This window comes from Spirosoma areae, from assembly GCF_054781775.1.
Window position 1 is genome coordinate 461374 of record NZ_BAAGTT010000024.1, and the last position, 45814, is coordinate 507187.

The 45814-nt window shown below is 49.5% G+C and carries 51 protein-coding genes and 1 riboswitch; of the genes, 30 read left to right on the forward strand and 21 right to left on the reverse strand.

What is annotated here, in order from left to right; genetic code table 11:
* Positions 1-40: 40 nt before the first annotated feature.
* A complete protein-coding gene (locus ACYVI1_RS12360) occupies positions 41-337 on the reverse strand; it encodes a DUF2442 domain-containing protein (protein WP_460910404.1) in 297 nt (98 codons plus the stop codon).
* Positions 338-629: 292 nt separating this feature from the next.
* On the opposite strand from ACYVI1_RS12360, the gene ACYVI1_RS12365 reads away from it, so the two are divergent.
* Positions 630-1574, forward strand: coding sequence for a sugar phosphate isomerase/epimerase family protein (locus ACYVI1_RS12365; protein ID WP_460910406.1), 945 nt, complete (start codon positions 630-632; stop codon positions 1572-1574).
* Here the strand turns inward: ACYVI1_RS12365 and ACYVI1_RS12370 are convergent.
* A complete protein-coding gene (locus ACYVI1_RS12370) occupies positions 1571-2341 on the reverse strand; it encodes an SDR family oxidoreductase (RefSeq protein WP_460910408.1) in 771 nt (256 codons plus the stop codon). The genes ACYVI1_RS12365 and ACYVI1_RS12370 overlap by 4 nt on opposite strands.
* 41 nt (positions 2342-2382) lie before the next feature.
* Positions 2383-2660: riboswitch (cobalamin riboswitch) on the forward strand.
* Between ACYVI1_RS12370 and ACYVI1_RS12375 the strand changes: the two genes are divergently transcribed.
* From ACYVI1_RS12375 to ACYVI1_RS12385, 3 genes are all read left to right on the forward strand, one after another.
* Positions 2620-4671, forward strand: coding sequence for a TonB-dependent receptor plug domain-containing protein (locus ACYVI1_RS12375; RefSeq protein WP_460910409.1), 2052 nt, complete (start codon positions 2620-2622; stop codon positions 4669-4671). It overlaps the preceding riboswitch by 41 nt.
* The gene (locus ACYVI1_RS12380) at positions 4668-5744 is read left to right on the forward strand and encodes a DUF5074 domain-containing protein (protein ID WP_460910411.1); all 1077 of its coding nucleotides are present in this window, start codon (positions 4668-4670) and stop codon (positions 5742-5744) included. Before ACYVI1_RS12375 ends, ACYVI1_RS12380 begins: the two co-directional genes overlap by 4 nt.
* Positions 5741-6472 (forward strand): Dph6-related ATP pyrophosphatase, encoded by a 732-nt coding sequence (locus ACYVI1_RS12385; RefSeq protein ID WP_460910413.1) that lies wholly within the window; start codon positions 5741-5743, stop codon positions 6470-6472. Before ACYVI1_RS12380 ends, ACYVI1_RS12385 begins: the two co-directional genes overlap by 4 nt.
* Before the next feature lie 81 nt (positions 6473-6553).
* Here ACYVI1_RS12385 and ACYVI1_RS12390 read toward each other — a convergent pair whose 3' ends face one another.
* Positions 6554-6790 (reverse strand): GlsB/YeaQ/YmgE family stress response membrane protein, encoded by a 237-nt coding sequence (locus ACYVI1_RS12390; protein WP_460910415.1) that lies wholly within the window; start codon positions 6788-6790, stop codon positions 6554-6556.
* 196 nt (positions 6791-6986) lie between these two features.
* Between ACYVI1_RS12390 and ACYVI1_RS12395 the strand changes: the two genes are divergently transcribed.
* Positions 6987-10124 (forward strand): PVC-type heme-binding CxxCH protein, encoded by a 3138-nt coding sequence (locus tag ACYVI1_RS12395; RefSeq protein WP_460910417.1) that lies wholly within the window; start codon positions 6987-6989, stop codon positions 10122-10124.
* Between the two features lie 116 nt (positions 10125-10240).
* On the forward strand, positions 10241-11176 hold the full coding sequence (locus ACYVI1_RS12400; protein WP_460910419.1) for a hydroxypyruvate isomerase family protein: 936 nt from the start codon (positions 10241-10243) through the stop codon (positions 11174-11176).
* A 130-nt stretch (positions 11177-11306) separates the two neighbouring features.
* Here ACYVI1_RS12400 and ACYVI1_RS12405 read toward each other — a convergent pair whose 3' ends face one another.
* From ACYVI1_RS12405 to pnuC, 3 genes are all read right to left on the reverse strand, one after another.
* A complete protein-coding gene (locus ACYVI1_RS12405; RefSeq protein WP_460910421.1) occupies positions 11307-11615 on the reverse strand; it encodes an isoamylase early set domain-containing protein in 309 nt (102 codons plus the stop codon).
* A 159-nt stretch (positions 11616-11774) separates the two neighbouring features.
* Complete coding sequence (locus tag ACYVI1_RS12410; protein ID WP_460910423.1) at positions 11775-12746, reverse strand: AAA family ATPase; 972 nt, start codon at positions 12744-12746, stop codon at positions 11775-11777.
* The gene (gene pnuC / locus ACYVI1_RS12415) at positions 12743-13411 is read right to left on the reverse strand and encodes a nicotinamide riboside transporter PnuC (RefSeq protein WP_460910425.1); all 669 of its coding nucleotides are present in this window, start codon (positions 13409-13411) and stop codon (positions 12743-12745) included. Before pnuC ends, ACYVI1_RS12410 begins: the two co-directional genes overlap by 4 nt.
* Before the next feature lie 78 nt (positions 13412-13489).
* Here pnuC and ACYVI1_RS12420 point away from each other — a divergent pair, with 78 nt between their 5' ends.
* Entirely contained in the window at positions 13490-14686 is a 1197-nt protein-coding gene (locus ACYVI1_RS12420) for a Gfo/Idh/MocA family protein (RefSeq protein ID WP_460910427.1), read from the forward strand.
* Positions 14687-14737: 51 nt separating this feature from the next.
* On the opposite strand, the gene ACYVI1_RS12425 is transcribed toward ACYVI1_RS12420, so the two are convergent.
* Positions 14738-15205, reverse strand: a complete 468-nt coding sequence (locus tag ACYVI1_RS12425; protein ID WP_460910429.1) for a Uma2 family endonuclease — start codon at positions 15203-15205, stop codon at positions 14738-14740.
* A gap of 167 nt (positions 15206-15372) precedes the next feature.
* Between ACYVI1_RS12425 and ACYVI1_RS12430 the strand changes: the two genes are divergently transcribed.
* The 10 genes from ACYVI1_RS12430 (at position 15373) to ACYVI1_RS12475 (ending at position 23131) form a co-directional block, all read left to right on the forward strand.
* A complete protein-coding gene (locus tag ACYVI1_RS12430; protein WP_460910431.1) occupies positions 15373-15615 on the forward strand; it encodes a hypothetical protein in 243 nt (80 codons plus the stop codon).
* Between the two features lie 34 nt (positions 15616-15649).
* On the forward strand, positions 15650-15955 hold the full coding sequence (locus tag ACYVI1_RS12435) for a type II toxin-antitoxin system PemK/MazF family toxin (RefSeq protein ID WP_460910527.1): 306 nt from the start codon (positions 15650-15652) through the stop codon (positions 15953-15955).
* 15 nt (positions 15956-15970) lie between these two features.
* The gene (locus ACYVI1_RS12440; protein ID WP_460910433.1) at positions 15971-16753 is read left to right on the forward strand and encodes an SDR family NAD(P)-dependent oxidoreductase; all 783 of its coding nucleotides are present in this window, start codon (positions 15971-15973) and stop codon (positions 16751-16753) included.
* Between the two features lie 119 nt (positions 16754-16872).
* Entirely contained in the window at positions 16873-17781 is a 909-nt protein-coding gene (locus ACYVI1_RS12445) for an ROK family protein (protein WP_460910435.1), read from the forward strand.
* Between the two features lie 77 nt (positions 17782-17858).
* Positions 17859-18659, forward strand: coding sequence for a sugar isomerase domain-containing protein (locus tag ACYVI1_RS12450; protein ID WP_460910437.1), 801 nt, complete (start codon positions 17859-17861; stop codon positions 18657-18659).
* Between the two features lie 6 nt (positions 18660-18665).
* Entirely contained in the window at positions 18666-19175 is a 510-nt protein-coding gene (locus tag ACYVI1_RS12455; RefSeq protein WP_460910439.1) for a GNAT family N-acetyltransferase, read from the forward strand.
* A gap of 71 nt (positions 19176-19246) precedes the next feature.
* On the forward strand, positions 19247-20671 hold the full coding sequence (locus ACYVI1_RS12460) for a Gfo/Idh/MocA family protein (protein WP_460910440.1): 1425 nt from the start codon (positions 19247-19249) through the stop codon (positions 20669-20671).
* A gap of 17 nt (positions 20672-20688) precedes the next feature.
* On the forward strand, positions 20689-21651 hold the full coding sequence (locus tag ACYVI1_RS12465) for a phytanoyl-CoA dioxygenase family protein (protein ID WP_460910442.1): 963 nt from the start codon (positions 20689-20691) through the stop codon (positions 21649-21651).
* Positions 21652-21677: 26 nt separating this feature from the next.
* On the forward strand, positions 21678-22046 hold the full coding sequence (locus ACYVI1_RS12470; protein ID WP_460910444.1) for a nuclear transport factor 2 family protein: 369 nt from the start codon (positions 21678-21680) through the stop codon (positions 22044-22046).
* A gap of 56 nt (positions 22047-22102) precedes the next feature.
* Positions 22103-23131 (forward strand): methionine synthase, encoded by a 1029-nt coding sequence (locus ACYVI1_RS12475; RefSeq protein ID WP_460910446.1) that lies wholly within the window; start codon positions 22103-22105, stop codon positions 23129-23131.
* Here the strand turns inward: ACYVI1_RS12475 and ACYVI1_RS12480 are convergent.
* Both ACYVI1_RS12480 and ACYVI1_RS12485 read right to left on the reverse strand, forming a co-directional pair.
* A complete protein-coding gene (locus tag ACYVI1_RS12480) occupies positions 23126-23695 on the reverse strand; it encodes an acyl-CoA thioesterase (protein WP_460910448.1) in 570 nt (189 codons plus the stop codon). The genes ACYVI1_RS12475 and ACYVI1_RS12480 overlap by 6 nt on opposite strands.
* A gap of 90 nt (positions 23696-23785) precedes the next feature.
* A complete protein-coding gene (locus ACYVI1_RS12485) occupies positions 23786-24112 on the reverse strand; it encodes a HesB/IscA family protein (protein ID WP_460910450.1) in 327 nt (108 codons plus the stop codon).
* Between the two features lie 91 nt (positions 24113-24203).
* Here ACYVI1_RS12485 and mce point away from each other — a divergent pair, with 91 nt between their 5' ends.
* From mce to ACYVI1_RS12510, 5 genes are read left to right on the forward strand one after another with little or no spacing between them, the layout of a single operon-like run.
* Positions 24204-24626, forward strand: coding sequence for a methylmalonyl-CoA epimerase (mce, locus tag ACYVI1_RS12490; protein ID WP_460910452.1), 423 nt, complete (start codon positions 24204-24206; stop codon positions 24624-24626).
* A complete protein-coding gene (locus ACYVI1_RS12495; protein WP_460910453.1) occupies positions 24616-26301 on the forward strand; it encodes a M1 family metallopeptidase in 1686 nt (561 codons plus the stop codon). Before mce ends, ACYVI1_RS12495 begins: the two co-directional genes overlap by 11 nt.
* Positions 26302-26352: 51 nt before the next feature.
* Complete coding sequence (locus ACYVI1_RS12500) at positions 26353-27459, forward strand: AAA family ATPase (protein WP_460910455.1); 1107 nt, start codon at positions 26353-26355, stop codon at positions 27457-27459.
* Positions 27460-27464: 5 nt separating this feature from the next.
* A complete protein-coding gene (locus ACYVI1_RS12505; protein ID WP_460910457.1) occupies positions 27465-28085 on the forward strand; it encodes a hypothetical protein in 621 nt (206 codons plus the stop codon).
* Complete coding sequence (locus tag ACYVI1_RS12510) at positions 28082-29473, forward strand: cystathionine beta-synthase (RefSeq protein ID WP_460910460.1); 1392 nt, start codon at positions 28082-28084, stop codon at positions 29471-29473. Before ACYVI1_RS12505 ends, ACYVI1_RS12510 begins: the two co-directional genes overlap by 4 nt.
* Before the next feature lie 70 nt (positions 29474-29543).
* Here ACYVI1_RS12510 and rsgA read toward each other — a convergent pair whose 3' ends face one another.
* Together rsgA and ACYVI1_RS12520 are read right to left on the reverse strand one after the other, a co-directional pair.
* Positions 29544-30470 (reverse strand): ribosome small subunit-dependent GTPase A, encoded by a 927-nt coding sequence (rsgA, locus tag ACYVI1_RS12515; RefSeq protein ID WP_460910462.1) that lies wholly within the window; start codon positions 30468-30470, stop codon positions 29544-29546.
* Between the two features lie 67 nt (positions 30471-30537).
* Positions 30538-31800 carry a 3-deoxy-D-manno-octulosonic acid transferase gene (locus ACYVI1_RS12520; RefSeq protein ID WP_460910464.1) on the reverse strand — a complete coding sequence of 421 codons (1263 nt, stop codon included), beginning with the start codon at positions 31798-31800 and terminating at the stop codon, positions 30538-30540.
* 59 nt (positions 31801-31859) lie between these two features.
* Between ACYVI1_RS12520 and ACYVI1_RS12525 the strand changes: the two genes are divergently transcribed.
* Both ACYVI1_RS12525 and ytxJ read left to right on the forward strand, forming a co-directional pair.
* Positions 31860-32168: a phosphoribosylpyrophosphate synthetase gene (locus ACYVI1_RS12525; protein ID WP_460910466.1), complete on the forward strand. Its 309-nt coding sequence runs from the start codon at positions 31860-31862 to the stop codon at positions 32166-32168.
* 55 nt (positions 32169-32223) lie between these two features.
* Positions 32224-32553 (forward strand): bacillithiol system redox-active protein YtxJ, encoded by a 330-nt coding sequence (ytxJ, locus tag ACYVI1_RS12530; RefSeq protein ID WP_460910468.1) that lies wholly within the window; start codon positions 32224-32226, stop codon positions 32551-32553.
* 56 nt (positions 32554-32609) lie between these two features.
* Here ytxJ and folB read toward each other — a convergent pair whose 3' ends face one another.
* The 3 genes from folB to ACYVI1_RS12545 all read right to left on the reverse strand — a co-directional run bounded on the left by folB (position 32610) and on the right by ACYVI1_RS12545 (position 34929).
* Positions 32610-32960: a dihydroneopterin aldolase gene (folB, locus tag ACYVI1_RS12535; RefSeq protein ID WP_460910470.1), complete on the reverse strand. Its 351-nt coding sequence runs from the start codon at positions 32958-32960 to the stop codon at positions 32610-32612.
* A gap of 89 nt (positions 32961-33049) precedes the next feature.
* The gene (locus ACYVI1_RS12540) at positions 33050-33910 is read right to left on the reverse strand and encodes a DivIVA domain-containing protein (RefSeq protein WP_460910472.1); all 861 of its coding nucleotides are present in this window, start codon (positions 33908-33910) and stop codon (positions 33050-33052) included.
* A 119-nt stretch (positions 33911-34029) separates the two neighbouring features.
* The gene (locus tag ACYVI1_RS12545; protein WP_460910474.1) at positions 34030-34929 is read right to left on the reverse strand and encodes a WD40 repeat domain-containing protein; all 900 of its coding nucleotides are present in this window, start codon (positions 34927-34929) and stop codon (positions 34030-34032) included.
* 106 nt (positions 34930-35035) lie between these two features.
* Between ACYVI1_RS12545 and ACYVI1_RS12550 the strand changes: the two genes are divergently transcribed.
* Positions 35036-35623: a 4'-phosphopantetheinyl transferase family protein gene (locus ACYVI1_RS12550; RefSeq protein WP_460910476.1), complete on the forward strand. Its 588-nt coding sequence runs from the start codon at positions 35036-35038 to the stop codon at positions 35621-35623.
* Positions 35624-35723: 100 nt separating this feature from the next.
* Here the strand turns inward: ACYVI1_RS12550 and ACYVI1_RS12555 are convergent, their stop codons facing one another.
* From ACYVI1_RS12555 to ACYVI1_RS12565, 3 genes are all read right to left on the reverse strand, one after another.
* Positions 35724-36383 (reverse strand): response regulator transcription factor, encoded by a 660-nt coding sequence (locus ACYVI1_RS12555; protein ID WP_460910478.1) that lies wholly within the window; start codon positions 36381-36383, stop codon positions 35724-35726.
* A 57-nt stretch (positions 36384-36440) separates the two neighbouring features.
* Complete coding sequence (locus ACYVI1_RS12560; RefSeq protein ID WP_460910480.1) at positions 36441-37253, reverse strand: sensor histidine kinase; 813 nt, start codon at positions 37251-37253, stop codon at positions 36441-36443.
* A gap of 120 nt (positions 37254-37373) precedes the next feature.
* On the reverse strand, positions 37374-38048 hold the full coding sequence (locus ACYVI1_RS12565; protein ID WP_460910481.1) for a hypothetical protein: 675 nt from the start codon (positions 38046-38048) through the stop codon (positions 37374-37376).
* A gap of 36 nt (positions 38049-38084) precedes the next feature.
* Here ACYVI1_RS12565 and ACYVI1_RS12570 point away from each other — a divergent pair, with 36 nt between their 5' ends.
* On the forward strand, positions 38085-38390 hold the full coding sequence (locus tag ACYVI1_RS12570; protein WP_460910483.1) for a hypothetical protein: 306 nt from the start codon (positions 38085-38087) through the stop codon (positions 38388-38390).
* Between the two features lie 478 nt (positions 38391-38868).
* Here the strand turns inward: ACYVI1_RS12570 and rfbA are convergent, their stop codons facing one another.
* The 3 genes from rfbA to galE form a co-directional block, all read right to left on the reverse strand.
* On the reverse strand, positions 38869-39729 hold the full coding sequence (rfbA, locus tag ACYVI1_RS12575; RefSeq protein ID WP_460910485.1) for a glucose-1-phosphate thymidylyltransferase RfbA: 861 nt from the start codon (positions 39727-39729) through the stop codon (positions 38869-38871).
* 79 nt (positions 39730-39808) lie between these two features.
* Complete coding sequence (rfbB, locus tag ACYVI1_RS12580; RefSeq protein ID WP_460910487.1) at positions 39809-40876, reverse strand: dTDP-glucose 4,6-dehydratase; 1068 nt, start codon at positions 40874-40876, stop codon at positions 39809-39811.
* Between the two features lie 93 nt (positions 40877-40969).
* Entirely contained in the window at positions 40970-42019 is a 1050-nt protein-coding gene (galE, locus tag ACYVI1_RS12585) for a UDP-glucose 4-epimerase GalE (RefSeq protein ID WP_460910489.1), read from the reverse strand.
* Between the two features lie 130 nt (positions 42020-42149).
* Here galE and ACYVI1_RS12590 point away from each other — a divergent pair, with 130 nt between their 5' ends.
* Complete coding sequence (locus tag ACYVI1_RS12590; protein WP_460910491.1) at positions 42150-43025, forward strand: transglutaminase-like domain-containing protein; 876 nt, start codon at positions 42150-42152, stop codon at positions 43023-43025.
* Positions 43026-43062: 37 nt separating this feature from the next.
* On the opposite strand, the gene ACYVI1_RS12595 is transcribed toward ACYVI1_RS12590, so the two are convergent.
* A complete protein-coding gene (locus tag ACYVI1_RS12595; protein WP_460910493.1) occupies positions 43063-43851 on the reverse strand; it encodes an SDR family oxidoreductase in 789 nt (262 codons plus the stop codon).
* A gap of 179 nt (positions 43852-44030) precedes the next feature.
* On the opposite strand from ACYVI1_RS12595, the gene ACYVI1_RS12600 reads away from it, so the two are divergent.
* From ACYVI1_RS12600 to ACYVI1_RS12610, 3 genes are all read left to right on the forward strand, one after another.
* The gene (locus ACYVI1_RS12600; protein ID WP_460910495.1) at positions 44031-44612 is read left to right on the forward strand and encodes a LemA family protein; all 582 of its coding nucleotides are present in this window, start codon (positions 44031-44033) and stop codon (positions 44610-44612) included.
* A gap of 75 nt (positions 44613-44687) precedes the next feature.
* Entirely contained in the window at positions 44688-45122 is a 435-nt protein-coding gene (locus ACYVI1_RS12605; protein ID WP_460910497.1) for a TPM domain-containing protein, read from the forward strand.
* Between the two features lie 7 nt (positions 45123-45129).
* The coding region (locus ACYVI1_RS12610) for a TPM domain-containing protein (protein WP_460910499.1) at positions 45130-45814 on the forward strand (685 nt) is incomplete at its 3' end.

Sequence of the window (45814 nt, forward strand, 5' to 3'; positions counted from 1 at the left end):
AAAGGTTTTTAACGTTTGTTGGGAATTTTTAACAAATCCGTCAAGAGACAGCCTTCATCCATCTATCGGCTACATCAGCCGGAATGGGCTGGACAACCGGAGCGGTCTTGTAAAGTGACTCGACCGGGAAACACATTCTACGGTCGCCCCAAATGATAGAGCGACTATGTTCGATGCGAAACTTCCTGAACTTAGTTAAGTCACGAAACCGGGTAACCATTGGATTCTGGCTTGCCGTTAAAAATGGGCTAAAATCAACGTCGTTGCTACTGCCATCGCTGAAGGTAAACTGGATGGTACAATCGCTTAGATAACTGGCTTGGGTAATCTTTACCATGTCTTATTAGAACTTTTTGGTGATACGTTGCTTCATAATCTATCCATTTCTTCACAATATCCGCTTTTTTTTCTTCCAGTAGTTTTTCGGCTTTTCGCATCTGAGCCGGAGGGAGAGGCTTTCCTTTGGTTTTCTCTCGCCAGTTGATTGAAATATTTCTTTCTTCATCGAACGCTAGTTCAGCTACACTGACAAATTCGTTGTATTCGATATGAACGCCCCTAAACAGTAGGTTTACCCACTTTTCTCATTTACTTGTATAGTCTCCAAACGCCTGAATTCTTTACTGTTCATGTCTCAATCTATAACCCGTCGCCAAACGCTGACTGCCCTGACTGCTTCGGTTGGCGCATCCCTTTTTCCAGCTTCTTCCTGGGCTGAAACAGCGCCTATGGCTGCTTCTCCGTTTACGCTTTGCCTGAACATGAGTACCATTCGCGGGCAAAAGCTTGGGTTTGTGAAAGAATTGGAAACGGCCTCAAAAGCTGGGTTCCGCTCAGTTGAAGTCTGGATTAATACGCTGGAGGATTATCTCAAAGGGGGCGGTACGATTGCCGACGCCCGCAACCGGCTGAGTGATTTAGGCATAAAAATCGAAAATGCGATTGGCTTTGCGCCCTGGATTATTGACGATGAGGCTGCCCGTGCCAAAGGATTTGAGCAACTCAAACGAGAAATGGGGATGCTGGCGGAGGTAGGTTGCCAACGCGTCGCTACACCACCCGTTGGCGCTCAGGCGCCGGGTAGCCCCAAAATTGATTTGTATAAAGCGGCTGAACGCTACCGGGCCATTCTGGAACTGGGTGATAAAACCGGCGTGGTGCCTCAATTAGAATTATGGGGTTTCTCGCCCAATCTAAATCGGTTGGGCGAGCTTATGTTTGTGGCTATTGAAAGCGGACATCCGTCGGCAAGGCTACTGCTGGATATTTATCATCTTTACAAGGGCGGATCGGGTAATGTAAGTTTGCCGTTGGTGGGCAAATCGGCCATTGAAGTTTTTCATGTGAATGATTATACGGCCGACTTCACACGGGAAAAAATTACCGATGCCGACCGTGTCTTTCCGGGCGATGGCGTTGCGCCCATTAAGGAGACGCTAAAACTGATTAAGCGCACTGACCGGCCCATCGTATTATCGCTGGAAGTGTTCAATAAAACATACTACGCACAGGACGCTCAAGCTGTAACCAATATGGCAATGGCGAAAATGAAAGCGATGGTCGCGGGTCTTTAAAACGCCCAGGCCAGCAACCCGCCATCGACGGCAATGGTTTGACCCGTAACGTAGCCCGACGCGGGCATACTTAGGAATGAGACAACGGAGGCCACTTCTTCGGGTTCGCCAATGCGATTCATGGGCGTTCGTTTGAGAATGCCCGCTAATTTTTCTGGATTCGTCAGCACGGGCGAGGCTAAGGGCGTTCTGATGTACCAGGGCGCTACGGCATTCACCCGAATACCATCGGGCGCCCACTCGACGGCAAGGTTGCGGGTGAGTTGCAGCATTGCGGCTTTGGTCATGCCATATAGTGACCCGCTGCTGGTGTGCGACAAGCCCGACACCGACGAAACCATCACAATCCTCCCATTTTTAGATGCCTTAAGCAAGGGGTAAGCGGCCTGGCTAAGTTCGTATGCCGAACGTAGGTTTGTATTCAGAACATGCTCATAATCAGCCGCACTGTACTCAGCGGTGGGCTTCCGAATGTTTGTACCGGCGTTATTGACCAGAATATCCAAACTATCCCATTTTTTTTCTACGACCTTAATCAGCTCAACAGCCATACCGGGCCGACTTACGTCAGCGGCTAACCCTTCGACAATATGGCCTTCTTGCCGGTAACTGGTTAGTTGTTGTTGAAGCAATTCATTAGTACGGGCCACGATAAATACGGATGCGCCCAGGTCGAGAAATTGCCGGACAATGGCTTCGCCGATACCTTTAGTGCCGCCCGTTACGAGGGCGCGTTGGCCCCTGAGTGACCATAGCGATGGAGTCATAATGATTTTGATTAAGGCTACATTTGTAGCAAATTTCCCTACCTTTGCCCTGAGTTTTCGGTGCCTGATGTCGTTTCGTGGCGGCTTTCACGGCTTAAAAGGGAAGTTGGTGTGAAACCAACGCTGTCCCCGCAACTGTAAGTCTTGTGTAATGTATAGTGAAAAATGAATAATTAATAATGGCGTTAATCCATTGTACATTGTACATTATACATTAAAAGGCCGGTTCATTCTACATAGCCACTGTGCGAATTATCAGCACGGGAAGGCTCGAACCGGTGAGACAAGTCAGGAGACCTGCCGACGACCATCCGTTGTTCTGGCGTTCGGAGGAAACGCCCCAGCCGCGTGCCGTAGTTGCACTTTATTCAGTAAGTATAGTGGGAACGAGAACCCTTCGCTGGTGGGTATCGGGTCTGTTTATTGGTCTGCTGGCAGGTCAGAACAGTTTCGCGCAAACCGATTCGTTGTCGAATCGTTCGAAAGCGGTTGTATCGCTGTCGGCGGTAACGGTGCGGGCTATTGCACCCGAGCGGTTTTTGGCAGGGCAAAAACTCCAGCGCATCGACTCAACCACCTTACTTCAGTTTCGGTTTGGCTCGCTGATTGACCTGTTATCAGTCAATACGCCCTTAGCCTTCAAAAATTACGGTCCCGGTCAGTTGGCAACAGGTTCGTTTCGGGGAACATCGGCCAGCCATACGGCAGTACTCTGGAACGGCATCAACATCAATCAACCCAATCTCTGCCTGACTGATTTTTCGACCCTGCCCGTTGCGGGTTTCGACCGGTTGGCCGTTCAGTATGGCTCCTCGGCCAGCGTTGTTGGCTCTGATGCCGTGGGCGGGAGCATACTACTGGGAAGCAACCCGAACTGGCAATCGGGAATTTGGGCAACGGTTGGGCAGCAGGTGGCCAGTTTTCAGAATAACCAGACGCAGGTGGGTGTTCGTTACGGAGCATCGCTGGGCCAGAACTGGAAACTGTCGGGTAAGACGTTTGCCTACCGGAGTCAGTTCAACAACGCGTATCCCTATACCGAACGCCGAAACTATTTTCTGGAATCATCGACAACAGCGCAGCGCGGATTTTTACAGGATTTATTCTTCCTGCACAAAAACGGCCAGCAGGTATCGGTCAATATGTGGCTGTCGGACAACGACTTAGTTGTTACGCCCCAGGATACCATTGCCCGTGAGCAAACCCGAACGCAGTCGGCACGGCTGCTGGCTACGTATGAAGCCAACCGCCTGACCGTGCGGCTTGGCTGGATTCGCGACGTGCTGGATTATGCCAAAGGGAATTTCAACACGCCAAGCCATACCCAAACCGAGCGGTTTATTAGCCGGGTTGAACGTGAATTCTCACTTTTGTCGGCCCATTCGCGCCAATTGACGCTGCGTACCGGGGGCGAATGGTCGCACTACCGCACCCGAACGGATGGCTACGGTGGCCAACTGATTCAGGAAGACCGGGGAGATTTGTATGCGCTGCTGCGGTTTCAAACAACCCGCTGGCTTGTATCGGCGAACCTTCGCCAGGCCTTTGTTACACGCTTCAATCCGCCCATTACACCGTCACTCGGCACTGAATACCAGCTTATTCGGAACGATAAATTTACTCTGACGGCAAAAGGAGCTATCAGTCGAAGTTACCGCGTACCCACGCTAAACGAACGTTATTGGATAGAACTGGGCAATCCTGATTTGTTACCCGAAAGTGGGCTGAATCTGGAAACCGGGCTGGCGGCAACTGCCCGCCTAACGGACTACCTCAATCTGACGGCTGACCTAACCGCCTATCGAAACCGGATCGACAACTGGACGTACTGGAATCCGGCTAAGGAATACCACGTTGAAAATCTACAAGTAGTATTAGCACGAGGAGTCGAACTAAACACCGGATTGACGTATGCCCGGAACAATTGGCGGGCTGGTCTGCGAATTGGGTACGCCCTCACCCGCACATCGCAGGAACGGGCGTATGATAACTACGCGCTGGACATCGTTGGGAAACAGTTGGTTTACGTGCCGATTCACACCGGTACACTCAATGCCTATCTACAACGTGGCCGAGCCCGCTTGACTGTGCAAACACAAGTGGCCTCCCGTCGGTACATTACGTTCGACAACAGTCAGTTTTTTAAAGGGACCACGCTCACCAATGTACTTCTGGAGCATATGGCCAAACTGGGACTGCTACCAGTTCGGGTGCAGGGTCAGGTCAATAACGTGTTCGACGCACTGGTGGTTAACGTTAAGCGCAACGCCATGCCGGGGCGCAACTGGGCAATAAATCTGATTATCAATTTTCCGTCTATTAATCCATGAAAAATCAATTGACCAAATCAATTGCCATTGGGCTGGTAGCCCTGAGTGTCTGGAACTGCAAAACCTCCGACCCAGAGCCATCGCTCTATGAATCGGGCGTGTTTATCCTGAACGAAGGGAACTTCACAGATAATAACGGTAGCCTGTCATTTTTAAGCCGCAACAGTACTACAGTTGCGACAAACATATTTATACAGGCTAATCCAAGTTTAGCCGTGGCTGGAGGCACAGGGCAGGGGGGTGGTGTAGCGGGGTATACAGAAGTTAACGGCAAAGGGCTAATCTTAGTGGATAATAGTAAGGCCGGGCAGGACAAGGTTGAAATTGTTGAATTTGGCACCTTCAAGTCACGAGCAACGCTGAAAGCCCCCGACATTGAAAACCCGCGTCAGGTAATTCAGGCAGGGCCGAACAAAGCCTACGTGAGTTGCTGGGATGTTTCGGGTTCCGGTAATGCATTCTACAAAGACCCTGGCTATATCGCCGTTGTCGATTTGAATACCAGCACCGTCAAAAAGAAAATACCCGCCGTCAAAGGAGTTGTACGGATGGTGTTTGCAGGCAGCGAAGTGTTTGTGGGCAGTAGTGCTTATAGTGGCGATAAGACACTGTTAATCATCGACGCCAATACCGATGAAGTGAAAGACAGACTTGATTTCGGCGCCACGCCCGAACCAATTGCGGTGGATGCTGATGGAAAATTGTGGATTCTGGCCGGAAAAGACATGGTTCGCATTAACCCGCAAAGCCGACTTGTTGAGAAACGATTGACGTTTGCGGCTTCGCCCGGCTCTGTGACTATTAGCCCCGACAAAAAGGCATTCTACTATACATTGAATGGCCGGACATCCCGTTTCCAGATTGATGCAACGTCAGCATCGGGTACCCAAGTTATTCCCCGCTCGTTTAGTGCATTGGGCATCGACCCCCAAACTAAGGTCATTTATGGCAGCGTGATTCCTTCCTACGGGCAGGCGGGGTATGTCCTGCGGTATCAGGATAACGGCACATCAGCAACGTTGATTGATTCGGTTAAAGCCGAGATTGCTCCAACAGGGTTTTACTTCCGATGAATCAGCACCGGGCCGTTATGAACTGGAGCGGAGGAAAAGACTCCGCCCTGGCCTTATATTACAGCCTGCGGTCGGGGCAGTGGGCTATACAGAGCTTACTGACGTCGGTAAATGAACAGCACGGGCGGGTTAGTATGCACGGCGTTCGGCTGGCGTTGCTGGAAGCGCAGGCGAATCGGGTGGGGCTGCCGCTGCAACTGCTGCGTCTGCCCGGCGATGTTTCGATGGAAAGTTACAATGCCAAAATGCAGGAAACACTTCAATCGGCTCAGCAGCAAGGGATTACACACTCAATTTTCGGAGATATTTTTCTGGAAGACCTGCGGCATTATCGCGAAACGCAATTGCAACAGACAAATCTGACGGGCGAATTTCCGCTCTGGCAGCGAAACACCACCGAGTTACTCCATGAGTTTATGGATTTGGGTTTCCGGGCTGTGCTCGTGTGCGTGAACGAAAAGCACCTGCCTGCTGAGTTTGTCGGGCGTGAACTGAGTTTGGATTTACTGAAAGACCTGCCCAAAACCGTTGACCCCTGTGGCGAAAACGGTGAATACCATTCGTTTGTCTACGACGCCCCCATCTTTACTAAGCCCATTAAGTTTACCAAAGGTGAAGTCGTCCGGCGAACCTATACGCCGTCGTCCGGCACAGACTGTCACAGCGCTACTGTCGATCAAACCTGGGATACGGGCTTCTGGTATCAGGATTTGCTCCTGGCGGAGTGAGGATAGGGATAAGTCGCCTATAAAATAGCCGTGCCAAAACGATTTTCCGGCACGGCTATTTGTATAAAGAGTCAGCTTAAATTAGAACAGGCGACCCAGAAAAATCAGTAATACGGCCCCGCCAACGGCAATCAGCAGATTCATAACCAAGCCGTCATTATCGGGGTCGTTGCCCAACCGACGGGCGATAAATCCACCCAAAAATCCGCCTACGATGCCCAGCAGAATGTTAACCAGCATGGAATTATGACTATCCATAATTCGACTGGCAATGAAGCCGGCTAATCCGCCGATAAGAATAGAATACAGGAAACCCATAAGTTTAAGAGATTAGGTGAAATGCCATATGGCGTTGCAATGGTACATAAAAATGAATCAATGTAGAATTATCGCCGGATTAAATTGAGCGAAAAACGACGCGCCAATGGGTATAAACAACACGCAAAGTCATTTTACGAGATAACTGTCTGTTTAAACGGTAATAGTCAATTCTTTCCCTCAATGGGCTAACTATATGTCTCAATCATCATCCCTGAAACGCTCTGCACTTTCCCGGCGGGCACTTGTCCTTTCTGCCGCCGGCCTGGTTGTGGGTGGTGTTTTTGTTGGGGCTTACCAGAACCGCAACCTCAACGCGGCTTCAGGTCGATACCTGACTACGTTGTTCGCCCAACTGTCCGACGACGATAAGCACGACCCAAAGTATGCGGTTGGTAGCCTGAACGTCGCGCCGGGTTTAGAGGCAACCCTCTTTGCCTCAGAACCCATGCTGACAAACCCTACTGATATTGACGTAGATGCCAAAGGCCGGGTTTGGGTGTGCGAAGCGTACAACTACCGCCCGGCGGTTAATGGCAACCCGACTCGAAAAGAAGGCGACCGGATTGTGATTCTGGAAGATACCAACGGCGACGGCAAGGCCGATGTGACAAAGGTGTTTTACCAGGACCCCAGTATCGAATCTCCACTGGGTATCTGGGTGCAGGGCAACAAAGTTATCGTGTCCGACAGCCCAAACGTTTGGGTGCTGACCGACGAAAATGGCGATGATAAAGCCGATAAAAAAGAACTGCTCTTTACCGGTATCGGGGGCGAACAGCACGACCACGGCATGCACACGTTTGTGTTCGGTCCCGATGGCAAGTGGTATTTCAACTTTGGCAATGCGGGCGAGCAACTCTTGGATAAAGACGGAAAGCCCGTTGTGGACATTGCCACCGGCAAACCCATCGACAAGCAGAACTTCAGGCAGGGGATGGTGTTCCGCTGCGACCCCGACGGGAAGAATGTAGAATTGCTGGGCCAGAATTTTCGCAATAATTACGAAGTCGCCGTTGATTCCTACGGCACGCTCTGGCAGTCGGACAACGACGACGATGGCAACAAAGGCGTCCGAATTAACTACGTCATGGAGTATGGCAACTATGGCTATACCGACGAACTGACCGGTGCGGGCTGGCAGGCCAACCGCGAAAACATCGAACCCGAAACGCCCCGTCGCCACTGGCACCTCAACGACCCCGGCGTAGTGCCAAACCTGCTCCAGACCGGGGCCGGTTCGCCAACAGGCATCATCGTTTACGAAGGAAAATTGCTGCCCGAAGTGTTTCGAAATCAGGTGATTCACTGCGATGCTGGACCAAACGTAGTACGCTCCTATCCCGTGCAGAAAGAGGGTGCTGGCTACAAAGCCGAAATTGTAAACCTGCTGGAAGGGACTCGTGACCAGTGGTTCCGGCCTGCCGATGTGTGCGTGGCCCCCGACGGTTCGCTCATCATTGCCGACTGGTATGACCCCGGCGTGGGCGGGCATCAGGCGGGCGACCAAAGCCGGGGGCGTGTATACCGCGTAGCTCCGCCGAACTCGCCCTACACCATGCCGAAAGTGGACGTTTCGACTACGGCCGGAGCCATCGAAGCCTTGCAAAGCCCAAATATGTCCATTCGCTACGAGGGTTGGCAGAAACTTCGTGAGATGGGTGCGAAAGCCGAAAAACCATTGGCAAAACTCTACAAATCATCCGATAACCCCCGAATGCAGGCGCGGGCGCTGTGGTTGTTGAGCAAATTAGACAAAGGAACAAAATACATTGAAAAGGCATTGAAGAGCGACAATCCTGATTTGCGAATCACTGCACTCCGGGCCGCCCGCGAACTCAAAACCGATATTATTCCGTATGTGAAACAATTAGTCAATGACCCCGACGCGCAGGTACGACGGGAATGTGCCATTGCCCTGCGCCGGAACCAGAACCGCACCGGCGGACCGGCCGGACCAACCTCGCCCGACGCGCCGGGATTGTGGGCGCAGTTGGCCAGCCAATACGACGGCAAAGACCGCTGGTATCTGGAAGCGCTGGGCATTGGAGCCGATGGCAATTGGGATAGTTACTACACGGCCTGGGTGAAGCAAATGAACAATGACCCACTGGCTAATGCTGGAGGTCGTGACATCGTCTGGCGTGCCCGTACTAAAGAATCCGTACCGATGCTGGCTAAACTCGCGGGCGACCCTGCCGTCGACCTTAGCCAGCGCCTGCGGTACTTCCGGGCATTTGATTTTAACCCTGGCGCCACCGAAAAATCGACCGCACTATTGGGGATTTTACAGGCTAATAGCAACTCGACGGACGTAACAAAGCTGGCCCTTCGCCACCTTGACCCCTCTTTTGTGAAAAACTCGCCTGTTGCCACAACGGCCTTGAACAAAGTCATGGGCGATGTGTATGGCACACCTGAATACATTGAACTCGTTACCCGCTATGAACCAACATCCGAAAACGCCAATCTTAGGAAGTTGGCCATACAGAAAGCAATGGACGGCTTGGGCCGCGATGCTACCCGGCAGTTGCTAAAGCAGCAGGGTGGCCCAATGGTTTGGGAGGCCATCAATGGCACAGACGCCGAAGCCGCCACAAATATGGTGATGGCCCTGCGTCGGGTGGGTAGTAAAGAATCTATCGAGATGTTAAAAACAGTTGCGCTGGACGAAAAACGACCCATAGCCTTACGCCGGGAGGCTACCCGTTCGCTGGGTGGCAGCAATGATGGCGAAGATGTAGTTATCGCTTTGTTGAAATCTGGTGATATCAAAGGTGACTTCAAAGCAGCCGCTGTACAGGGCGTTAGTGGCGCCTGGCGGAAAAAAATCCGTCAGGAGGCAGCCAGTTATTTAGATGGCGGGGTGGCGGCAGGGAATACAAAACTTCCCGCCATGACCGAACTGCTGGCCATGAAGGGTGATGCTGAAAAGGGACTCAGTGTTTTCAAAAACAACTGTTCCATTTGTCACCAGGTTAATGGCGAAGGCATGGATTTTGGGCCGAAACTTTCGGAAATTGGCTCTAAATTGCCCAAAGAGAGCCAGTATCTGGCCATTATCCATCCCGATGCCGGTATAAGTTTTGGCTATGAAGGCTGGGAAGTGAAGTTTAAAGACGGTAGTTCCATGACCGGGATTGTGTCCAGCAAAACCGAAACCGACCTGCAAATGAAGTTTCCAGGGGGCGTGGTGCAGAATTATAAAATGGCCGATGTCGTGTCCATGAAGCAGATGGACTCGTCCATGATGCCGTCGGGCTTACAGGAAGCCATGAGTTCACAGGAATTAGTCGATTTAGTTGATTATTTAGCAAGTTTGAAAAAGAAATAGAACCGTTTTTTTTGTCATGCTGACGAAGGAAGCATCTTCATGTTCCCTAACTCACTTCAGGGGTGTTTCAAGATGCTTCCTTCGTTAGCATGACAAAAACAGCTTCACCTATCACTATGCAACGACGCAACTTTGTAAAATCAACGCTTGGGCTGGCAGGTGCCGCCGTTTCGGGAGAATCAGTAGCCGGTAACTGGCATTCCCAGCCTAACTTTCTGGCTAAAAATACCTTCAAACTCAAATACGCCCCGCACTTTGGCATGTTTGAAAACAGTGCGGGTAAAGACCCCATCGACCAGCTCAAATTTATGGCCGATATGGGTTTTACCGCCATGGAAGATAACGGTATGATGGGCCGCGAACCGGCTTTGCAGACCAAAATCGGGGAAGAAATGGCTCGTTTGGGTATGGCAATGGGGGTGTTTGTGCTCGACAAAGGCGGCAATTCGCAGAACACCCTTGCCGCCGGAAAATCCGAATTCGTAGATATTTTTCTGAACGGATGCCGACGAGCCGTTGAAACCGCCAAGCGCGTCAACGCCAAACTAACAACTGTTGTCCCCGGCGATTTTGAGAGGAGTTTACCCATTGGTATCCAGACCGGCCACGTAATTGATGCCCTGCGTCGGGGTGCCGACATTCTCGCACCGGCTGGTTTAACGATGGTGCTCGAACCGCTCAGCGACACGCCGAATCTGTTTCTGCGTACCTCCGACCAGACTTATGAAATCTGCCGGGCGGTCAATAGTCCAGCCTGTAAGATTCTGTTCGATATTTACCACATGCAGAAAAACGAAGGCCATATCATTCCGCACATCAACTGGTGCTGGAGTGAAATCGGGTATTTTCAGATTGGCGACAATCCCGGACGGAAAGAACCAACAACGGGCGAAATCAACTACAAAAACGTGTTTAAATACGTTTATGACAAGCAGAAAGGGGCCAACAAGGAATTTATATTTGGGATGGAGCACGGCAACTCGAAGCCGGGTAAAGAAGGCGAACTGGCTTTAATTAAAGCCTATGTCGAGTCAGATAGCTTTGCTGTGTAAAGTATGCACAATATGCCCGTTGTCAGGCAACATTGATTTATAAAAACAGATAGCCCCCAGGGAGCACGCTCCCTGGGGGCTATTCATGTTAATAATATCACATCGAAGGCTACGGAGGAGTTGGTCTGGCTTACAGAACGACAACCGAATTCTCTTCACCCGAAACACCGCTGGCTACGTATTTGTCGGCAGCCCAGTCGTTAGTCCACGTCGTGCCATCTAAGATGTAGCGGTATTGATACTCGCCACCCACGGGCAGTTCGACTGTGGTTTTATACGAACCATCTTTTTGTTTTTTCAGGGCCTGCACGTTAGCATCCCAGCCGTTGAATTCACCGGCCAAAGCGACCGTTTTAGCACCATTGACGGCTTCTGCCGGCACTTCAAACGTTACTTTTGCAAGGGGTTTGCTTTTTAGAAATTGTTTGGCAATTGCCATAGAGGTTCATAGTTTGGTTTCAACGCAAAATTATAATACAAAATCGTTAATAACATAATTATCAACTCATTACCCCTTAAAATTCTTTAAATAATTATAATTTATATGGACTGTTTTATAATTGGATGTCTAAAAATCGTCCTATTTTGTGCTACCTGTTCACTCGTTTTTAAGTAACCTATCTGTAATAGTTCTAATCGTAATGATACGTTCCTGATAGGAACCACTTACAAAATGGTAAGCTAACTGGCGAAGCTCAAGTTCATACCGAAAACGAGCCATCATTTCGGGCCGTTTGTGTCCGAAGTCGCGCAGGTCATCAGCTACCCAGGGTAGATCGATGTCCAAAAGCAAATAGGCATCATAGTGTATCTGCTGCTCCAGTTCATAGAGTACCGGCGGAATATCGTGCAGATAAATGTTCGAATAAATCTGGGTCGTAATCACATCTGTGTCGCAGAACAGAACTCGGTTTGCGTGTTGGCTGGCCTGCCACACGGCTTCTGTCTGCGCTTGGCCAATCCGAATAAAGTCGGCAGGCGTAAAGTCGTTGGATGTGATGAGAGTGCGGGCCATCTCGGGCACATAAACGGTTTTATAATCGGCGGCCAACTGCCGGACTATCGTGGTTTTGCCAACGCTTTCAGGCCCGTACAGGCATATTTTCTTAACGAAATAAGGCCGGACAATGGCCGGGATAAATTCCCAGTATCGAGCCGGTTGCTGCCGAATTAGGGTGGCCGAAACCGGAACCTGCTGGCGGGCAGGGTCGAATGCAACATAGCGCAAGCCCGAATGATAGGCTAAGGGAATGGCATACTCTTCCGACGCAAAAAATACGCTTACGTCCGGGAAACGTCGCCTGATAAAAGCCGCCCATAATTTGGTGGCCTCCCACAAAGGCAACGTCGGGTCGTGAAACTCATTTGACTCGGCCACCACCTCGATGTTGGCATAAGGAGCCAGCAAGGTTGTCAGCCAGTGAAGCCGGATTTCGGGTGGAATGGAATCATCAGGCGTGACAGTCATGGAAACGATAAGCTGGTCACACTGCTTTCTGGCAAACTCAATCAACGCCAGATGCCCCGTATGAACCGGCATGAATTTGCCAAAAACCAAGCCCGTCGTCATGCTGGTTGCGCCGGATAGTTGCGATACTCTTTTGTCCAGTGCCAGGCTCCCTGAAACGCAATCAGGCAGAATAGGGCGTATTCAATACCCACTAATTTAACGCCTTTCGTAAAATACATATAGGTGCTGATGATGTCGATGAGCAGCCACACCCACCAGCATTCTAACTTTTTTTGAATCATCATAAACGTGCCAATGATGCTCATGACGGTAGTGAACGAATCTAAATAGGGAAACGCACTGGGTTTGCTGAATAGCACCGGAAACCACACATGCAGGTGCTGAGCAAACGTTCCCAGAATACCGGTAGCAACCAGCCCGCCAAGCAGTACTATCACCAAAGGCCGACCCACTAATCGGCTAATTCTGAGTTCGTTGCGTTGGTCGGCTTCGTTGATGGCCGGGTGGGTCCATCGCCACCAGCCTTGCAGATTAGTCACGAAAAAGAAGACCTGCAAAAACATATCGGGGTAAAGCTGAATCTGGTAGAACAGAAAGAAAAACAGCAGCACACTGGCCGCACCAATGGGCCAGGTCCAGACGTTAGCGCGGGCCGCCAGCCAGGTTGCGGCTGCGCCACTCAGAACCCCGAAGAATTCCAGATAACTCATGGAGTAACCCCAGAGCGTAAAAAAAACCGTGTTAATGTCGAAAAAACTGGTCATGAATGGAGTAGTGACAGCGCATTGGCTATCTTTAACAGTGCGAAAGTACAGATTAACCTTTATCTGAACCCTTACCTTATGCAACGTATTGCCATGCTTGGGGGCGGCTTCATCGGTCGCTTTTATGCCGAATCGATTCACGGTCAGCGCAGCCGCGACAGGGTCGTCGCTATCTACGCCCGCCGTCAGGAAACCGCCGATAAATTTAAAGCCGACTACGGCTGCGACTTCGCTTCGACCAATATGGAAGAAATAATCGCCCATCCCGACGTCGATATGGTTTGCGTTGCCCTGCCCAATAACATTCACGAAATGGCGGTCAATCTGTGTGCGAAACACAAAAAAGCGGTGGTTTGTACGAAGCCCCTGGGTCGCAATGCCGAAGAAGCCCTGCGGATGATGCAGACCGTTGAAGAAGCAGGCATTTTTGCCGGGTATCTCGAAGATTTATGCTACTCACCGAAGTTTCTGAAAGCATTGGAAACGGTTAAAAACGGTGCACTGGGCCGTATTTTGTGGGCTAAATCCCGCGAAACGCACCCCGGTCCGCACTCCGACTGGTTCTGGGATAAGGAGCAGGCTGGGGGCGGCTGTATGCTCGATTTGGGTTGCCATTGCGTTGAAATTGCCCGCAATTTTATCGGGAAAGATGTGAAGCCCGTTGAGGTCATGTGCTGGGCCGCCACGCAGGTAAAACCCATCGATGCCGAAGACCACGCCATTGCCTTAGTGAAATACGAAAACGGAGCCATTGGCCAGTTTGAAGTAAGTTGGACCTTCCGGGGCGGCATGGACCTCCGCGATGAGGTGATGGGCACCGAAGGCACCATCTGGATTAACAATTTTCTCCGCACAGGTTTCGAGATGTTCACGACCGGCAAAGGCGCCGATTACGTAGCTGAAAAAGCCGAATCGAACACCGGCTGGCTCTTCCCCGTGGGCGACGAAGTGAACGACCTGGGCTATAACCACATGTTTACCGACATGTTCAACTCGCAGGAAGAAGGCCGCGACCCCGCCGAAACATTTTATGATGGCTACATCGTGAATGCCGTTTTGGATGCCGCCTACAAATCCGCCGAGACGAAGCAGTGGGAGAAAGTACACTTACCCGTCTGGCGGGGTCAGGAAGGACTCACCCAGGCCTCCACATTAGTCGATTACGATGATGATTATTACCTCGTTAAAGAGGAACTGATGACCCACGACGGTCGGCACAAAGTGATTCTTAAGGATAAAAAAACGGGGAAGATTATCGAGCGGGATTTGGTGTAGGACTGCTGAACGATCGGGCGTGGATTTATGGTTCGCGTCTGGTCAACACCCTCACTTGAACAAATACCCTAAATCCATCTCCATGCCCGTAATCGGGTCTTTCATTAGGCCGCTCACCCAAGTCTGAATAGACCCATCGGGCAATAGTGTTTGCAGAATACGAGTAGTGGGGATGATAAGCCAGACGACCTGAACACCCGCCGGAAAATATTGCTTGTATGCTTTATCCGTAAGGTCGGTGAGTGCCTGCTTAGGTGATAAGATTTCGACGGCCACAATAGGAGGCTGATTGTAAAAAACAATATCGTTGAACCAATCGGCTGGTAGATTTTCGTAGATGGAAATATCTGGTTTGCACTTCCCCGTTGTTAATTCAAGCTCCAGTTCGGGAAAAACATCGTATTTATCGTCGTAGCGACTTATCGCCACGCTGACGCGATGAATAACTCGGGAATGATTTAATGACATTATATCCTCTGAGTGATATTCTTCAGAGAACTCCACTGGATTGGTTTCCATAGCGAAGAGAGTTTTTCTCAAAAAAAAGCAAAAACGCCATTTTCAGCGAAAATGACTCATTAAGTCATAGCGGAGTTCAACCTCCTACCGCCAACATTTACAACGAGCGGTTGGCGATAGCCAGTCAATTTCGTTTCTTGCAGGACGAAATTCAAATAGAGCTTATCATGCTAAGTGTCAAAGTCATATATGATGGTAAAAGTCTAAAACTCCTGGAACCGGTAAACGTACAAACTCCGCAGGAAGTAATTATAACTTTCCTGCACGACAACCCCGATGCCTCCACCCCAGGTGCTGATATACGCGGAGCCGATATCCAGCGGCTTGTTGAGCACAGTCCGGCCTTCGCTTTCCTGGCCGATGAGGAGGAAGACGTGTATACCGACGCCAATTTAAAAGTTAAATATTGATGAACCGGCGAACAATTGTCCTAACTAAGTTTCCATCACCGACCTCAGTGCTACCAAAAGGCGACCAGCTTTGGTGTTATCTCCAGACAATCCTGCCGACCCCGACGTAATTGTGGCGTTCATCTCGTCGGTAGTTCCGGTTGCACCGGGCAGAGCAGAGTTTGTCCTGGATACCTCTCATCCCGATTTTATAGCCAGCGGTATCAGTAAATCATGGGTGTTCAGGATGGATAAACTGGCTACGCTTGACAAAGCAATCTTTACCGGCGAGTTGGGCGAAGTGAGCGAAACCTTATACACTGAACTTAAAGTACGGCTAAGGCTTGCATTAGACCTTTAATAATCCCAAAACTCAATGTGGTTAGAAAATAAGAAAATTGTCGTCATTGGCGGCACAACGGGCATGGGCCTGTCGGCGGCATTGGCGTTCGTGCGTGAGGGTGCTCACGTTGTCGTCGTAGGGCGCAACTCTGAAAGCTGTGCAGCGGCTGAAAAACAACTCGATGGCAACGGCCTGGCCATGTCCGGCGATGCGTCGGACCCGCAAACGGCTCCCAAAGCCATTGCCCTTTGTCAGCAGATTTTCGGCGGCTTCGATGGTCTCTATCATGTGGCGGGTGGTAGTGGCCGACGTTTTGGCGATGGCCCGCTTCACGACCTCACGCTCGACGGCTGGAACTATACCGTCAACCTGAATTTGACCTCGCTCATGCTGTCGAATCAGGCGGCTGTGCGGGCGTTTCGGGCACAGGGCAGGGGTGGCGTCATTCTCAACATGGGTTCGGTGCTGGGGTCGAGACCATCGCCCGCCTTTTTTGCAACCCATGCCTATGCCGCTATGAAATCAGCGGTTATTGGCTTTACGAAGTCGATAGCCGCCTACTACGCCAATGACAACATTCGGGTTAACGTGCTGGCCCCCGCTTTGGTCGAAACGCCAATGGCGCAGCGGGCGGCTCAGGATGATACCATTCTGGCCTTCACCAAAACCAAGCAGCCACTCGATGGTGGGCGCATCGGCCAGCCCGATGACCTCGATGGAGCCGCTGTTTACTTTATGTCCGACCAGTCGGCCTTTACTACCGGGCAGGTGCTGACCGTTGATGGAGGCTGGAGTGTAAGCGAAGGACAAATTTAATGTGAACCAAATGAACTTACGGCCATCTTTACAAAAACCAGCATTACCGTGAAACACAACAATCCTAAACAGGGTAAAAATAACTCGTCAATCGTAACTCGTACATCGTAAATCAATACATGAACGCAATCGGCATCGACCTCGGCGGCACCTGGATAAAAGGCGTGCTGATGGACACTCACACCGGCGAAATCGTTAAGCAGCTTTATTATCCTACGCTTGGCGAGAAAGAGCGGGGTGCCGCCCACTGGCAACAAGCCGTATCTGAAACCGTCGATGAATTACGGCAACAGACGTCGGTGCCGGTTAAAGCCATCGGGCTGTCGGCGCCGGGTTTACCGAATGAAGCCAACCAATACATTGCGTTCATGCCGGGTCGATTAGCCGGGTTAGAGGGGTTTCACTGGGGCCGGTTTCTGAACGATACGGTCTATGTGGTGAACGATGCTCATGCCGCTTTACTGGCCGAGAGTCGGTTTGGCATTGCCAAAGGCCACCGAAATGTGGTCATGCTCACACTGGGCACGGGCGTGGGGGGCGGCATCCTGATTGATGGGCGGTTATATCAGGGAAATTTCCAGAAAGCCGGTCATGTGGGTCATATAACTATAGATTCTGAATTTGACCGCGACATTACCGGTATGCCCGGCAGTCTGGAAGATGCCATCGGCAACGCCACCATTGAGAAGCGGTCGCTGGGGCGATTCACGTCTACCTATCAACTGCTCGAAGCGTATAAGCAAAGGGACTATTTTGCACAATGGATTTGGCTGTCCTCAGTCAGGAAATTAGCGATTGGTATTGGGTCGCTCATCAATTGCTTCTCACCAGATTTGGTCGTGCTGGGCGGGGGCATCACGCAGGCCGAAGATGATTTATTGTTGCCCTTAGCCGAGTTTATGAACCTGTATGAATGGCGACCCGGCGGACAGGCTACGCCCGTCAAAATTGCCCGCTTTGGCGACATGGCCGGTGCTATTGGCGCGGCAAGTTTTGCTATCCAGCATGATTATGGGAAGGTGGATTAGGCAAGTTTGACTGGATTGACTTTATGCAGCTACTATGTTCTTGCTTCATCCAGAAAATCATAAAAACCGTATAAATCGTGGTTCAGACATATATTCAAAAATGCCGTCAGATTCTCGATACAGTCGAAGCACAAACGCTACAAATTCAGCAGGCTGCCCAATGGTTTGCCCACACGATTCTGGCGGGCCGCATGGTTCACGTATTTGGGTCGGGCCATAGCCGGATTATGGTGGAGGAAATGTGGCCGCGCTACGGTTCATTTCCCGGCTTCAATCCAATTGTTGAACTTTCACTTACCTTTCATAACCTGGTTGTTGGTGCCAATGGGCAACGTCAGGCCATGTTTCTTGAGAACGTGCCGGGCCTTGCCAACCGGATTCTACGAAACTACGACTTGTCGGAGCAGGATTCGGCGCTGGTCATTTCATCGTCGGGTTGCAACGTGGTTCCCATCGAAATGGCCGAATTGTTTCAGCAACGGGGCGTAAAGGTCGTGGCACTCATCACAAAGGAACATGCCGAAAAAAGCACCAGCAAACGCGCCGATGGCAAAAAGCTAAGCGACTTTGCCGACCTGATACTGGATACGGGCGCACCCGTTGGCGATGCGATGATACAGGTGCCGGGTTTAGATACGCCTGTTGCGCCCGGCAGCACTGTGGGCGGGGCTGTCCTGGTCAATAGCCTCAAAGCCGAAGTAGCCCGGCTGCTTACGGAAGCGGGTCGTCCGCCAAAAGTGCTGAGTGCGGGGGTCGTTGTAGGGGCTGAGCGGGCGGTCGATTTGTTCGAGTCGGCGTATGATGAACACGCGCACCGGCTGGCGAAACTGTATGGGCATGTGGGTGTTCCAAGTTACGTGAGCGAATCCAATTTGTAAGTAGCCATGATTGAAACACCCCGCCTGACGCTCATTCCCCTGACCCTCGACCAGCTTCGCTTACACGTCGCCGACCGTTACCGGCTGGAGGAAACACTGGGCCTACACAAAGGACATCGGGAGGTGGCGGAACTGCTTTTGAGTGTTATCACGCACTTTACCATTCCGCGTTTGCAGGACCCAGCTAATGATCCCCTTTATCACACGCTCTGGATGGCTATTGATCGGCAGAAACAGCAATTTGTGGCCGAAGCTAAATTTAAAGGCGAACCCGACGAGACAGGAACCATTGAAATTGGGTATGGTACGTATCCCGCTCTGCATCGGCAGGGATACATGACCGAGATGGTTAGCGGTTTAATACACTGGGCGGGCGGGCAGCCGGGTGTCGAACGGGTAGTTGCCGATACAGCCTCTGAAAACGTCGCGTCGCAGAAAGTACTGGAAAAGAACGGTTTCCAATTGTTCGACAGACTGGAAAACATGCTGTGGTGGGAATATAGGTTCAGGCAATAATTTGTCACCTGCATAGTACTGCTTAGGGGTAAAATTGTATATTTCGGTCAGTTTACATAAATCCTTACCCTATGCCCTCGCGTCGTAAATTCCTCCGTCAGCTTGGCGGAACATCAGCCTTATTAGCCAGCGGGACCACTCTTGCCAACGCTGAAAAATCCCTGGCATCCAGTAAAACGTTTCAGGAAAGTCTCATTGACGTCGTTCAGCCGCGCTCGGCTGCTGACACGATTAATATAGGTCTCATTGGTGCCGGTATTATCGGGCACTACGATCTCAACTGCGCCTTGAAAGTGCCCGGCACCAAAGTTGTTGCGGTAGCTGACCTCTACGATCCGCGATTAGCCCGGGCTAAAGAAGTTTGGGGACAGAACATCATGACCACACGCGATTATCGGGAGGTGCTGGCCCGCAAAGATGTCGATGCCGTGCTTATTTGCGTACCCGACCACTGGCACGACCACATTTCCATTGCTGCCCTCAGCGCCGGAAAGCACGTCTACTGTGAGAAACCAATGGTGCATCACATCGAAGAAGGACAGGCCGTTATTGCCGCACACAAAAAATCCGGCAAGGTATTTCAGGTGGGCAGTCAGCGGGCAAGTAGTGCGGCTGTACTGGAAGCCCAAAAACGCTACGAAGCAGGCGACATTGGCGAACTAACCTCGGTCGAAACGTTTCTGGATCGCACTGATGCCCTCGGTGCCTGGCAATACACCATGCCACCCAACCTCAACCCTAAAGAGTTAGACTGGGACACGTACTTAGGCGATGCGCCAAAACGCCCGTTTCAGGCCGAACGATTCTTTCGCTGGCGGAACTACAAAGAGTATGGCACGGGCGTAGCCGGTGATTTGTTCGTCCACTTGATCACAGGATTGCACACCATCACGGGTTCAGTAGGGCCAACACGTATTTTCGCGCTCGGCGACCTGAATTACTGGAAAGATGGGCGCGATGCCTACGACCTTGTGACGGCCATTATGGATTACCCGAAAACGGATAAACACCCCTCCTTTCAGTTCACGACGCGGGTTAACCTGGCGACGGGTGCCGGTGGCGACATTCATACGCGATTAGTTGGCACGGAAGGTGTTATTGATATTGGCTGGAATTCGTTTGTCATGAACCGGCTCAAGCGTCCGAATGCGCCTATGTATAGCACAGGATACGACGCACTTTTTACCTATCCCCAGGCTATGCAGGAGGAATTTATCCGGCAGTATGACCAGAAATATCCGTCGGATAAATTTACGCGGGAAGTGAAAAACGAACCGGCGGTGGCGTTCAACACCCCCGATGGCTACGACGACCGGCTCGACCACATGATTGTTTTCTTTAATGCAATTCGGGAAAACAAACCATCGCTGGTCAAAGAAGATGCTGTGTTTGGCTTGCGGGCGGCAGCGCCATCACTGGCTGCCAACCTAAGTGCCGCCCAACGTAAAGTAATCAATTGGGACCCCGTAGCCATGAAACTGGTGAAGACAACATAATTTTTATAACCATTACGATGAAAGATGTTTCTGTAGCCCAGAAAATGAATCTCCCCTGGGTAGAGTCCCCTTTTTTTGAAGACCTTCTGCTGAAAAAAGAGCTAACGCCCGACCAAATTGAGATGGTCAGGCAGTACAATCGGGAAGGTTTTTTGGTACTCCGCCAGGAAGTTAGTCATGACTTGATTAACCATACCATTCAGGAAATCCAGGGTGAGTATCCGGGTCGGGTAGGTGAGAAGCCCGACCGGCATCAGGATTTATGGAAGAAGTATGCAACCGTGCGTGAAGTGGCCAGCCAGCCCCAAATTTTCGATGTGCTGCGCCTGCTCTACGACCGCGAACCCATTCCGTTCCAGACGCTTAATTTCAAGTTTGGTACGCAGCAGCGTGCCCACTCCGACACGATTCACTTCAGCAGCACACCGGCGCGGTTCATGTGTGGTGTGTGGGTGGCGCTGGAAGATACAGACACCAATAATGGCCCGCTGTTTTATTATCCACGTTCGCATCGGCAGAAAGAATTCAATTACTTCGATATTGGGATAAAAGCAGAGGAAAACTACGCTGAATACCACCATTATGAGGATTTTATCGAAGAATTCATGGAAGCTAATGGTTACGAACGGCAGGAAATCCACATGAAAAAAGGCGATGTGCTGATTTGGTCGTCGAACTTAGTGCATGGTGGAATGCCCATAAAAGGCAATAATGTAACGCGCTGGTCGCAGGTGACGCACTACTATTTTGAAGGCTGCATGTACTATTCGCCCCGCTTCTCAGACATGTTTGCCAACAACCTCAATTTGCGGCACGTCGTGAATATTGCCACCGGAAAAGTGGTGCAGCACAGCGAGAATGGAAAGCCCATCGAAACAATAAACACCGGTAGTTTTCGCTACGCCGTCAGTCATAACTTTACCCTACCAATTCTCTTAAAAGAGGTTGTCAAGAAACTAATTGGCAAAAAACCATTCTAAGTGGTTCGTAATCAGTAATCGTGTTTATGCGTGAGTTAATTGATCAGTACATTACGGCCTACAACCGGATGGACGTACCTGCTATGATGGCCCTGCTGCATGAGGTCATTCTATTCGAGAATGTATCGAACACGGCGGGAACCACGATAACAAGCGGACGGGCGGAGTTTGAACGATTAGCCCGGCAGTCGCTGCCCATATTTCGGAGCCGTCGACAAACGATTCGGTCGGTCACCCTGGGCGAGCGAACAGCCGCCGTTGAGATTGATTACGAAGGCGTTCTGGCCAGCGACCTTCCCAACGGTCTCAAGGCTGGGGAAACACTCGCACTGCGGGGCGTAACGATCTTCGCGTTTAGCGATGGAAAAATCAGCCGCATCAGCGACTACAGTTAAAAAGTAGGAAATAAACGTGTCTTCCTCCTTCCTCTCTTCCTCCTTTATCCCCTCTTATGCAACCTGTTCCTATTAAAACCACCGTCGTTGGTTCGATGCCCTTTCCGGGCTGGCTCGAATTTTCCAGCCAGAATCTCGCGCAGTTCGGCCCGGCCGACATCAGCGAAATGATTGAAGATGCCGTTGTTGCGTCGGTTCACGACCAGGTTTCTGCTGGATTAGATGTCATCACCGATGGCGAACAAACCCGCTTCGATTTCAATCTGTCGTTCTACGGCTACATCAACGGCATTCAGAACAACGAAACCGAACTTCGGCGGTATGGCCCACCCGCCCATGATCAGCGCGGCAAGCACAACATCATTGAGCCACTGACTGCGCCCAAAGGCTTGGGTGTGGTCGAAGAATATCTGCGCCTGAAACGCCTGGCTCCCCAAGGGCAGGGGCTGAAAGTGTCGATTCCCGGCCCCTACACGCTCAGCGGCCGCTTATTGCCGGGGAGCCTGTACAAAGATCGCTGGGAAGTGACAGAAGCGCTGTTGCCCTTAGTAAATAAAGAAATTACGGACTTAGTGGCGCTGGGCGTACCGGAGATTTGCGTGGATGAGCCCTCGATGTCATGCTATGCGTATCGCGAAGACACGAAGCGGTTTGTCGATATTTTTAACCGGACGGTCGCGCCGGGCGTGGGCAAAACCCGGCTGTCGATGCACCTCTGTTTTGGCAATTATAAAGGCCGCTCAGTGGGGAAGAAAACCATCGCCCCCATGCTGCCCGATTTCTTAGACATGACAGTGGATGAACTTCACTCCGAAATGACCATCCTGAATTTTGCCGAGGTGAATCTACTGGAGCGGTTCGCCGAAAAATTCGACGTGGCCGTGGGCGTCATCGATGTGAAAAGCTACTACATCGAAACCCCCGAAGACGTGGCTGAACGCATTCGTAAATGTTTGCCCTACGTTCCCGCCGAAAAATTGGCCGTTGCTCCCGATTGTGGCCTAAGCCAAACTGCCCGCTGGGCTGCCAAACAAAAGTTGGCCAACATGGTGGCTGGCGCAAAGATTGTTAGAGGGGAATTATAACATTTCTTTTAATTCGTCGGTAAGCTGGCAGCGTTCATTGGCCAGTTTGCCGACGTTTTCATGTAACTGCATCCGGTTGACGGCATTGTCGAAATGTTGGCCGAAATCCGTCCGAAGTTCTTTACGTTTCATGGCTTCCAGAAATCGCCGAACATCATCGGGCGTTTCAAGCAGGAGGGGAGGCACTTCGGTGGGTTGGTCATTATCGTCTTTCGCGACCATCGTAAAATAGCTGGTATTGGTATGTTTTATAGTGCCCGACTTTACATTCTCGGCCACAACTTTTATTCCTACAACCAGCGACGTCCGGCCCACGTAGTTTACTGAGGCCATCAGCGAAACCAATTCGCCCACGTCGACCGGCTGGCGAAAATTAACCCCATCGACCGACACCGTTACGCAATACTGCCCCGCATGTTTAGCTGCACAGGCATAAGCCACTTTGTCCATCAGCGAAAGCAGGATTCCTCCATGGACGCGCCCGCCAAAGTTGGCATAAGCCGGAATCATTAACTCGGTGAGTGTCGTGCGCGAATGGATAACGGGTTTGGCAGGGAATGACATGACGATTGAATAGAAAAATACAAGGCTGAAAAAGACGTATGCCATATCTCCACGATATGGCATACGTCTTTTTCAGCCTTGTATAGTTAATTAAACGGCAAAACTTTCCCCGCAACCGCAGGTCCGGCTGGCGTTCGGGTTCTTAAACTGGAAGCCTTTGCCATTCAAACCGTCCGAAAAGTCGAGTTCCGTACCGGCCAGATAAAGCAGACTTTTGCGGTCTACCAGAATCTTAATGCCTTTATCTTCAACCACATGGTCGGTTGGTTGCTGGGTTGCATCGAATTGCAGGTCATACATCAGGCCTGAACAACCGCCACCCTGCACGGCTACCCGGATGGCCGTATTCTCAGCCAAGCTGTCTTTCTGACGAAGTTCAACAATCTTATTTTTAGCAATTTCTGAAACCGTTACCATAATCCTGATGGGTCAATATTGACGCATATCAATGCTTTCTCTATAACTTTCGGCCAGATAGAAAAGTTCTTTTGTCCCGGCCCAGACAACCATGCTAACCAACGTTGAACATATTGGGATTGCCGTTCGCGACATTGCCGCATCGAATGACTTGTTCACAAAAATACTCAACATTGCGCCTTACAAGGCTGAAGCCATTGAATCAGAAGGCGTTACGACTTCATTTTTTCGGGTAAATCAAACCAAAATTGAACTTCTCGAAGCAACCAATCCTGACAGCCCAATTGCGAAGTTTCTGGCCAAAAAAGGAGAGGGTATTCATCACATTGCCTTTGAAGTCGATGATATTGAGACCGAAATGCAGAGGCTAAAAACGGACGGATTTACGTTATTGAATGAGACTCCCAAGCGAGGAGCCGACAATAAATTAGTGTGTTTCCTGCACCTAAAAGGCACCAACGGCGTGTTAATTGAACTGTGTCAGGAAATTAAAGCAGAGCAGAATGAAGTGTAAACCAAATCGTTTGTTAGTTGGATTGCTGTTTTTTGTAGCAACGGTTGCCCACGCCCAGTTGCCCGGCAATGCCGCCCGCTACACCCAGCCCGGCGTTGATGTCAGGAATTACGCATTTACCCTTACCCTGAACGACTCCACCAACCAGATTCAGGGAGAAACGGCCATCCGTTTCTCCCGCGCCGACGACCGGCAAACCGTTTGGTTCGACCTCATCAGCCCTAAATCCGGAACGCCGGACCGTGACTCATCAGGAACCGGAATGAAAGTCCGTGCTGTAAGCCTGCCCGATGGTAAAACTGTACCGTTCAGCCAGCGCAACGACCGGGTATTTGTGAATCTGCCAACTGCTCAACCTGACCAGATATCAGAAGTAGTGATTCGCTACGAGGGGATCCCGGCACGAGGGCTGATAATCAGCCAGAATAAGTTTGGCGAACGAACATTTTTCGGCGATAACTGGCCCAACAACGCCCGGAATTACCTGCCTGTGATCGACCACCCATCCGACAAGGCAACCTGTTCATTTACGGTAAATGCCCCGGCTGTGTATCGGGTCATTGCAAACGGTAAACTTCTGAGTGAAAGCAGTTTGCCAAATGGAAAGAAGCAAACGCGCTGGCAGGAGAATACGCCCATCCCGACGAAAGTGATGGTCATTGGCGCGGCCCGATTTGCGGTCGAAGAAGTGGGTGCGGTTAGCGGGGTGCCGGTGCAAAGCTGGCTCTACCCGAAAGACAGTCAGAAAGGGTTTATCGACTACCGACCGGCGAAAGAGATTCTACAATATTTCATTGATAAAATCGGGCCGTATTCCTACGAAAAATTAGCCAACGTAGAATCAACCACGGTTTTTGGCGGGATGGAAAACGCCAGTTGCATTTTCTATAACGAAAAGGTGATTGTGGGCCGGAAAGATTCGGATGTAGAAGCGTTGCTGGCGCATGAAATTGCCCATCAGTGGTTTGGCAACTCGGCCACCGAGACCGACTGGTCGCAGCTTTGGCTGAGCGAAGGATTCGCCACCTATTTCTCCGCGCTCTACCTCGAACACGCGTATGGTAAAGACACCCTCAACGCCGTGCTGAACCAGAACAAAGGTCAGGTTTTCCGGTACAATGCCCTCAAGCCCAAAGGCACCATTATTGACTCGACCACCACGAATTTAATGGATTTGCTGAACCCAAACTCCTATCAGAAAGGCGGTTGGGTGCTGCACATGCTTCGTCACGAACTCGGCGACGATGTATTCTGGAAAGGCGTTCGGGCGTATTATGAGAAATTCCGCAACAGTAACGCCCAAACCTCCGATTTGCAGGCGGTCATGGAAAGCGTTTCGGGCGAGAAATTAGGTCCGTTCTTTCAGCAATGGCTTTACCAGCCCGGTTACCCCGAAGTGGTTTGGGGAACCAGTTACGACGCGACCAAAAAAGCGTTGGTGATTGATGTTCGGCAGGCACAGCGTACCGGTGCCTTCTTCACAATTCCGCTCACGTTCAGCATCCGGGGCAGCAACGGCCGCGAACTCGCCCGCTCACCCCGCCTGATTATGACCGAACAAACCCAAACGTTCACCGTCCCGCTGTCCACGAAACCTACTTCGGTCATTATTGACCCCGACAATATCGTGTTGATGCGTGCTGTATCGACGGACCGCGTACAAATGGGTAAGTAAATTCCTAACTTACCAACCCGCCCGACCGCGACCAACTAACTGCCTCTTGCCATGCTCAAGCGCGTTTCTATCCAGAATTTCAAGAGCCTGAAAGACGTCACGCTCGACCTTCAGAAAGTTAATCTGCTTATCGGCCCGAACAACTCCGGCAAGACGAATTTTTTGAAGGCGCTGGAGGGGTTCTCTATAAGTGGACAAACTATTGAAGCTTTAGAATCAGTCAGTTTTAAGCATCAACGAGTAAATATTATTTACAAATTTGATTTTCTGCCGGACCCAGAAGGATATATGGCAAAAACTTACGATGAAAGTAAGGGGAAAATATATACCTATCGTCAAGAGTTTGAGATAAAAGATATTGATGATTTTACTAGAGTGGAAACAACAGTCGATGATTGGTTTTTAGACGAAAGTAATAGTAGAAGTAATATCACAATATTTGGTGGACATAGACGTGAATTTTTTGATTTTAAGAATACGAGGATATATCGCCCTGATCCGTCAAAATTAATTCAACAAGTTAAATTTTCAGCAGAGCAAGTAGATTTATTGGCTGATTGTTCTAATCTTGTTTCATTCTATTATTATTCAGATTCTAATTTTAAACGAAACGCAAAAAGAATTCAAGAAGATCTTTCTAAATGTATTCCTGAGATAGCATATTTCACTTTACCACCGGTAAAAGTTGGAAACGAGAGTATGCTTGGATTGCGTTTTTTTGATAAAGACGAAAATGGCTATTGGGCAGATGAAGTGTCAGAAGGCGTTTTATACTTTCTCGCCCTTCTCTGCATCATCAACCAACCAGACCCGCCAAAACTTCTGCTTCTTGAGGAGCCCGAAAAAGGGATTCACCCGCGCCGAATACGGGAAGTGATGGATTTTATTTTTCGTCTGGCTGAAGAAAAAGATGTACAGATTATTCTCACGACGCATAACGAGCATGTATTGGATGATTTTTCAACGCGGCCAGAAGCTGTATTTGTCTTTGATAAAGACGAAGAAGGAGCTACTTATATAAGAAATCTCCAGAAAGACATTATAGAACCAACTAACCAACGGAATCGGGAATTAGGACTTGATGAAATTGATTTGACCACTAACCTAAGTGAAAACTGGCTTTATGGACTGTTAGGAGGAGTTCCGGCTATTCCATGAGTAAAATGAAGTTAACGTATACACTCGTAGGAGAGGGGTTTGCCGAGTACCAGTTTATTCCAGCATATATGGAATGGGTTGCCATCAGTTATCCGCAAATTGAGCAGATAGTCAGAACCAAAATTCAGATTCCTATAACTAAGAATTCGAGTGTATCTAAGGTACTGCAGAGTGGAGCAACTTTATGTGCTCAATCATTCGCTGATACTAAAAATCCGTGTGAACTTTTCATTGCGGGTATAGATTTGGATGAGCCGGACTTCACGGATGATTTAGAAAGACACGACAAACGCCTTCGGGAATTGAAAGAGAAAATGGGCAAAGTCTACAGCCAATACAAAGACAATATTATTCTATACGTGCCTATACAGGTGATTGATTGTTGGGTGTATTACGTTCAGCATAATGCAACGGCAAACAGCCTGGAATCTGTAGGGAAAGACGAAACCAAAAAGAGGGTTTATGGCGAAAAGAATCCTGACCGTCAGCGCATTGAAAAAGTTGTTCGTGAAGCCGCAGCCAAAGCTGATTTTGCTAAACTTGCCAAACAATCCCGTAGTTTCAAACACTTCCACCACCAAGTCACAAACTTCCTGACCCAATACAACAAAACGACACAACCATGAAATATTATAATTCCATCATCGACACCATTGGCAACACGCCGTTGGTGAAACTCAACAAAGTCACGAAGGGCATTCGGGGAACGGTGCTGGCGAAGGTCGAGTATTTTAACCCCGGCAACTCGGTAAAAGACCGCATTGCCATTCGGATGATTGAGGATGCCGAAGCGCAGGGTTTACTGAAGCCCGGCGGCACCATCATCGAAGGCACGAGCGGCAACACGGGCATGGGCCTGGCATTGGCGGCTATCGGCAAGGGCTACAAATGCATTTTCACGATGGCCGACAAACAGTCGCAGGAGAAGATTGATATTCTGCGGGCGGTGGGGGCCGAGGTTGTTGTTTGCCCCACCAACGTTTCGCCCGACGACCCGCGTTCGTATTATTCCGTCGCCAAAAAACTCAACCGCGATATTCCGAACTCGCTCTATCCCAACCAATACGACAACCTCGCCAACACAGCCGCGCATTACGAAACCACCGGTCCCGAACTCTGGCGCGACACCGATGGCAAAATCACGCACTTCGCGGCAGGCGTTGGCACGGGTGGCACCATTTGCGGAACCAGCAAATTCCTGAAAGAACAGAATCCTGACGTGGTGTCGATTGGCTTAGATACTTACGGCTCCGTATTCAAGAAATACAAGGAAACGGGCATCTTTGACGAAGGTGAAATTTATCCGTACTTAACCGAGGGCATCGGCGAAGATATTTTGCCGCAAAACGTCGATTTCAGCCTGATTGACCATTTTGTGAAAGTTACCGATAAAGACGCGGCTATTATGGCCCGGCGATTGTCGCGCGAAGAAGGTTTATTTGTTGGTTGGTCGTGCGGCACGGCAGTGCATGGTGCATTGGAATGGGCGAAGGAAAACCTCACCGACGATGACGTGCTGGTGATCCTGCTACCCGACCACGGCACGCGCTACCTCGCCAAGATTTACAACGATACCTGGATGAAGGATCACGGGTTTCTGGAAGATCGCGCCTTCAAAACGGCCCGCGACATCATCCATCACAAAAATGGCCGGGGTGAAGCATCACATTCGCAACTGACGACTATCGGCGCGGGCGTGTCGGTGAGTCAGGCCATTCACGTGCTGAACCGCTATGGCATATCACAGATTCCGGTTACGGACGAAAACGGCCATATTGTTGGCAGTTTGACCGACTCAACGATTTTAAACCGGCTTATCGAAGACCCAACCGTTAAAGACCATGCCGTAAGCGAACTGATGGACAAACCCTTCAAGTTTGTGGGCTTAGACAACACCATCGACGCGCTTTCGTCGCTGATCGACCGCGATAACAAAGCTCTGCTCGTTCGGGATGAAAAAGAGCAGGTACACATCATTACGCAGGCCGATTTGCTGGCTGCTATGACGAATTAATGAATAATGGTCAATGTATAATGGATATTCGTTATTACTCATTATACATTGACCATTATTCATTTCAATCTCACCGCCGGTTATCTCCGCCCTCTACCATACTCAGGTAGCTCATGTAGCGGCTCTCGGCGATTTCGCCTTCGGCAACAGCATCTTTAATGGCGCAACCCGGTTCGTTGAGGTGCAGGCAATTGTTAAAGCGGCACTGATTCAAACGGTCGCGCATTTCGGGGAAGTAATGGCTGATTTCTTCTTTGGACGTATCCATCAATCCCAATTCTTTAATACCCGGCGTGTCGATGATATACGTTTCGGGAGCCAACTCGAACATTTCGGCGAACGTCGTTGTGTGAACGCCTTTATTGGCAAAGGTCGAAACTTCGTTCGTGCGTAGGTTCAGATCGGGTGCAATGGCGTTCACGAGCGACGATTTGCCCACGCCCGAATGCCCGGATAGTAACGTTACCTTGTGATCGAGTAACTGCCGGAACGCATCGACGCCCTCGCCTTCGGTAGCTGATGTAGACAGGCATTTGTAGCCAATGCGCTCGTACATATCCATGATTTCCTGCTGATACGCCAGCCCTTCCTCGTTCAGAATATCAGTTTTGTTGAACACAACCGCCGTCTGAATGCGAAACGATTCGGCAGAAACCAGAAACCGGTCGATGAAACCAAGTGAGGTGCGGGGCAGGGTTAACGTAGCCAGCAGCACGGCCTGATCGAGATTGGCTGCCAGAATGTGACCGTGCGCCGTTTTGTGGACCGACTGCCGGATGATGTAATTCTGGCGGGGCGAAATATCGGTGATGATGGCCGTATTTTCGACTTTGTCTTCGACCTCAAAGATCACCCGGTCGCCCACGGCAATCGGGTTCGTAACTTTCAGTCCCTGTAATTTGAACTTGCCCTTCAGCCGACCCTGAAAAATATGACCATCCGCATTCCGAATGTCGTACCAGGAGCCGGTAGAGCGGATAACTAAGCCGTTTTGCAATTTTTAAAGAGTGAAAGAGTGAAAGAGTGAAAGACCGGGCCGCAGTGCGGTGCAAAGCTGGCGCGACTTATTCGCTCTTTCGCTCTTTCGCTCTTTCACTTTTTAATTGCTTTACCACTTCCATAACCTTCGCGGTTGCGCCAATGTTCCGTTGCACATAATCACGGCTGACATGAGCCGCTTCCGACGGGTCAGCGTATTGTTTTGTGAAGGCGACCATTAGCTGGGCTGTATTACTTATTGAAAAAGCGGCTCCTTCGCTTACCAAATCGACGGCTTCCTGAAATTTATCGTACTCGGGGCCGAAAAATAGAGGCATCCCGAAGGTAGCAGCTTCCAGAATATTGTGCAGCCCTTGCTTAAACGCCCCGCCAACGTAGGCAAATTCACCGTATTGATACAGCGACGAAAGCATTCCAACGTTATCAAGTAGAAGAACATCGGCGTTGACAGCCTCAGCTTGAGTTACCTGCGAGAAACGTACTGATGGGCGTGTTAACTGACTCCGCCAGCGCTCAATTTCATCCGTATGAATTTCGTGCGGGGCGATGATAACTTTTAACGGCTTATCAAACGTATTTATGAATGGAATCAGGACATCCATATCGGCCTGCCACGCACTGCCAACAACCAGCAGGGGGTAGTCTGCTTTGAACGCATGAACTACCGGAATGCGCTGCTTCGCGGCTGCTACTTGCGCCACCCGGTCGAATCGGGTATCGCCCGCCAGCGTAACGTCCGTAATACCAATCCGTTTCAGCAACTCAATCGACTCCTGATTCTGTACCAGAATATGGTCGAAATAATGAAGCATAGTCTGGTAGAAACCGCCATACGATTTGAAAAACAGTTGATTAGGACGGAAGATAGCCGAAAATGAAATGACCGGTACCTGAACAGCTTTTAATTCGCGAAGGTAGTTGTACCAGAATTCGTACTTAATGAAAAAGGTGATGCGGGGGTTTACCAGCCTGATAAACTGTCGGGCATTAGCAGGTGTATCGGCAGGCAGGTAGATAACATAATCGGCCCCATCGTAGTTTTTTCGCACTTCATAGCCCGAGGGTGAAAAAAAGGTCAGCAAAATTTTATGATCAGGATAGTACGTCCGAAAGGCTTCGATAACGGGTCGGCCCTGTTCAAACTCGCCCAGCGAAGCGGCATGAAACCAAGCGATTGGCGCTGTAGTTCCGGCAAGTTTTTCAGCCAGCAAATCGGCCCAGTTGCGTCGGCCATCGACCCACTTTCGGGCTTTGGGATTAAATGGCGCTACCAGTTGCAGCAGCGTTTGAAAAATAAGAATGCCCGTGTTGTAAATTCCAGGAAACAAGCGAATACGCGGTTGGTTATACTTACAAAGCTACAAACTCCCTATCAAATCCCCCGTTCATGCAAAGCTACGACACACTCACCGAAGCCCTAACCGCCCTCCGTCAGCAGGGATTCACACAGGATTATAATCTTAAACCCGATTGTCTGCACTGCCAGCCTGATAATATCGAGTTAAAACCCGCCGACTTTGACATTGTCGATGTGTACCGGTTTGAAGGAATGACGGATCCCGGCGATTCGGCTGTGTTGTATGCCATCGAAGCCAAAAACGGCAATAAGGGGGTATTAGTTGATGCGTATGGCGCTTACTCCGAGACCATCTCTCATGAAATGGCCGAGAAACTACGTTACACTCCCGAAGATTAACGAACTTTTTGGCGTGGAATAACGCTTTTATGACTACAAAATGTATGTTGATACAATGAACTGGAATAGATTAACGAGTGATACTCAACTTGACGTTATTAAAGAAGAATCTGCCCGGCAACCGATACTTATTTTTAAGCACAGTACAAGTTGCTCTATCAGCGCTATGGCTCTCAGCCGAATGGAGCGCAACTGGAGTGACCAACTGGGGGTGAAACCCTATTACCTTGATTTAATAGCCAATCGTCTCATTTCCAATAAAATTGAGTACGTTTTTGGCGTTGAGCACGAATCGCCCCAGGTGCTTCTGATCCGAAACGGTAAATGTGTTTACGATGCCTCGCACATGAGCATTTCCTTTGCAGGCTTGCAGCAGGCAGTTTGATTAATGTATAATGAATAGCGGTGGCGTAATCATTAACCATTATTCATTATACCCGCTTACTCCTTCAGCGTAATCTTCGCCCGGTGACAAACGCCCCCGATGGGTGGATTGAACTTGGATACGCTAACTTCAACCGCCTGCAAATCAGGATATTTGCTTCGTATTTCCTGAATAATCTGGTGGGCGATGTGTTCAAGCAATCGGGCTGATCGCTGCATTACGCCAGCCGTAATTCGGTATAAATCTTCGTAGTTGACCGTGGCGCTCAGCCGGTCACGGCGGGCCGCTTCCGAGAAGTCGGCGGTTACGACAATATCTACGGAATATTTATTGCCAATTTTCTGCTCTTCGTCATAAAAACCGTGGTAGGAGAAGAATTCGAGTCCTTCTAAAGAAATTGTTCCCATAAGTAATTCAGACTGCCAATTCCCCCAAGTTGCGTCAGTGATTTTACCTGAAACCGGCTGGCGTAGTTTAAGTGTCCAGCCGGTCTTTATTACTTAAACTGGTCGAAAAACGAACCGCCTTTTTTAGGCTTCGGCTCCTCTGATTCCTCGGTGGAGACTGTTTCTGGCTCGGTAGAAACTTGTTCGGCTTCTGCAGCCCCCTGAGAGGCCTCCGGCTGAATGGAATGATGAATGGCTTCATCGAGTTTTTCAACAACAGACTCATCGGTCGGAATGGCCTCGGGAATCGCCGTTTCACGGTCGGTGAGCGGGGGTAACTCAGTAACCGGGGCAGCCGTTTCATCCGCAGCTTGTTTTTTCTCGTCGGCCTGTTGCAGTTCCTCCTTAATTTGATGGGCTACTTCATCGATTTTTCCTTTGAGGTTTTGCTTGACGAATTTTTTCTCAAACCGGTCAACGCTATCGACGGCATTGCTGGCAAGGGAGCGTATTTGGGTGGCCAAATTTTCTTTATACCCTTCCAGGGCTTTGAAATCGTGCTCTAACGATTTCAGGTCGTTCAAAATATTATCTTTCAGGTAACGGGCCTGGTTTTCAGCATCCTGTACCATCAGTGTCGAACGTTTGCGGGCATCGGCCAGGAGTTCGTCGGCCTTTATTTTGGTTTCGCTGATGTATTTTTCACCGGCTTTGTTGGCCTGTTCGGTAATTTGTGCGCTGGTATCTTCGGCTGTTTTTAAAGTTCGGAACAGCGTCATTTCCACTTCTTTTAATTTGCCTAATTCTTTTTCAGCCAGTTCAAGCTGCATTTTCAACATTTTATAGTCGCCGGTTACCCGTTCCCACTCCTGCGATAATGAGCTTAGAAATGCGTCAACATCTTCTGTTTTATAACCGCGCAACCCCTTCTCAAATGTGTGCTGCCGGATTTCGATGGGCGTAATTTTCATTGGTGCGCTTAAGGTTTAGTTAATTACTGGGTAATCAGATAAGGTGAAATAACGTGCTTAATACTGATTTAACAAAAAATAGGCTGAAAAATAGGTGATTCCTATGCAAAGCAATTCTTTCAACTCAATTTCCATACCGAAATTGTTCGGTCATCGCTGGCAGAAAGAAGCTGGTCCTTGTAGGGTGTCCAAAGAACTTTATTGACCGACGTGCCATGGCCTGCATGGCGCGCCCGGTCAACAACCTTCAGCAGCCGATAGCTATCAGCATCCCAGATTTTGATGGATTTATCCATACTGGCAGTAGCCAGCAAACGCCCGTCGGGGCTAAACGCCAGGTGGTTGATTGCAAACATATGGGCCACAATATCATGCTGCGGTTCATAGTTTTTTTCACTGTCCCAAACTTTAAGATGAGCGTCCCGTCCGGCAGTAAGTAAATAGCGGAATTCAGGCGAGTAGACAACGGTGAAAACGGAGTTGGTGTGCGCGGAAATAACTTGTTTAAGCGCCAGTGTTGTCAGATCAAAAATACGCACCGCGTGGTCGCTGTAGCCAACTGCCAATTCGCGCTCAACCGGGTTCACGGCTATGCTCCGTGCCGATTGACCGGCAGCTTTCAGGTGTTTTCGGACAACCATCTGATCAGTATCCACAACGGCGACTACCCCATCTGAAAGGGCCACAAACGCATTATTTTTATAGAACTTGATGTCAAAAAGAGCCGCTGAGGTAAGCTTCAGCGATGCTACTTCCCGTTTCTGAACCGGGTCGATAACATGGATTCCCTCATAATTCTGGCCAACCCATAGCTGTTTGCTTACTGGATGCAGGGCCAGTGCATATACCGAAGCTGGTACAGTAGCGACTAATTCGCCCCGGTCAGGCCGGTCAAGGTGCCATCGTACCACCTGACCATCGCCACCGGCCGAAAAAAAATGTTCGGCCTGTAGGCCTTGCTCAAGTGTATAAACGCAGTCACGGTGGCCGCCGAAGGTATCTATTTTCTCGATTGTCACAGCTCGAAAAGGTTCGGGTTAATTGTCAAAGTTCGTTAATCCTTTGTTTTTTCTGCATTTTTGGTTTGTGACTTTGCAGATAGATATAAACGACGATTGCATAGCTGTGCTTTGTGCCATTACCGAAGACGAACCGACGCTGCGGTCTGAACTGGTGCTTACGGCTTCGGAAGAGGAGGAATTGGCAGGTATCAACCACCCGTCTCAGCGAGTAGAATGGCTGGCGTGCCGGGTAGCTATTCGGCAATTAGTTGAAAAACAAGGCATTACGTACAGGGGGTTACGCAAAGATGCGTTCGGAAAACCCCATCTGATTAATTCCGTCTGGCACATTTCGCTTTCGCACACGAGCGGCTGGGCGGCTGCCGTGCTACATAAAGTGCGACCGGTAGGCATTGATATCGAGCCAATTCGGGACCAGTTCAGACGTGTGGTGCCTCGTGTTTTGTCGGAAGCAGAAGTAATGCATGCTGCCGATAACCCCAATCGATTGGCCGTGTACTGGTGTGCCAAAGAAGCGTTGTATAAACTTTATGGAAAACGCCGGCTCACCTTCCGGGAGCATCTTCATATCGAGCCTTTTGCCGACGGTGCCGCGCACCTGACTGGACACGTTCGCTTACCTGACCACGAAGAGCAATTGATAATTCGTTGTTTCCAGATTGGGCCAGGACTGCTGGCAGTGGCGTTTTAACGAAAACAGCATATGCCATATCTTCAAGATATAGCATATGCTGTTTTCGTTAAAACGTGATGATTGATGAGATCAACAACTACAGACCATTTGTAACTTGTCAGACCAGCCCATTCTTAAAGGCGTAGGCGACCATGCCAGCCGTGTTTTTAGTGCCGGTTTTTTCAAGAATCCGCAGTCGGTGGCCTTCAACCGTTCGGGGGCTAAGAAAAATCTTTTCACTGATTTCGTTCGTAGAAAGACCTTCGCAGATAAGGGCCAATACTTCTTTTTCCCGTTCTGAGAGTAAAATTTTGCTGTTGTAGAATGAATTGACTGGCTTATCTACTTTTGTTTTATTGGTCATTTTACGAAGCATGGCTTTCGAGACGAATTCGTTCAGATAGACGCCCTCATCCATAACCTTACGAATGGCCTTTTCCACTTCGCCAGCTTCTGCATCTTTGAGCAGATAGCCGCTAACTCCCTTCTCGAGCAGGTGCAGCACCATTCGGTCTTCGTCGTGCATAGTCAGTACCACAATTTTCACGAGTGGATAATGCTCGTGCAGGTAATCGGCGGTAGCGGTGCCATCCATTACGGGCATTTGCAGGTCGAGCAGGACAACGTCGGGTGTTTTGCGGGAAATCCTATCAATTAATTCCTGACCATTTGCGGCTTCAAGAATTAGTTCAAAGTCGTGTACCTGGCCAAGAATAGTTGCCATCCCGACGCGAAATAAATTGTGATCGTCGCAGAGGGCCAGTTTAATTTTTCTCATGGAGGAAGGCGATTTAGAAACCGATGGCGTACATACCGGTTGGTACCAGTCGGCAAATTAACTTAATAAATCAACAGGTTGGGCTTCGTGTAGTTGAACCTGTACATGAATCTGTGACCCTCGTCCGGGGGCTACATCGAACGTTACATGTCCATTCACGACGCTGAGCCGGCTTTCAATATTTTGCAGGCCAAGCCCACTCTGTCGATTCTCGGTCACGGCATCAAAATCGAACCCAATGCCATCGTCCACCACCGATAAACGAACCTCGTTGTTAAAGCTAATCAATTGAATCAGAATATGCCTGGCGCGGGCGTGCCGAATTGCGTTATTGACCAATTCCTGCGAGATTCGGTAGAGCATCAGGTCAAAGCCGGGCGGAAAATGAACATCCGATTCAGGGTAGGTCAACTGTACTGCTGTGTCGCCATCCGAAGCACGGTCGGCCAGTTCTTCAAGGGCCGCCAGGAGTCCAAATCGTTCGAGTGTTGTGGGTACTAAGTTGCGGCTGATGCGTCGGACGTTGGTCATGGTTTCGTCAATCATGGACCGGGTTTTCTGAAACTGAAAACCAACCTTACCTTCTCCTCCTACCTGTTTTTCCAACTGGTTCAGGCTCATTTTCATTACCGACAACATCGTGCCGATGCCATCGTGCATGTCTTCGGCCAGCCGTTTGCGTTCTTCTTCCTGCCCCCGGAGAGTAGCCGCCATGAGGTCACGCCGATGCTTGGCCTGTAATTCTTTAAATGCCAGTTGCTGATTTGCCTGTTTTTGCTGGTAATAGGCCACGAAGATGATGATGAACACCGCCATCACCAACAACACCGCCGTACCGACGGCAATTACAAAACCAGTGTCTATCGACATTATAGCTGCTTACAGTCAATATGCGTTAAGTAAAATTGGGTAATTACCGACTGAATACCAATGACTTGCCTGTACTTTTGAGCGAACGGTATGCTTCAGGAAATAGAACAGTATCTCGTTTTACAGTAAGTTTTCCCGATCATATTTACTCACCCACAATCCCACAGTAAAGAATAGGCAGAATACTAAAAATAAAATCTGACTGATGTTCCAGTATAGATCAAACGTATCTTCAGATGTGCTGTTCATATCATAGATATATGCTGCGGATAAGAAGATAAAAAATGTTCCGGCAGAATAAATTAATAAACCGGCATTTACCCAAAACATACTAAAAAGCAGAATGTTTTTTACCCTCAGCTTAGCCAGTAAATTATTGAAATAGACTAAGCAAATTAATATAGAAAATAATTTAACAACAGATTGACTTTGTGCAGAAGTAGCGTTTGACTGATAAAATAATAATGTCGCTAAAAATGATAGTATTGTTAGCGCTAATAAGGCTGATCGCAGAAAATTAGTCTGGAAAGAGAGCCTATAAATGGCACCAATCAATAAAACCTCAAAACTTGCCTGAATATTCTGAGTAAATAGATTGTTGAAGCTCTGCAAACTTAACCAAAGAGCGTAGGTGTCTTTAATAAAATACAATGCGAATAATACAATACCGATCTTTAATTCCAGTTTTACGTAGCGGTAAACAGATAGACCTACTAATAGTGGAATTAAACTTCCTATGTGTGAAATAAAATCAATTGGAAACGCTAAAATTTGCTCATAAAGTTTAGACCACATTTCAGTGTATAAAAATTAAATTAATTATTAAGCACAATGCCTTGGGCATGTGTGACCATCACCCAGGGATCTATCGCCCCCGCTTTCCGGCATATCTTTCGTGCCAGCTATGTCGTCAAAAATGGGCATGTCTTTCCCGGTTGCGTCAACACCTGTCAGCAATATGCGGGGCTTGAGTTGACCTTTGCCAGGTTTAGTTGGTTTGCCGTTATCATCTTCCCAGCGTTTGCCGTAATGGACACGCAAGCCCACACAGTCTGGCTGTCTGAGCAGGTGCATTACCTGATTAAGACCGAAAAATTCCGAGCGGATATACTCGTCCTCGGAAAGACCGCAAGCTAATTTAGCGGCTCGATGGGCCGCTTTTAGTGCTTTTGTTTCTCTGGAGTCGAGAATACGACCCGCGTTCTTGGTGAAAACAGACATGATAGAGCGTGCTGGAATTAGGTAATGTTGGTTGCTTATGGAGGGATATGGTCGGAAAGCCACTCTAAAGTAAGCCTGTTCTTGGCTTTAACACCATTTGTATATTTTTATTTAAATTTGATAACTATCTACTAATCAATATGTTATGCCGCTTATATAATTTGCGAATACGTAGTTTTACCTGGTAAAGTGCGGATTTTTGCTTGTATTCGTTAAGGAACTTAAAATCGGTGTTTCTGCGCTTAAACCGATCATTCTGTTGATATACCTTTGTTCTGTAGCTGGTTGATGACAACTGGCAGCGACATTTCTCATAGGTTAGGTTAAGAACGAAAAGCCGGGACAACTTGCCCCGGCTTTTTTTTGACTTTTTTAAGTTGATAGCAACTGGAAGCTACGTCAATAAATTTAGCAGATAGGCCCCATAACCGCTCTTGATTAAGGGTTTGGCGATGCTGGCTAATTGCTCAGCGTTGATAAACTTCATGCGGTAGGCAATTTCCTCAATACAGCCAATTTTTAAACCCTGTCGCTCTTCAATAACGTGAACGAACTGCCCGGCCTGCATCAGCGACTCAAAGGTGCCTGTATCGAGCCAGGCTGTTCCCCGGTCTAACACACCGACTTTCAACTGGCCCCGTTCCAGATAAACCCGATTCACGTCCGTAATTTCCAGTTCACCCCGGGGCGATGGCTTAATGTTTTTTGCAATCCCGACGACGTTGTTATCGTAAAAATACAAGCCTGGTACAGCGTAGTTCGATTTGGGTTTCTCCGGTTTTTCTTCAATAGACTTTACGTTGAAATGTTCATCGAATTCAACAACACCGTACCGCTCCGGGTCATGCACCTGATAGGCATAAACCACGCCCCCGGTTGGGTCGTTGTTGGCCTGCAGCAGTTTTGATAAACCTGAGCCGTAAAAAATATTATCGCCCAGTACGAGTGCTACTTTATCCTGGCCAATAAATTCCTCGCCAATGATAAAGGCCTGTGCCAGGCCGTCGGGGCTGGGCTGAACGGCGTAGCTAAACCGGCAGCCAATGCGCTCGCCATCGCCGAGGAGTTTCTCGAAATGCGGCAAATCGTGGGGGGTCGAAATAATCAGAATTTCGCGGATGCCTGCCAGCATCAGAATCGACAGCGGATAATAAATCATCGGCTTGTCGTAAACAGGCATCAATTGTTTAGAAACCGCCAGCGTAAGCGGATGAAGACGGGTGCCAGAGCCTCCGGCAAGGATAATTCCTTTCATAATTTAGCGTGGAGCCGGGAGCGGGGTGCGCGGGTTGAGAGTGTTTTTACCCCTGCTCCGTGCGCCCTTCGCCCTGCCATTAACGATTTGCGTACATTCCCTGGTAATAACTCTGGTAAGTGCCGGACGTGACGTTGTCTAACCACGTCTGATTTGCTAAAAACCAGTCAACCGTTTTTTCGAGACCTTCCTCGAATTGCAGCGAAGGTTGCCAACCCAACTCATTCATAATCTTGTGGGCGTCGATGGCATAGCGCAGGTCGTGTCCGGCGCGGTCGGTCACGTAGGTAATCAGTTGGGCTGATGTGCCTTCGGGTCGACCGAGTTTGCGATCCATAATCTGGCACAGCAAATGAACGATGTCGATGTTTTTCCACTCGTTGAAGCCGCCGATATTATACGTCTCCCCAAGCCTGCCCGTATGAAAAACCGCATCGATAGCGCGGGCATGATCGACCACAAACAGCCAGTCGCGAACGTTTTCGCCTTTCCCATAAACGGGCAAGGGCTTGTTGGTCTGGATGTTATGAATCATGAGCGGAATCAACTTCTCCGGAAAATGATTTGGGCCGTAGTTGTTTGAGCAGTTCGACAGCACAACCGGGAGTTTGTAGGTGTTGCCGTAGGCACGAACGAAATGGTCCGAAGCAGCTTTCGATGCCGAATAGGGCGATTGCGGGTCGTAAGGGGTTTCTTCAGTAAAGAAATCCTCCGGGTTGTGCAGCGAGCCATACACCTCGTCGGTCGAAACATGATAAAACCGCTTACCTTCATAACCAGCATTGCCCCCGGCGGCTTTCCACCTATTTTTGGCCGTGTTGAGCAGATTGACCGTTCCAACAACGTTGGTCATCACAAACGACATTGGATCGGTTATGGACCGGTCAACGTGCGACTCAGCCGCGAGGTGAATGACCCCATCGAACGACAATTCAGCGAACATGTCCTCCAGAAATTTCGCGTCGGTAATATCGCCTTTTATGAAGGTGTAATTGGGTGCATTTTCGATGTCAGTCAGATTAGCCAGATTACCGGCATAAGTCAGCGCATCGAGATTATAAATCTGATATTCGGGATATTTCGTAACGAATAACCGAACAACATGCGATCCAATAAAGCCGGCTCCACCGGTAATCAGAAGTTTCATTTTTCTTACGTTATAAAGTTATAGAGTTCTTAAGTCATGGAGTCGTAAAGCTGTGTAGTGTTACAAGAGAATGGCCCGTAACACGATATAACGTTATGACTCTATAACTTTAGAACTGATTTTCTGCTGCCAACGCCACGCATCGCGCAGGGATTCGGCTAATGAACGACGAGCCTGCCAATTCAGCACCTGATTTGCTTTCGAGACATCGGCATATACTTTTTCAACGTCACCTGCCCGGCGCGGGCCAATCGTGTAGTTCAGCTTAACACCTGTTTCCTGCTCGAACGTTTTAATGATGTGCAGAACCGTTTCGCCCCGCCCCGTTCCTACATTAATGACGTTGTAACTGGTCTCGTCGTCACTTTCCATTAATTTACGAAGGGCCTGCACATGCGCTTCGGCCAAATCCATCACGTCGATATAATCACGAATACAAGTACCGTCGGGCGTGTCATAGTCGTTGCCGTAAACCGTCAGGCTGGACCGAATGCCAGCCGCAGCCTGTGTAATGAATGGTATCAAATTGGCTGGAACACCCAGCGGTAATTCACCGATTTGTGCCGACGGATGCGCCCCAATGGGGTTGAAATACCGCAACGCCATTGCCCTGACGGGCACCTGCGCCCGCACGGCATCCCGAATAATGTCTTCGCCAATGGCTTTTGTATTGCCGTAGGGCGATTGCGCCGGTAGTCGGGGTGTTTCTTCGGTTACGGGCAGGTGTTCGGGTTGGCCATAGACCGTGCAGGATGATGAAAATACAAAGTTTTTCACCTTATAGGTTGGCATCAGTTCCAGGAGCAGCAGCAACGAGTCGAGGTTGTTTCGATAGTATTTCAGGGGCTGCATTACCGATTCACCCACGGCTTTGTGAGCTGCAAAGTGAATAACACCAATTGGCGCTTCTTTCTGGAAAATGTCCTTCATCGCAGCCCTGTCGTTGCAGTCCACCGGGTAGCAGGTTACATCGCGCCCCAGAATGGCCCTGAGACCGTTGAGCGCCGAACGTTCGGAGTTAGAAAAGTCATCGACAATGACTGGTTCAAAACCAGCGTCAACTAAGGCGACAACTGTGTGGGAGCCAATGAAACCGGCTCCGCCAGTGACCAGAATTTTAGGAGAAGAGGCTGTAGTAGTCAAACCGTTTTTTATAAAAATTTTGTTGCTACTTTAGTATAGCAACTCGTAAATCCAGACAAAAGTAGTACATTCAGGAGGTTTACGAAAACACTTTTTATTCCGGGGTTATCCTATTAAGCAGCACAAAAGAATGAACGACAAGGAGTTAAAAGCCCTTATCTCGCTCTTAGACGATGAAGATCGGGAGGTGGTTAAGCATGTTGAAGAGCGAATTCGGCAAATGGGCGGGCAAATGATTCCGTTTTTAGAGTCTGAATGGGAGGGCAGCTTTAACCCCGAATTGCAAAAGCGTATTGAAGAACTAATTCACGACCTCCAGTACGAAACCGTTCTGGATCGCATGCGCGACTGGAAAAACGGAGGGGGCATGGACTTGCTCGAAGGGCTTTGGATCATAGCCACCTATCAATATCCCGACCTTTCGCTTGACAAATTAAAGCAGGATGTTGAGCAGTTGTTCTACGACGTTTGGGTGGATTTTAAACCAGATATGCACCCCGATGAGCAAATAAAGGCGATGAATACAGCCTTTTTTTCAAAGCTGAAATTTGCGCCAAACACCAAACATTTCCACTCGCCAGCCAATTCGATGATTAACCAGGTGCTCGAATCGCGCCGGGGTAATCCAATCACCTTGTGTGTGCTCTATATGCTCATTGCCAAGCGGCTGAACCTGCCGGTTTATGGTGTCAATTTGCCTAATCTGTTCGTATTGACGTATAAGAACAAGAGTGGCGTCCAGTTTTACATTAATGTGTTCAACCGGGGGCTAGTCTTCACAACTAAAGACATCGACCAATACATTGATCAACTAAATATCAATCGGTTAGATACGTTCTATCAGCCTTGCACCAACGCCGATATTATTCGGCGGGTGTTGCGAAACCTGACGCTGGCCTTTGAAAAAATCGGTGATACAGAACGGGTTCAGGAAGTGGAGCAAATTCTGAATACCGTTCGGGACGACGGCGACGGCTTGCCCCTGTCGGATTATACCCAGCGGTAGAAGTAAGTTCGAGCCGGACCACAAACTTCAAACAGCATTACAAACTCCCGGTCTTTCCGCCATCGACCGGAACATTGATGCCATTAATTGAGGCTGCTGCGGGTGTGCATAAAAACGCTACAGCCGCAGCCACTTCCTCGGCTGTAGCAAATCGGCCGGTTGGAATTTCGCTTTCCATTTGTGCTGACGTTTCCTGTTCTGTCTTGCCCGACGCCTTCGCCCGCATCGCCAGTACGGCCTCTAAACGAGCCGTTTGCGTGTAGCCCGGCAGCACATTATTAACCGTTATGCCGAAGCGGGCAATCTCCAACGAAAGCGTTTTGGCCCATTGGGCAACGGCTCCCCGAATGGTGTTTGATACGCCCAGGCCAGCAATTGGCTGCTTGACCGACGTTGAAATAATGTTAACAATACGCCCATAGCCTGCCTGTTTCATGGCCGGAAAAACGGCCTGAACCAACACCTGATTAGTAAGCAGGTGATTATGAAACGTTTGCACGAATTCATCGGATTTAGCCTCGATCAACGGGCCACCCGCCGGACCGCCTGTATTATTTACCAGAATATGCAGACCCGGAAATTGCGCTACATGCTGCGAAATGGCTGCCTGCACAACGTCGGGCTGGCTAAAATCGGCAACGATGTAGCGGTGCGTTTGCCCTTTTGTTGAATCTAAACCGGCAAGGGTCGTTTTCAATGATTGTTCATTTCGGGCCATCAGGACAACATTAGCCCCCAGTAAGGCCAGTTCAATGGCCGAAGCTCGCCCAATTCCCTGTGTACTGCCACAAACAAGCGCAGTTTTTCCAGTTAAATCAAGATTCATCAGGAAGATATTAAGTTAATTGGCTGACGGCTAAAAAGACAAAACAGACTACTACCAGTTATCAATACAAATCGTCAGCAAAGATGAGAAAAACGCCGTTGGCGTAGTATTGTGTCGACAAATTAACGAGTTTTGGCCAACTTTGAATCCAGTAATAACCTTTTGCATTCTAAAAAACCATGTCGAAGACATTAATTATCGTGGTGGTCGTTGCCCTGTTTTTGGGTATGTATGGCTGTAGTTCGTACAATGGCCTGGTTCAGACCGATACAACCGTACAGGAAAAGTGGGCACAGGTGCAAACGCAATACCAGCGTCGGGCCGACCTGATTCCAAACCTGGTTCGGACGGTGCAGGGAGCCGCCAATTTTGAGAAAGGGACCCTGGTAGCTGTTCAGGAAGCACGTTCTAAAGCGACCAGCATTAACCTGACTGCCGATCAGTTGACGCCTGAAAACATTCAAAAGTTTCAGGCAGCCCAGGATCAGGTGAGCGGTTCATTGTCTCGGCTGCTGGCCGTTGCTGAAAACTATCCGAACCTGAAAGCAAATCAGAACTTTCTGGAACTGCAGGCACAGTTGGAAGGAACTGAAAACCGGATTTCCGTTTCCCGAAATGATTTCAACGGAGCCGTTAAAACCTACAACCAGTCGGTCCGGTCGTTCCCGAACAATATTTTTGCCGGTATTTTTGGCTTCCCTGTAAAAGGCTTCTTTGAGGCTTCACAGGCGGCTCAAAGCGCACCAACGGTACAATTCTAAGTAAGCGAGGAGCATGGGGCGAGGAGCAGGGTTGTATGGCCCCGCCCCGCGCTCCCTGCCCCCTGCTCATAGCCTATGCAAACAAACCCGTTCACCCCCAACGAGCAACAGCGTATTGTGGAGGCCATCCGACAGGCTGAAAAAGCGACATCGGGTGAAATTCGGGTACATGTTGAACCGCATTGCGCGAATGCCGACCCGGTAGAGCGCGCCATTGACGTGTTTGCCCGATTAGGAATGCACCAGACGCAGGAGCAAAATGGTGTGCTGTTTTATCTCGCTCATGCCGACCGCAAATTTGCCGTCATTGGTGATAAAGGAATTGACGCAAAAGTGCCTGCAAATTTTTGGGAAAGTACGAAAGACCTGCTCCGCAGTCATTTTAAAGACGGCCAGTATGCAGAAGGGCTAAGCCGGGGAATAGAGCGGGCCGGGGAACAGTTGAAACAGTATTTTCCATACGCCAGCGAGGACAAAAATGAACTCGCCGACGACATTTCGTTTGACTAATACTGCCGTGAACGTACCCCTTTTTATTGACTACATAGTTCGACTGTTGCGTATTGGATTCGTTATCTGCCTGTTCGTTAATCCAGTCAGTTTGCGGGCACAGGACTCCGCAACGGATGCTGGCACGTCGGCTGATGCGGTCATCCCCAATAAGCCAAATCCGCCCCGTTTAGTCAACGATTTTGTTGGTATATTGAGTAGCACCGAGCGCGCACAACTTGAAGAGAAACTACGGGTTTATAATGACTCGACCTCAACTCAGATTACGATTGTTATTGTCAAAACCACCGAACCATATCCTATTGGCGATTTTGCCTTTCAGGTTGGTCGAAAATGGGGCGTTGGGCAGCAAGGCAAGAATAACGGCTTAGTCCTGGCCTGGGCTACCCAGACCCGCAAAATTTTCATTGCGCCCGGCTACGGCTTAGAAGGAGCCATTCCCGATGCCATTGCCAAACGAATCATCACCAATACCATTGCGCCTGCCTTCAAACAGGAGCAGTATTATCAGGGCCTGGACGCAGCCACGACCGAGATTATTCAACGGGCCAAAGGTGAATACCAGGCCGAGCCGGAAACGACCGGCGATGATGGCGATGCGAGTACATTCTTTATGATCCTGATTGTCTTTCTGGTAATCATCTTCATCATCGCGCGTCGAAAAGGGGGCGGGGGCGGTAGTAATCGGAATC

What these genes read in the sequence shown, in the direction of transcription:
- ACYVI1_RS12360 (WP_460910404.1), bottom strand. Translation starts at nt 337, where the DNA reads ATGGTAAAGATTACCCAAGCCAGTTATCTAAGCGATTGTACCATCCAG.
- ACYVI1_RS12365 (WP_460910406.1), top strand. Translation starts at nt 630, where the DNA reads ATGTCTCAATCTATAACCCGTCGCCAAACGCTGACTGCCCTGACTGCT.
- ACYVI1_RS12370 (WP_460910408.1), bottom strand. Translation starts at nt 2,341, where the DNA reads ATGACTCCATCGCTATGGTCACTCAGGGGCCAACGCGCCCTCGTAACG.
- ACYVI1_RS12380 (WP_460910411.1), top strand. Translation starts at nt 4,668, where the DNA reads ATGAAAAATCAATTGACCAAATCAATTGCCATTGGGCTGGTAGCCCTG.
- ACYVI1_RS12385 (WP_460910413.1), top strand. Translation starts at nt 5,741, where the DNA reads ATGAATCAGCACCGGGCCGTTATGAACTGGAGCGGAGGAAAAGACTCC.
- ACYVI1_RS12390 (WP_460910415.1), bottom strand. Translation starts at nt 6,790, where the DNA reads ATGGGTTTCCTGTATTCTATTCTTATCGGCGGATTAGCCGGCTTCATT.
- ACYVI1_RS12395 (WP_460910417.1), top strand. Translation starts at nt 6,987, where the DNA reads ATGTCTCAATCATCATCCCTGAAACGCTCTGCACTTTCCCGGCGGGCA.
- ACYVI1_RS12400 (WP_460910419.1), top strand. Translation starts at nt 10,241, where the DNA reads ATGCAACGACGCAACTTTGTAAAATCAACGCTTGGGCTGGCAGGTGCC.
- ACYVI1_RS12405 (WP_460910421.1), bottom strand. Translation starts at nt 11,615, where the DNA reads ATGGCAATTGCCAAACAATTTCTAAAAAGCAAACCCCTTGCAAAAGTA.
- ACYVI1_RS12410 (WP_460910423.1), bottom strand. Translation starts at nt 12,746, where the DNA reads ATGACGACGGGCTTGGTTTTTGGCAAATTCATGCCGGTTCATACGGGG.
- pnuC (WP_460910425.1), bottom strand. Translation starts at nt 13,411, where the DNA reads ATGACCAGTTTTTTCGACATTAACACGGTTTTTTTTACGCTCTGGGGT.
- ACYVI1_RS12420 (WP_460910427.1), top strand. Translation starts at nt 13,490, where the DNA reads ATGCAACGTATTGCCATGCTTGGGGGCGGCTTCATCGGTCGCTTTTAT.
- ACYVI1_RS12425 (WP_460910429.1), bottom strand. Translation starts at nt 15,205, where the DNA reads ATGGAAACCAATCCAGTGGAGTTCTCTGAAGAATATCACTCAGAGGAT.
- ACYVI1_RS12430 (WP_460910431.1), top strand. Translation starts at nt 15,373, where the DNA reads ATGCTAAGTGTCAAAGTCATATATGATGGTAAAAGTCTAAAACTCCTG.
- ACYVI1_RS12440 (WP_460910433.1), top strand. Translation starts at nt 15,971, where the DNA reads ATGTGGTTAGAAAATAAGAAAATTGTCGTCATTGGCGGCACAACGGGC.
- ACYVI1_RS12445 (WP_460910435.1), top strand. Translation starts at nt 16,873, where the DNA reads ATGAACGCAATCGGCATCGACCTCGGCGGCACCTGGATAAAAGGCGTG.
- ACYVI1_RS12455 (WP_460910439.1), top strand. Translation starts at nt 18,666, where the DNA reads ATGATTGAAACACCCCGCCTGACGCTCATTCCCCTGACCCTCGACCAG.
- ACYVI1_RS12460 (WP_460910440.1), top strand. Translation starts at nt 19,247, where the DNA reads ATGCCCTCGCGTCGTAAATTCCTCCGTCAGCTTGGCGGAACATCAGCC.
- ACYVI1_RS12465 (WP_460910442.1), top strand. Translation starts at nt 20,689, where the DNA reads ATGAAAGATGTTTCTGTAGCCCAGAAAATGAATCTCCCCTGGGTAGAG.
- ACYVI1_RS12470 (WP_460910444.1), top strand. Translation starts at nt 21,678, where the DNA reads ATGCGTGAGTTAATTGATCAGTACATTACGGCCTACAACCGGATGGAC.
- ACYVI1_RS12475 (WP_460910446.1), top strand. Translation starts at nt 22,103, where the DNA reads ATGCAACCTGTTCCTATTAAAACCACCGTCGTTGGTTCGATGCCCTTT.
- ACYVI1_RS12480 (WP_460910448.1), bottom strand. Translation starts at nt 23,695, where the DNA reads ATGTCATTCCCTGCCAAACCCGTTATCCATTCGCGCACGACACTCACC.
- ACYVI1_RS12485 (WP_460910450.1), bottom strand. Translation starts at nt 24,112, where the DNA reads ATGGTAACGGTTTCAGAAATTGCTAAAAATAAGATTGTTGAACTTCGT.
- mce (WP_460910452.1), top strand. Translation starts at nt 24,204, where the DNA reads ATGCTAACCAACGTTGAACATATTGGGATTGCCGTTCGCGACATTGCC.
- ACYVI1_RS12495 (WP_460910453.1), top strand. Translation starts at nt 24,616, where the DNA reads ATGAAGTGTAAACCAAATCGTTTGTTAGTTGGATTGCTGTTTTTTGTA.
- ACYVI1_RS12500 (WP_460910455.1), top strand. Translation starts at nt 26,353, where the DNA reads ATGCTCAAGCGCGTTTCTATCCAGAATTTCAAGAGCCTGAAAGACGTC.
- ACYVI1_RS12505 (WP_460910457.1), top strand. Translation starts at nt 27,465, where the DNA reads ATGAAGTTAACGTATACACTCGTAGGAGAGGGGTTTGCCGAGTACCAG.
- ACYVI1_RS12510 (WP_460910460.1), top strand. Translation starts at nt 28,082, where the DNA reads ATGAAATATTATAATTCCATCATCGACACCATTGGCAACACGCCGTTG.
- ACYVI1_RS12525 (WP_460910466.1), top strand. Translation starts at nt 31,860, where the DNA reads ATGCAAAGCTACGACACACTCACCGAAGCCCTAACCGCCCTCCGTCAG.
- ytxJ (WP_460910468.1), top strand. Translation starts at nt 32,224, where the DNA reads ATGAACTGGAATAGATTAACGAGTGATACTCAACTTGACGTTATTAAA.
- folB (WP_460910470.1), bottom strand. Translation starts at nt 32,960, where the DNA reads ATGGGAACAATTTCTTTAGAAGGACTCGAATTCTTCTCCTACCACGGT.
- ACYVI1_RS12540 (WP_460910472.1), bottom strand. Translation starts at nt 33,910, where the DNA reads ATGAAAATTACGCCCATCGAAATCCGGCAGCACACATTTGAGAAGGGG.
- ACYVI1_RS12555 (WP_460910478.1), bottom strand. Translation starts at nt 36,383, where the DNA reads ATGAGAAAAATTAAACTGGCCCTCTGCGACGATCACAATTTATTTCGC.
- ACYVI1_RS12560 (WP_460910480.1), bottom strand. Translation starts at nt 37,253, where the DNA reads ATGTCGATAGACACTGGTTTTGTAATTGCCGTCGGTACGGCGGTGTTG.
- ACYVI1_RS12565 (WP_460910481.1), bottom strand. Translation starts at nt 38,048, where the DNA reads ATGTGGTCTAAACTTTATGAGCAAATTTTAGCGTTTCCAATTGATTTT.
- ACYVI1_RS12570 (WP_460910483.1), top strand. Translation starts at nt 38,085, where the DNA reads ATGCCTTGGGCATGTGTGACCATCACCCAGGGATCTATCGCCCCCGCT.
- rfbA (WP_460910485.1), bottom strand. Translation starts at nt 39,729, where the DNA reads ATGAAAGGAATTATCCTTGCCGGAGGCTCTGGCACCCGTCTTCATCCG.
- rfbB (WP_460910487.1), bottom strand. Translation starts at nt 40,876, where the DNA reads ATGAAACTTCTGATTACCGGTGGAGCCGGCTTTATTGGATCGCATGTT.
- ACYVI1_RS12590 (WP_460910491.1), top strand. Translation starts at nt 42,150, where the DNA reads ATGAACGACAAGGAGTTAAAAGCCCTTATCTCGCTCTTAGACGATGAA.
- ACYVI1_RS12595 (WP_460910493.1), bottom strand. Translation starts at nt 43,851, where the DNA reads ATGAATCTTGATTTAACTGGAAAAACTGCGCTTGTTTGTGGCAGTACA.
- ACYVI1_RS12600 (WP_460910495.1), top strand. Translation starts at nt 44,031, where the DNA reads ATGTCGAAGACATTAATTATCGTGGTGGTCGTTGCCCTGTTTTTGGGT.
- ACYVI1_RS12605 (WP_460910497.1), top strand. Translation starts at nt 44,688, where the DNA reads ATGCAAACAAACCCGTTCACCCCCAACGAGCAACAGCGTATTGTGGAG.